Origin of the sequence: Quisquiliibacterium transsilvanicum (genome assembly GCF_014202215.1) — a bacterium.
Taxonomy (GTDB): Bacteria; Pseudomonadota; Gammaproteobacteria; order Burkholderiales; family Burkholderiaceae_E; genus Quisquiliibacterium; species Quisquiliibacterium transsilvanicum.
Genome location: NZ_JACHGB010000005.1, coordinates 498,999 through 547,752, shown reverse-complemented (window position 1 = coordinate 547,752; position 48,754 = coordinate 498,999). Strand labels below are relative to the sequence as shown.

44 protein-coding genes (1 of these 44 running past the window's edge) are annotated in these 48,754 nt (G+C 70.8%); 28 read left to right on the top strand and 16 right to left on the bottom strand.

Features of this window, described 5'->3' with window-relative positions; translation table 11 throughout:
- The first annotated feature begins 146 nt into the window (after nt 1-146).
- The 5 genes from HNQ70_RS14975 to HNQ70_RS14960 all read left to right on the top strand — a co-directional run bounded on the left by HNQ70_RS14975 (nt 147) and on the right by HNQ70_RS14960 (nt 4,196).
- Complete coding sequence (locus HNQ70_RS14975; RefSeq protein WP_183969068.1) at nt 147-920, top strand: ferredoxin--NADP reductase; 774 nt, start codon at nt 147-149, stop codon at nt 918-920.
- 12 nt (nt 921-932) lie between these two features.
- A complete protein-coding gene (locus tag HNQ70_RS20440; RefSeq protein WP_281381664.1) occupies nt 933-1,058 on the top strand; it encodes a hypothetical protein in 126 nt (41 codons plus the stop codon).
- 37 nt (nt 1,059-1,095) lie between these two features.
- Nucleotides 1,096-1,497 (top strand): group III truncated hemoglobin, encoded by a 402-nt coding sequence (locus tag HNQ70_RS14970; RefSeq protein ID WP_183969066.1) that lies wholly within the window; start codon nt 1,096-1,098, stop codon nt 1,495-1,497.
- A 78-nt stretch (nt 1,498-1,575) separates the two neighbouring features.
- The gene (locus HNQ70_RS14965) at nt 1,576-1,953 is read left to right on the top strand and encodes a DUF2946 domain-containing protein (RefSeq protein WP_183969064.1); all 378 of its coding nucleotides are present in this window, start codon (nt 1,576-1,578) and stop codon (nt 1,951-1,953) included.
- Nucleotides 1,954-2,171: 218 nt separating this feature from the next.
- Nucleotides 2,172-4,196 (top strand): TonB-dependent copper receptor, encoded by a 2,025-nt coding sequence (locus HNQ70_RS14960; RefSeq protein WP_183969062.1) that lies wholly within the window; start codon nt 2,172-2,174, stop codon nt 4,194-4,196.
- Between the two features lie 24 nt (nt 4,197-4,220).
- Here HNQ70_RS14960 and HNQ70_RS14955 read toward each other — a convergent pair whose 3' ends face one another.
- A complete protein-coding gene (locus tag HNQ70_RS14955) occupies nt 4,221-4,727 on the bottom strand; it encodes a DUF1993 domain-containing protein (protein WP_183969060.1) in 507 nt (168 codons plus the stop codon).
- A gap of 123 nt (nt 4,728-4,850) precedes the next feature.
- On the opposite strand from HNQ70_RS14955, the gene HNQ70_RS14950 reads away from it, so the two are divergent.
- The 4 genes from HNQ70_RS14950 to HNQ70_RS14935 all read left to right on the top strand — a co-directional run bounded on the left by HNQ70_RS14950 (nt 4,851) and on the right by HNQ70_RS14935 (nt 8,659).
- Nucleotides 4,851-5,960, top strand: a complete 1,110-nt coding sequence (locus HNQ70_RS14950) for an S-(hydroxymethyl)glutathione dehydrogenase/class III alcohol dehydrogenase (RefSeq protein ID WP_183969058.1) — start codon at nt 4,851-4,853, stop codon at nt 5,958-5,960.
- A complete protein-coding gene (gene fghA / locus HNQ70_RS14945; protein ID WP_183969056.1) occupies nt 5,960-6,802 on the top strand; it encodes an S-formylglutathione hydrolase in 843 nt (280 codons plus the stop codon). The genes HNQ70_RS14950 and fghA overlap by 1 nt, the downstream gene beginning before the upstream one ends.
- A 13-nt stretch (nt 6,803-6,815) precedes the next feature.
- Nucleotides 6,816-7,625 carry an enoyl-CoA hydratase gene (locus HNQ70_RS14940; protein ID WP_183969054.1) on the top strand — a complete coding sequence of 270 codons (810 nt, stop codon included), beginning with the start codon at nt 6,816-6,818 and terminating at the stop codon, nt 7,623-7,625.
- A gap of 74 nt (nt 7,626-7,699) precedes the next feature.
- Entirely contained in the window at nt 7,700-8,659 is a 960-nt protein-coding gene (locus HNQ70_RS14935) for an MBL fold metallo-hydrolase (protein ID WP_183969052.1), read from the top strand.
- A 15-nt stretch (nt 8,660-8,674) separates the two neighbouring features.
- On the opposite strand, the gene HNQ70_RS14930 is transcribed toward HNQ70_RS14935, so the two are convergent.
- Complete coding sequence (locus tag HNQ70_RS14930) at nt 8,675-10,693, bottom strand: TRAP transporter permease (protein WP_183969050.1); 2,019 nt, start codon at nt 10,691-10,693, stop codon at nt 8,675-8,677.
- 161 nt (nt 10,694-10,854) lie between these two features.
- Between HNQ70_RS14930 and HNQ70_RS14925 the strand changes: the two genes are divergently transcribed.
- Together HNQ70_RS14925 and HNQ70_RS14920 are read left to right on the top strand one after the other, a co-directional pair.
- Nucleotides 10,855-12,549, top strand: a complete 1,695-nt coding sequence (locus HNQ70_RS14925) for an AMP-binding protein (RefSeq protein ID WP_183969048.1) — start codon at nt 10,855-10,857, stop codon at nt 12,547-12,549.
- An 11-nt stretch (nt 12,550-12,560) separates the two neighbouring features.
- Nucleotides 12,561-13,187, top strand: coding sequence for a histidine phosphatase family protein (locus HNQ70_RS14920; RefSeq protein WP_183969046.1), 627 nt, complete (start codon nt 12,561-12,563; stop codon nt 13,185-13,187).
- Nucleotides 13,188-13,259: 72 nt separating this feature from the next.
- On the opposite strand, the gene HNQ70_RS14915 is transcribed toward HNQ70_RS14920, so the two are convergent.
- The 10 genes from HNQ70_RS14915 to HNQ70_RS14870 all read right to left on the bottom strand — a co-directional run bounded on the left by HNQ70_RS14915 (nt 13,260) and on the right by HNQ70_RS14870 (nt 25,545).
- Nucleotides 13,260-14,414: an acyl-CoA dehydrogenase family protein gene (locus tag HNQ70_RS14915; RefSeq protein ID WP_183969044.1), complete on the bottom strand. Its 1,155-nt coding sequence runs from the start codon at nt 14,412-14,414 to the stop codon at nt 13,260-13,262.
- Between the two features lie 143 nt (nt 14,415-14,557).
- Nucleotides 14,558-15,385 (bottom strand): HpcH/HpaI aldolase/citrate lyase family protein, encoded by an 828-nt coding sequence (locus tag HNQ70_RS14910; RefSeq protein ID WP_183969042.1) that lies wholly within the window; start codon nt 15,383-15,385, stop codon nt 14,558-14,560.
- Between the two features lie 2 nt (nt 15,386-15,387).
- Nucleotides 15,388-16,752: an MmgE/PrpD family protein gene (locus HNQ70_RS14905; protein ID WP_183969040.1), complete on the bottom strand. Its 1,365-nt coding sequence runs from the start codon at nt 16,750-16,752 to the stop codon at nt 15,388-15,390.
- A 16-nt stretch (nt 16,753-16,768) separates the two neighbouring features.
- Nucleotides 16,769-17,929 carry an acyl-CoA dehydrogenase family protein gene (locus HNQ70_RS14900; RefSeq protein ID WP_183969038.1) on the bottom strand — a complete coding sequence of 387 codons (1,161 nt, stop codon included), beginning with the start codon at nt 17,927-17,929 and terminating at the stop codon, nt 16,769-16,771.
- Between the two features lie 92 nt (nt 17,930-18,021).
- Nucleotides 18,022-18,873, bottom strand: a complete 852-nt coding sequence (locus HNQ70_RS14895) for an HTD2 family dehydratase (protein ID WP_183969036.1) — start codon at nt 18,871-18,873, stop codon at nt 18,022-18,024.
- Nucleotides 18,874-18,940: 67 nt separating this feature from the next.
- Nucleotides 18,941-20,119, bottom strand: a complete 1,179-nt coding sequence (locus HNQ70_RS14890; protein ID WP_183969034.1) for a CaiB/BaiF CoA transferase family protein — start codon at nt 20,117-20,119, stop codon at nt 18,941-18,943.
- Nucleotides 20,120-20,197: 78 nt separating this feature from the next.
- Nucleotides 20,198-21,103 carry an SDR family NAD(P)-dependent oxidoreductase gene (locus HNQ70_RS14885; RefSeq protein WP_183969148.1) on the bottom strand — a complete coding sequence of 302 codons (906 nt, stop codon included), beginning with the start codon at nt 21,101-21,103 and terminating at the stop codon, nt 20,198-20,200.
- 215 nt (nt 21,104-21,318) lie between these two features.
- Nucleotides 21,319-22,992 (bottom strand): long-chain fatty acid--CoA ligase, encoded by a 1,674-nt coding sequence (locus HNQ70_RS14880; protein WP_183969032.1) that lies wholly within the window; start codon nt 22,990-22,992, stop codon nt 21,319-21,321.
- Between the two features lie 19 nt (nt 22,993-23,011).
- Nucleotides 23,012-24,196 carry a lipid-transfer protein gene (locus tag HNQ70_RS14875; protein ID WP_183969030.1) on the bottom strand — a complete coding sequence of 395 codons (1,185 nt, stop codon included), beginning with the start codon at nt 24,194-24,196 and terminating at the stop codon, nt 23,012-23,014.
- A gap of 245 nt (nt 24,197-24,441) precedes the next feature.
- Nucleotides 24,442-25,545 (bottom strand): AraC family transcriptional regulator, encoded by a 1,104-nt coding sequence (locus HNQ70_RS14870; protein ID WP_183969028.1) that lies wholly within the window; start codon nt 25,543-25,545, stop codon nt 24,442-24,444.
- A gap of 157 nt (nt 25,546-25,702) precedes the next feature.
- Between HNQ70_RS14870 and HNQ70_RS14865 the strand changes: the two genes are divergently transcribed.
- From HNQ70_RS14865 to HNQ70_RS14850, 4 genes are all read left to right on the top strand, one after another.
- Nucleotides 25,703-27,844: an ATP-dependent helicase gene (locus tag HNQ70_RS14865; protein WP_183969026.1), complete on the top strand. Its 2,142-nt coding sequence runs from the start codon at nt 25,703-25,705 to the stop codon at nt 27,842-27,844.
- Between the two features lie 118 nt (nt 27,845-27,962).
- Nucleotides 27,963-28,838 carry a cytochrome c gene (locus HNQ70_RS14860; protein WP_183969025.1) on the top strand — a complete coding sequence of 292 codons (876 nt, stop codon included), beginning with the start codon at nt 27,963-27,965 and terminating at the stop codon, nt 28,836-28,838.
- A 48-nt stretch (nt 28,839-28,886) separates the two neighbouring features.
- Nucleotides 28,887-29,582: a YecA/YgfB family protein gene (locus HNQ70_RS14855; RefSeq protein ID WP_183969023.1), complete on the top strand. Its 696-nt coding sequence runs from the start codon at nt 28,887-28,889 to the stop codon at nt 29,580-29,582.
- Between the two features lie 32 nt (nt 29,583-29,614).
- Nucleotides 29,615-30,949 (top strand): MFS transporter, encoded by a 1,335-nt coding sequence (locus tag HNQ70_RS14850; RefSeq protein ID WP_183969021.1) that lies wholly within the window; start codon nt 29,615-29,617, stop codon nt 30,947-30,949.
- On the opposite strand, the gene HNQ70_RS14845 is transcribed toward HNQ70_RS14850, so the two are convergent.
- On the bottom strand, nt 30,930-31,718 hold the full coding sequence (locus HNQ70_RS14845; RefSeq protein ID WP_183969019.1) for an SDR family NAD(P)-dependent oxidoreductase: 789 nt from the start codon (nt 31,716-31,718) through the stop codon (nt 30,930-30,932). The two genes, HNQ70_RS14850 and HNQ70_RS14845, sit on opposite strands and share 20 nt — an antisense overlap.
- A gap of 139 nt (nt 31,719-31,857) precedes the next feature.
- Here HNQ70_RS14845 and HNQ70_RS14840 point away from each other — a divergent pair, with 139 nt between their 5' ends.
- Nucleotides 31,858-32,409: a YaeQ family protein gene (locus HNQ70_RS14840; RefSeq protein WP_183969017.1), complete on the top strand. Its 552-nt coding sequence runs from the start codon at nt 31,858-31,860 to the stop codon at nt 32,407-32,409.
- Here HNQ70_RS14840 and HNQ70_RS14835 read toward each other — a convergent pair.
- Nucleotides 32,387-33,157 (bottom strand): DUF169 domain-containing protein, encoded by a 771-nt coding sequence (locus HNQ70_RS14835; RefSeq protein WP_221302819.1) that lies wholly within the window; start codon nt 33,155-33,157, stop codon nt 32,387-32,389. The two genes, HNQ70_RS14840 and HNQ70_RS14835, sit on opposite strands and share 23 nt — an antisense overlap.
- A 133-nt stretch (nt 33,158-33,290) precedes the next feature.
- Between HNQ70_RS14835 and HNQ70_RS14830 the strand changes: the two genes are divergently transcribed.
- The 6 genes from HNQ70_RS14830 (at nt 33,291) to HNQ70_RS14805 (ending at nt 40,214) form a co-directional block, all read left to right on the top strand.
- Nucleotides 33,291-33,797: a MarR family winged helix-turn-helix transcriptional regulator gene (locus HNQ70_RS14830; RefSeq protein WP_183969013.1), complete on the top strand. Its 507-nt coding sequence runs from the start codon at nt 33,291-33,293 to the stop codon at nt 33,795-33,797.
- Between the two features lie 17 nt (nt 33,798-33,814).
- Nucleotides 33,815-35,281, top strand: a complete 1,467-nt coding sequence (locus HNQ70_RS14825; protein WP_183969011.1) for an efflux transporter outer membrane subunit — start codon at nt 33,815-33,817, stop codon at nt 35,279-35,281.
- Nucleotides 35,278-36,498, top strand: coding sequence for an HlyD/EmrA/EmrK family protein (locus HNQ70_RS14820; RefSeq protein WP_183969009.1), 1,221 nt, complete (start codon nt 35,278-35,280; stop codon nt 36,496-36,498). Before HNQ70_RS14825 ends, HNQ70_RS14820 begins: the two co-directional genes overlap by 4 nt.
- Entirely contained in the window at nt 36,495-38,039 is a 1,545-nt protein-coding gene (locus HNQ70_RS14815; protein ID WP_183969007.1) for a DHA2 family efflux MFS transporter permease subunit, read from the top strand. The genes HNQ70_RS14820 and HNQ70_RS14815 overlap by 4 nt, the downstream gene beginning before the upstream one ends.
- Before the next feature lie 97 nt (nt 38,040-38,136).
- Nucleotides 38,137-39,018, top strand: a complete 882-nt coding sequence (locus tag HNQ70_RS14810; RefSeq protein WP_183969005.1) for a MaoC/PaaZ C-terminal domain-containing protein — start codon at nt 38,137-38,139, stop codon at nt 39,016-39,018.
- Between the two features lie 38 nt (nt 39,019-39,056).
- Entirely contained in the window at nt 39,057-40,214 is a 1,158-nt protein-coding gene (locus HNQ70_RS14805; RefSeq protein ID WP_183969003.1) for an acyl-CoA dehydrogenase family protein, read from the top strand.
- Between the two features lie 441 nt (nt 40,215-40,655).
- Here HNQ70_RS14805 and HNQ70_RS14800 read toward each other — a convergent pair whose 3' ends face one another.
- Nucleotides 40,656-41,477 carry a class II aldolase/adducin family protein gene (locus tag HNQ70_RS14800; RefSeq protein WP_183969001.1) on the bottom strand — a complete coding sequence of 274 codons (822 nt, stop codon included), beginning with the start codon at nt 41,475-41,477 and terminating at the stop codon, nt 40,656-40,658.
- A gap of 152 nt (nt 41,478-41,629) precedes the next feature.
- Here HNQ70_RS14800 and HNQ70_RS14795 point away from each other — a divergent pair, with 152 nt between their 5' ends.
- The 4 genes from HNQ70_RS14795 to HNQ70_RS14780 all read left to right on the top strand — a co-directional run bounded on the left by HNQ70_RS14795 (nt 41,630) and on the right by HNQ70_RS14780 (nt 45,960).
- The gene (locus tag HNQ70_RS14795) at nt 41,630-43,426 is read left to right on the top strand and encodes a flavin-containing monooxygenase (RefSeq protein ID WP_183968998.1); all 1,797 of its coding nucleotides are present in this window, start codon (nt 41,630-41,632) and stop codon (nt 43,424-43,426) included.
- A 66-nt stretch (nt 43,427-43,492) separates the two neighbouring features.
- Entirely contained in the window at nt 43,493-44,317 is an 825-nt protein-coding gene (locus HNQ70_RS14790) for an MlaE family ABC transporter permease (protein WP_183968996.1), read from the top strand.
- A 3-nt stretch (nt 44,318-44,320) separates the two neighbouring features.
- Nucleotides 44,321-45,298, top strand: coding sequence for an MlaD family protein (locus HNQ70_RS14785; RefSeq protein ID WP_183968994.1), 978 nt, complete (start codon nt 44,321-44,323; stop codon nt 45,296-45,298).
- The gene (locus tag HNQ70_RS14780; RefSeq protein WP_183968992.1) at nt 45,295-45,960 is read left to right on the top strand and encodes a hypothetical protein; all 666 of its coding nucleotides are present in this window, start codon (nt 45,295-45,297) and stop codon (nt 45,958-45,960) included. Before HNQ70_RS14785 ends, HNQ70_RS14780 begins: the two co-directional genes overlap by 4 nt.
- Nucleotides 45,961-45,981: 21 nt before the next feature.
- Here HNQ70_RS14780 and HNQ70_RS14775 read toward each other — a convergent pair whose 3' ends face one another.
- Nucleotides 45,982-47,049 (bottom strand): AraC family transcriptional regulator, encoded by a 1,068-nt coding sequence (locus HNQ70_RS14775; RefSeq protein ID WP_183968990.1) that lies wholly within the window; start codon nt 47,047-47,049, stop codon nt 45,982-45,984.
- Nucleotides 47,050-47,380: 331 nt separating this feature from the next.
- On the opposite strand from HNQ70_RS14775, the gene HNQ70_RS14770 reads away from it, so the two are divergent.
- Together HNQ70_RS14770 and ilvD are read left to right on the top strand one after the other, a co-directional pair.
- Nucleotides 47,381-48,487, top strand: a complete 1,107-nt coding sequence (locus HNQ70_RS14770; RefSeq protein ID WP_183968988.1) for a TRAP transporter substrate-binding protein — start codon at nt 47,381-47,383, stop codon at nt 48,485-48,487.
- Nucleotides 48,488-48,503: 16 nt separating this feature from the next.
- A protein-coding gene (gene ilvD, locus HNQ70_RS14765) for a dihydroxy-acid dehydratase (RefSeq protein WP_183968986.1) crosses the window boundary here: on the top strand, nt 48,504-48,754 show its 5' portion. 1,600 nt of this gene lie beyond the right edge of the window; only the first 251 of its 1,851 coding nucleotides appear in the window; it begins with the start codon at nt 48,504-48,506; its stop codon lies beyond the right edge, outside the window.

Sequence of the window (48,754 nt, the reverse complement as noted above, 5' to 3'; positions counted from 1 at the left end):
GGGGGGGGGGGGGGGGGCCCCCCCCGCCGCGGGGGGGGGCGCGGGGCGGGCGGGCGTCCCGCCCCCCCCCCCCCCCCCCCCGGGGGGGGGGGGGGGGCCCCCCCCCCCCCCCCCGCCGCCCGCCACCCACCAGCAAGCCCCCCCCGATGAGCGCATTCGCAGAGGAAGAGGTCCTCAGCGTCCACCACTGGACCGACCGCCTCTTCAGCTTCACCACCACCCGGGACCGCTCGCTGCGGTTCAGCAACGGGCACTTCACGATGATCGGGCTGCAGGTCGACGGCAAGCGGATCATGCGCGCCTACAGCATCGTCAGCGCCAACTACGAGGATCACCTCGAGTTCCTGAGCATCAAGGTGCCGGACGGCCCGCTCACCTCGCGGCTGCAGCACATCAAGACGGGCGACAAGATCATCGTCGGCCGCAAGCCGACCGGCACCCTGCTGATCGACTACCTGCTGCCCGGCAAGCGCCTCTACCTGCTGGGCACCGGCACCGGCCTGGCGCCCTTCATGGCGGTGGTGCGCGACCCCGAGACCTACGAGCGCTACGAGAAGGTGATCCTGGTGCACGGCGTGCGCGAGGTCGAGGAGCTCGCCTACCGTCACTACCTCGAAAAGGAGCTGCCGCAGGACGAGCTGCTGGGCGAGATCGTTGCCGGCAAGCTGCTCTACTACCCGACCGTGACGCGCGAGGATTTCGTCCGCCAGGGCCGGATCCCGGACCTGATCCAGTCCGGCAAGCTCGCCGAGGATCTAGGCCTGCCGCCGCTGAACCGGGCCGAGGACCGCGTGATGCTGTGCGGCAGCCCGGCCATGCTCAAGGACCTGAAGGCGCTGCTCGAGATCCGCGGCTTCCAGGAAGGCAGTACCACGCGCCAGGGCGACTTCGTCGTCGAACGCGCCTTCGTCGAGCAGTAGCGCGGCGCCCGGATGACTGCCTTCTGGATCGCCGGGGCCGCGATCAACCTGATCTTCTTCGGCGCGCTGGCCTGGTGGGCGGTGCGCAACTGGCGGCGCGGCACGCGGCCGCCGGACGATCGGCACGATGCGCGTTAACATTCGTTTCTACTGAATCTTCAAGGCTTCGCGCGCGATGCCCACCCCGGACCTCTGCACCGAGGACGAAGTCGTCCGCCTCGTCCATGACTTCTACGCGAAGGTGCGCGCCGATCCCGAGCTCGGGCCGGTCTTCGACGCGCACATCACCGACTGGGACCATCACCTGTCGAAGATGGTCGACTTCTGGTCATCGACGCTGCGCGGCACTGCGCGCTACCGCGGCACGCCGATGCCTGCCCACGTCGCCCTGCCGGGACTGCATCCCGGCCTGTTCCACCGCTGGCTTGCCCTCTTCGACGAAACGGCGCGGGGCATCGGCAGCCAGGCCATGCAGACTCGTGCCTGCGACCTGGCCCGGCGCATCGCCGAGAGCCTCTGGTTCGGCTACCAGGCGCACCGCGACCCCGAGCGGATCGCGCGCTCGCTGACACACTGACCCGGTTTCCTTGACCGAGGTCAGCGACCGGGGCCCGGATCCGTCCGGTCGGGCCGCCGGCCGCGCTAGACTCGGCAAATGCCCTTCGCCCTCCGCCTGCGCACGCGCATCGCCTGGCTCGCCCTCGCGGCGATGCTGATGTCCGCGCTCGCGCCGGGCATCTCCAGCGCGATGGCCCTGGGCACAGCCCCCGAAATCTGGGGCGAGGTCTGCCGCGCCGAGGGCGCTGCGGCGCCGGACACCGCACCGGGCGTGCCCCCCGGACACGACGCCGGCATGGCCGACTGTCCCTTCTGCCTTCCCCAGGCTGGCGCGCCGGCGCTGCCCAGTCCGGAGCGCGTCTTCGCCGCGCCCGCCGACGGCGGCTCCGCTGCGCCACGGCTGTTCCTGCTCGCGCCCACCGCCTCGTGGCAGTGGCTGGCCGCGCAGGCCCGCGCACCGCCCACCCGCGCCTGACCGCCGGGCCTCCCGGCCGCCGCGTCGAATTCCCCTGGCATCGCCCGGGGGACCTGCGGCGCAGCCACGGCCCCGAAGCCCGATCGCCGCGCCCCGCCCGCCGGGCGGCAGGCGCCGGCAACGTATCGACACGACCGCCGCACGACCCGCGCGGGGCCTCGCGCCCTCCGGCGGGCGCATGCCGCGGACCTGGACACGGACAGGACACGGACCACGAAATGAAGACCCGACCCACCCTGCTGGCGGCAGCGATCGCCGCCCTTCCCCTCGCCTCCTTTCCCCTCGCCGCCCTGGCCGCCGACGCCGGACTCGATGAAGTGGTGGTCACCGCGCCGCGCATGAGCGCGCCGCTCACGGTGGTCAACGACCCCAAGGCGCCGCAGCAGCCGGTGCCCGCCAGCGACGGCGCGAGCTTCCTCAAGAACATCCCCGGCTTCACCGTGATCCGCAAGGGCGGCACCGACGGCGACCCGGTGCTGCGGGGCCTCGCCGGCTCCAGGCTGAACGTGCTGGTCGACGGCGCCGAATTCCACGGCGGCTGCGGCATGCGCATGGACCCGCCCACCGCCTACGTGTTCCCCGAGTCCTTCGACCGGGTCACGGTCATCAAGGGCCCCCAGACCGTGCGCTACGGCAACGGAAACCTTGCCGGCGTGGTGCTGTTCGAGCGGCAGGCGCCGCGCTTCGAGACCACCGGCGCCCGCGGGCACGCCAGCCTGATGGCGGGCTCGTGGGGCAGGCTCGACGGAGTGGCCGACGCCAGCTTCGGCAGCCCGCGCTTCTACCTGCGCGGCACCGTCACGCACTCCGAATCGGACAACTACCGCGACGGCGACGGCAGCCTGGTCCACTCGTTCTACGAGCGCCGCAGCCAGAGCATCGCCGGCGGCTGGACCCCGGACGAGAACACCCGCATCGAGCTTTCAGCGGTGCGCAGCGAGGCGCAGGCCGCCTACGCCGACCGGTCGATGGATGGCAGCGTGTTCGACCGCGAAGGCTACGGGCTGAAGCTCGAGAAGCGCGCACTGTCGGCCCTGGTGCGCCGGGTCGGCCTGCAGTACGACCACAACTACATCGACCACGTGATGGACAACTACTCGCTGCGCGCCAAGCCGGCCGCCGCGAACTACTCGTGGAACAACCCGGACCGCAAGACCGACGGGCTGCGAATCGACGGCGATCTCGCGCTCGGCGAGAGCACTACCGTGACGCTGGGCCTCGACCGGCAGGAGAACGTCCACACGGTGCGCCAGTACAACGGGCCGGCGCCGGTGGCGGTCGGCTCGCGCTCCCGCGGGCGCGACTTCGAATCGACCAACACCGGCCTGTTCGCGGAACTCACGCAGGTGCTCGGCCCGGCGAGCCGGCTGGTGGGCGGCCTGCGCCACGACCGCTTCTCGGCGGACCGGCACAACGCCGCCACCGGGATGGCCAATGGCAGCACCGAGGAGCGGCTAAATGGCGGCTTCCTGCGCTACGAGCACGACCTTGCCGACCGCCCGGTGACGGCCTTCGTGGGCCTGGGCCATGCGCGGCGCCCGGTCGACCACTGGGAGGCGACCACCTACAACGGCCTCACCGCGGCCGGGAGCGTCGCGCCGGAGAAGAACACCCAGCTCGACGCAGGACTGCTCTGGAGCGGCAGGGACCTGGCGGGATCGGTGTCGGTGTTCTGGTCGCGCATCGACGACTACCTGCTCACCGAGGTGAACCCGGCGGCGGCGGGATCCTGCGGCTCCAATCCGGCCAAGTGCCGGGTGCACAACGTGGACGCCACCCGTCACGGCCTGGAGGCGGACTTCGCCTGGCGCTTCGCGCCCGCCTGGACGCTGCGCGGCAGCTACGCCCTCGTGCGCGCCGACAACGACACGATGGACGTGCCGCTCGCGCAGACCCCTGCGGACGAGCTGCGCCTGGGGCTCTCGTGGCGGCGTGACGCGCTGGAGATCGGCGGGGTGACCCGCATCGTGGCCGGGCAGGACCGGGTCCACCTGAACCACGGCAGCATCGTCGGCCAGGACCTCGGGCCCACCGGCGGCTTCGCGACCCTCGCGCTCAACGCCAGCTACCGCTTCAACCGCAAGGTGCTGCTCAGCGGGGGCATCGACAACGTGTTCGACCGCGCCTACGCCGAGCACATCAGCCGCGCCGCGGCGGCAGTCGCCGGCTACGACGCGCCGTCGATCCGGGTCAACGAGCCGGGCCGCTTCGTCTGGGCGAAGCTGACCCTGACCCTGGACTGATCGCCGTACCGCGGGCGGGCTTCCTCAGGCGTGGCCGAGGAAGTCCGCCTTGCCGACCTCCAGGCCGTTGTGACGGAGGATGTCGTAGGCGGTGGTGACGTGGAAGAAGAAGTTGGGCAGCGACCAGTGCAGCAGGAAGGCCTGCCCCTTCATCTCCAGCTTGCGCTCGCGCAGCGGGATCGTGATGTCGCGCTGCTCCTGGCCGGCGATCGATTCACGCGGCACCTGCTCGATGAAGGCCAGCGTGCCGGCAATGCGCTGGCGCAGCTCGGCGAGGGTCTGCTCGTTGTCCTCGTACTTCGGGAAGTCGATTCCGGCCAGCCGCGCCGTGCCCGCGCGCGCCGCGTCGCAGGCGATGCGCACCTGCGAAACCAGCGGCAGCATGTCGGGAAACAGCCGGGCCTGCGCCAGCACCTTGCCGTCGATCTTGCGGGCCTCGGCCCAGGCCTCGGCCTTGCCGAGCACCTTGTCGAGCGCGCCGAGCATCTGGGTGTAGACGGGCACGCTGGCGTCGTAGAGGGAAATGGTCATCTGGTGTCTCGCTGGTTCGGTCGGATGCGGCCGCGGCGCTGCCGCTGTCCGGCATCTGGATGAGGGTGTTCACGCCGGGGGTACGCTAACATCGACCGCCACCCCGAACAAAGGACAACGAAGATGGACGTGCGTGCCGCAGTCGCCTATGAAGCAGGCAAGCCCCTGGTGATCGAGACCGTCCAGCTGGAGGGCCCGCGCGCCTTCGAGGTGCTGGTGGAAGTCAGGGCCACCGGGGTCTGCCACACCGACGAGTTCACCCGCTCTGGCGCGGATCCCGAGGGCCTGTTTCCGGCCATCCTGGGCCACGAGGGCGCCGGCGTGGTGGTCGACGTGGGCCCGGGAGTCACCTCGGTGAAGAAGGGCGACCACGTGATCCCGCTCTACACGCCCGAGTGCCGGCAGTGCAAGTCGTGCCTGTCGCGCAAGACCAACCTCTGCACCGCGATCCGCGCCACGCAGGGCCAGGGCGTGATGCCCGACGGCAGCAGCCGCTTCTCGATCGGCGGGCGCAAGATCCATCACTACATGGGCTGCTCCACCTTCGCGAACTACACGGTGCTGCCCGAGATCGCGGTGGCGAAGATCCGCGAGGACGCCCCCTTCGACAAGGTCTGCTACATCGGCTGCGGCGTCACCACCGGCATCGGCGCGGTGATCAACACCGCCAAGGTGGAGGCGGGCGCCAACGTGGTGGTGTTCGGCCTGGGCGGCATCGGGCTGAACGTGGTGCAGGGCGCGCGCATGGTCGGCGCGGACAAGATCATCGGCGTCGACCTGAACCCGGCGCGCGAGCCGCTGGCGCGCCGCTTCGGGATGACGCACTTCGTGAACCCGAAGGAGGTCGGCGGCGACCTGGTGGCGCACCTGGTCGAGCTCACCGGCGGTGGCGCCGACTACAGTTTCGAATGCGTGGGCAACACGCAGCTGATGCGCCAGGCGCTGGAATGCTGCCACCGCGGCTGGGGCATGTCGGTGATCGTGGGCGTGGCCGGCGCCGGCCAGGAGATCTCCACCCGGCCCTTCCAGCTGGTCACCGGCCGAGTCTGGAAAGGCACGGCCTTCGGCGGCGCGCGCGGCCGCACCGACGTGCCGAAGATCGTCGACTGGTACATGGACGGCAAGATCGACATCGACAGCCTGATCACGCACACCATGCCGCTGGACGACATCAACAAGGCCTTCGACCTGATGCACAGCGGCGAGTCGATCCGCAGCGTGGTGACCTTCTGATGCCGGCGGGCGTCCGGGTGCTCTCCGAGCACGCCTGCTTCGGCGGCGTGCAGGGCTTCTACGCGCACGACTCGCAGGACTGCGACGCCGAGATGCGCTTCTCGGTGTTCCGCCCGCCGCAGGCGGCGTCCGGCCGGGTTCCGGTGCTCTGGTACCTCGCGGGGCTCACCTGCACCGAAGAGACCTTCATGATCAAGGCCGGCGCCCAGCGGCTGGCCGCGGAGCTCGGCCTGATGCTGGTCGCGCCCGACACCAGCCCGCGCGTCCGCCTGCCCGGCGACGACGCCGACTGGGACTTCGGCCTGGCCGCGGGCTTCTACGTGGATGCCACGCGCCAGCCCTGGGCCCGGCACTACCGGATGTACAGCTGGGTGACGCGCGAGCTGCCGCAGCTGCTGGCCGAGGCCTTCCCGGCAGGCGACCGGCACGGCATCTTCGGGCACTCGATGGGCGGGCACGGCGCGCTGGTGTGCGCGCTGCGCAATCCGCAGCGCTACCGATCGGTGTCGGCCTTCGCGCCGATCGCCGCGCCCACGCACTGCCCCTGGGGCCGCAAGGCCTTCGCAGGCTACCTCGGCGAGGACCCCGGCGCCTGGGCTTCCTACGACGCAAGCACGCTCGCCGCGCTGCAGCGCTTCCCCTCGCCGATCCTGGTCGACCAGGGAACGGCCGACAAGTTCCTCGTCGAGCAGCTGATGCCGGAGCGCCTCGAGCAGGCCTGCCGCGCATCCGGCACCGAGCTCAGGCTGCGCATGCACGAGGGCTACGACCACAGTTACTGGTTCGTCCAGAGCTTCGTCGAGGACCACCTGCGGCACCACGCCGCGCTGCTGAATTCCTGAGGACGCCTCCTCGATGACCGACACGACGCCACAGGGCATCCGGGTGCGCATCGACGAGCGCGCAGGCGGCGCGCGCATCGCGCACGTCACCATCGACAACGCGCGCCGGCTCAACAGCCTCAACAGCGCGCTGATGACCGAGTTCGTCGGCGCCATCGAGGCGCTGGCGGCCATCGAGGGCCTGCGCGCAGTGGTGCTCACGGGCGCGGGCGACAAGGCCTTCGTCGGCGGCGCGGACATCGGCGAGATGGCGGCGGTGACCGACGGCGACGGCGCGCGCTCCTTCATCACCCGGGTGCACCGCTGCTGCCACGCGCTCAGGGAGCTGCCGGTGCCGGTGATCGCCCGCCTCCAGGGCTTCACGCTGGGCGCCGGGCTCGAGCTGGCCGCCGCCTGCGACCTGCGGGTCGCCGCCGACAGCGCGCAGTTCGGCATGCCGGAGGTCAGGCTGGGCATTCCGTCGGTGGTCGAGGCTGCCCTGCTTCCCGGGCTGGTCGGCTGGGGGCGCGCGCGCGAGATGCTTCTGCTCGGCGAGAACTTCGGCGCGGCGGAGGCGCTGGCCTGGGGGATGGTTGAGCGGGTGGTCCCGGCCGACGCGCTGGACGCCGTCGTCGAGGGCTGGATCGCCAGCCTGCTGCACACCGGCGCCCACGCGGTGCGGCTGCAGAAGCAGCTGATCCGCCGCTGGGAGGACCTGCCGATGCGCGACGCGGTGCGCGCCGGCATCGACGCCTTCGCCGCGGCCTGGGACAGCGACGAGCCCGCACGGATGATGGGCGAATTCCAGGCCGCGAGAAAGGCCCGGCGGGCTGCGCGCGACTGAACCCGATCACTGAACCCGATCACTGAACCCGGCCGCTGCTCGGCGGCGGACCCCGCACCATGGAGATACATCCGATGAGCATCGATCGACGAGGTTTCATGATGGCGGGCGCTGCGCTCGCAGCAGGCGCGGGCCTGGCCGGCTGCGCAACCAGCCCGGCCCCGTCCGCCGCGGCGCGCCGGATCCCGGGCGTGTCCACCTTCCGGCTCGGCAGCTGGAGCGTCACCTCGATCACCGACGGCCACTTCGAGCGGCCGCTGGCCGAGGACTTCGTGCGCAACGCGAAGCTTGCGCAGGTCCAGGCGGCGCTCAGGGAGGCTGGCCTGCCCACCGACCGGATCACCATCCCGCTGAACGTCTTCCTCGTCGACACCGGCCCGCGCAAGGTGCTGATCGACGCCGGCACCGGCAGCTTCGGCGCGCCCACCTCCGGCCGGCTGCTGGCCAACCTGGGCGCCGCGGGAATCGATCCCGTCTCGATCGACACCGTGCTGATCTCGCACTTCCATGGCGATCACATCAACGGGCTGCGCGACCGCGAAGGCCGCGCGGTGTTCCCGAATGCGCGCGTGATGGTGCCGGCGCCCGAGTGGGACTGGTGGATGGACGACCGCAGGATGAACGCGCAGCCGGTCGACCAGCGCGGCGGCTTCATGGCGGCGCGGCGGGTGTTCGGACCGATCGCGTCCACCGTGGAGCGCTTCGAGCCGGGACGCGAACTTCTGCCGGGAATCGTGTCGATGCCCGCCTACGGACACACGGCCGGCCACACGATGTTCATGCTCAATTCGGGTGGCCAGCGGCTGCTCTACTGGGCCGACCTCACCAACATTGCAGCACTGTTCGTGCGCAACCCCGACTGGCAGGTGAGCTTCGACATGGACCCCGAGACCGCGCGCCGCAGCCGCCGCAGGGTCATGGAAATGGCGCTTGCCGAGAACCTGACGGTAGCCGGATTCCACCTGCCGGACGGCGGAATGGGCCGCCTGGCGCGCCAGGGCAGCGGCTACCGCTTCGTGCCGTTGGCGGCCTGACCGCGCCGGTGGACCTCACGCACGCGCCACCCTCAGCCGCAGCGCGGACAGCGCGAGGGTGGGCAGCAGGATCGCCATCGCGAGCGTGCCCAGCTGGACGGCGGAGTAGCCAACGATGGAGCCGCCCGGCGTCGCGAGCACCACGCCGCCGATCATCAGCAGGACGCGCAGCGGCCACTCCAGGCCGCCGGCGCGCCGCAGGTCACCGATGAAGATCTGGTATCCCTGGATGCCGCCGCAGATGAACAAGGTGCCGAGCAGCACCTTGCCGGCCAGGAAGAGCGCCTCGAGCACGCTGCCCTGCAGCACGAAGGCCGGGTTCATCACGAAGAAGAACGGGATGAAATAGATGATCGAGCCGACCCGCATCGATTCCCATCCCGTCTTCATCGCGGGCGCTCCCGCGATGCCCGCGGCGGCGAAGGACGCGATCGCCACCGGCGGGGTGATCGCCGACAGCATGCCCCAATAGAAGATGAACATGTGCACCGCCATCTTGTTCAACCCCGCCTGTTCGAGCGCGGGGCCGACGAGGATCGCCAGGAAGATGTAGCAGGCGGTGGTGGTGAGCCCGAGGCCGAGCACCAGGCTGGTGACCGCGGTCATCGCCAGCAGCAGCAGCGCGTCGCCGTCGGCGATGCGCAGCAGGTCGCCGGCCAGGCTCGACATGACGCCGGTCATCGAGAACGCGCCGATCAGCAGGCCGCAGCCGGCGAGAATTCCCACCAGCTCGACGAAGGTGCGCCCGTTCACCTCCAGGAACTTCACCACGGTGGCGAGCGTCCACTTCTCGCGGTTGAAGAGCTGGTTCAGCACCAGCAGCAGCACCGTGGCGTAGAACGGCGCGTGGCTCTCGCGTTTCATCACCAGCAGCATGTAGACCAGCAGCGCGATCACGAATACGTAGTACCAGCCCTCGCGCAGCGTGGTCGACATCTTGGGCAGCGACTCGCGCGGCAGGCCATGCAGGCCGTGTCGCGCCGCATACGCGTCGACCTGCATGAAGAGGCCCGCGTAATACAGCACCGAAGGCACCACGGCCGCCAGCGCGACCTCCGCGTAGCTGACGCCGAGGAACTCGGCGATGATGAACGCGGTGGCGCCCATCACCGGGGGCGCGAGCACTGCGCCGGTCGACGCGCAGGCCTCGATCGCCGCCGCGTACGAGGCGCGAAAGCCGGTCTTCTTCATCACGGGGATGGTCATCGTGCCCGCGGTCAGCACGTTGGAGACGATGGAGCCCGACATCATCCCGAGCAGCGCGCTGGCGAAAATGCACACCTTGGCGGCGCCGCCGCGCAAGGTACCGCACAGCGCGAACGAGAGGTTGATGAAGAATTTCCCGGCGCCGGTCATCATCAGCGCGGTGCCGAACACCAGGAAGCCGATCACCGTCTCCGCGAAGGCCTGCAGCGGGATCCCGAGCAGGCTCTCCGACGAGAGCACGTGGTAGGCGCTGGCCTGCTCCAGCGTGGCGTCCTGGCCCTTCAGCGGCCCCAGCCACGTCGAGTCCGCGAACACCGGGTACAGCGTGAACGGCAGGATGCACAGCACCAGGCTCCAGCCCCCGGTGCGCCGCAGGCCTTCCATCAGCACCGCCCACGTCAGGTAGCCTGCCCACACCACCGCGGGCGGCGCGCCGGAGTACTCCCAGCCGAGCTCGGCCGCCTGTCGCACGTGGAACATCAGATAGAGCGCGGCGCCCAGCGTCAGCGCGAACAGCAGCGCGTCGTACCAGGGCACCCGGTCGTAGGAAGCCTTCGGACCCGATGGGAACACCAGGAATACAAAGGGCAGCGTGACCAGCAGCAGCGCGTAGTAGTACTCGGTATTCAGCGGCGTGAAGCCGACGAAGAAGCGCAGCGTGAACTGCTGGTTGATGCACAGCAGGATGGTCAGCGCGGCGCTGGCCACCAGCAGCCAGCGCCAGGCACCGTGCAGTACGCGCACGCGCGTGACCTCGGCGTCCTGGGTGGCGGCGAGGTGCGGATCGTCGGCCTGGAAGGCGCCCGGCTGCGTGGCGGGTTGCTGCATCTGCTTCCCCAGGAGTTCGCTCGGCGGCCCGCCGCTGGATTTTCTTGCCGGCCGAGTGTAGCGACCGCCCGGATCCCCCGTCATCCTCGGAAAACCCGAACGCCCGGCTGATAAACTCATTTCCAGACCGGCGGGGCCACGCCGGCATCCTGGAGACATCGATGTCCGAACTGCAACGCTTCCTTGCCGCGCGTGACCACCTGCTGGCCACGCGCACCGACTACGCGGCGGCCGTCGCCGGCTTCGCCTGGCCCCGGCTGGAGAGCTTCAACTGGGCGCTCGACTACTTCGACGCGATCGCCCGCGGCAACGATGCGCCCGCGCTGCACATCGTCGAGGAATCCGGCAGCGAGGCCAGGCTCAGCTACGCCCAGCTCTCGGCGCGCTCCTCGCAGGTGGCGGGCTTCCTGGCCAGGCATGGCGCGCGGCGCGGCGATCGCATCCTGCTGATGCTCGGCAACGAGGTGCCGCTGTGGGAGTCGATGCTGGCGGCGATCAAGCTGGGCGCGGTGCTGATCCCGGCGACCACGCTGCTCTCCGGCGACGACCTTGCCGACCGGCTGCAGCGCGGCAACGTGCGCCACATCATCACCAACGAGGGAGGCGCCAGCCGGGTCGACGAACTGCCGGCCGCGGTGCTGGCGGGAATCAGCCGGATCTTCGTGGGCGACGGAGCGCGCCCGGGCTGGATCGCCTTCGCCGACAGCGCAGTCGAGCCGGCGGGCTTCCGGCCGGAGGGCGCCACGCGGGCCGACGATCCGCTGCTCGAATACTTCACCTCCGGCACCACCGCCCGTCCGAAGCTGGTGCGGCACACCCACCAGAGCTACCCGGTGGGCCACCTGTCGACGATGTACTGGCTGGGCCTGCAGCGCGGCGACGTGCACTGGACGATCAGCTCGCCCGGCTGGGCCAAGCATGCCTGGAGCTGTTTCTTCGCGCCCTTCAATGCCCAGGCCTGCGTCTTCATCTACAACTACTCGCGCTTCAGCGGCCCCGCCATCCTCGAGACCCTCGTGAAGCACGAGGTCAACACGCTGTGCGCGCCGCCCACGGTGTGGCGGATGCTGATCCAGGAGAACCTCGCCGGCTGGCCGGTGAAACTGCGCGAGCTGATCTCGGCGGGCGAGCCGCTGAACCCGGAAGTCATCGAGCAGGTGCGCGTGGCCTGGAACATCACCATCCGCGACGGCTACGGCCAGACCGAAACCACCGCGCAGATCGGCAACCCGCCCGGCGCGCCGGTGAAGTCGGGCTCGATGGGCAGGCCGCTGCCCGGCTACCCGATCGTGCTGCTCGACCCGGACGGCGCGCCGGCCGAAGAGGGCGAAATCTGCATCGATCTGTCGCGGCGGCCGGTGGCGCTGATGACCGCCTATGCGGACGACGACGAGAAGACCGCCGAAGTGATGCGCGACGGCCACTACCACACCGGCGACGTCGGCATGCGTGACGCCGAGGGCTACATCACCTACGTGGGCCGGGCGGACGACGTGTTCAAGGCGTCGGGCTACCGGATCAGTCCCTTCGAGCTGGAGAGCGTGCTGATCGAGCACCCGGCGGTCGCCGAGGCCGCGGTGGTGCCGTCCCCGGACCCGGTGCGCGGCTACGTGCCCAAGGCCTACGTCATCACTGCGCCGGGCCACGCGCCCGGCCCCGAGACCGCGGCCAGCATCTTCCGCTTCCTGCGCGAGCGCGTGTCCGGCTACAAGCTGGTGCGCAGGATCGAGTTCAGCGACCTGCCCAAGACCATCTCGGGCAAGATCCGTCGCGTCGAGCTGCGCCGCCAGGAGACCGACCGGCCGGACCACGGCCCTCGCAACGAGCTCGAGTTCCTCGAGGAACAGTTCCGCTGAGCGGCGCGCCGATGGAAGCCACCGAACTGCTGCTGATCCGGCACGGCCAGACCGACCTGAACCGGGAGCCCCGCTTCCAGGGGCAGATCGATGCGCCGCTCAACGCGCTGGGCGAGCTGCAGGCACGCCGGCTGGCCGAACGGCTGGCCAGCGAGCGCATCGACCGCCTGGTCTGCAGCGACCTCACCCGCGCCCGGCAGACCGCGGCGCCCAGCGCCGCGCGGTTGGGGCTCACCGTCCTGCCATCGGCACCGTTCCGCGAACAGGGCTTCGGGGTCTTCGAAGGGCTTGCCTTCCCGGAGGTGATCGAGCGCTATCCGCAGGACTGGGCCGCCTGGCTGCGCCACCAGGCAGGCTATGCGCCCCCGGGCGGCGAGAGCAACCTGATCTTCCATGCCCGAGTGATCGCGGCGCTGCGCGCGGTGGCGCAGGCGGTGCCCGGCGGCTCCGCCGCGGTGGTGACCCACGGCGGGGTGCTCGACATGGTCTGGCGCACCGCCCGCGGCCTGCCGCTGGACGGCGCGCGCAGTTGCGCCATCCCGAACGCCGGGATCAACCGGATCCAGGTGCTCGACGAACGCATCGAGATCCTCGCCTGGGCGGACGACGCGCACGTCGCCGACCTCACGCTGCCCTGAGGGCCGCCCCGCCCCGGAAGCCTGCGAAGGCCCCGGGTTCCGGCAGGGCGGCGCGCCGGAAGCCGCGGCCGGTCAGGCCGTTGCGGCGCGGATCATGTTGCGGGCGATGATGATCTGCTGGATCTGCGTGGTGCCCTCGTACAGGCGGAACAGCCGCACGTCGCGGTAGTGCCGCTCCATGCCGTACTCCTCCATGTAGCCCGCGCCGCCGAAGATCTGCACGCCGCGGTCGGCCACCCGGCCCACCATCTCGGACGCGTACATCTTCGCGCACGAGGCCTCGGTGCTGATGTTCTCGCCGTTGTCGCGGCGGCGCGCGGCGTCCAGCGTCATGCACTTGGCGGCGTAGAGCTCGGCCTTGCTGTCGGCCAGCATCGCCTGCACCAGCTGGAACTCGGCGATCGGCTGGCCGAACTGGCGGCGCTCGATCGCGTACTTCAGCGTGTCGTCGAGGATGCGCTCGGCCACGCCGACGCAGATCGCGGCGATGTGGATGCGGCCCTTGTCGAGCACCTTCATCGCGGTCTTGAAGCCCTGGCCCTCGCGCCCGCCGATGATGTTCTCAGCCGGCACGCGCGCGTTCTCGAAGATCACGTCGCAGGTGTGCGCGCCCTGCTGGCCCATCTTGCGGTCGGGCTTGCCCAGGCTGACGCCCGGGGTCTTGGCGTCGACGATGAAGGCGCTGACGCCGCCGGCGCCCTTGACCTTGGGATCGGTGCGCGCCATCAGCGTGAAGAAGCTGGCATAGGGCGCATTGGTGATGTAGCGCTTGGTGCCGTTGACCACGTAGTGGTCGCCGTCGCGGATCGCGGTGGTGCGCAGCGACGCCGCGTCGGAGCCGGCCTCGGGCTCGGTCAGGCCGAAGGAGGCGATCGCCTCGCCGGTGGCCAGCTTGGGCAGCCACTGCGCCTTCTGCTCGGGCGTGCCGTCCATCAGGATGCCCTGCGAGCCGATGCCCACGGTGGTGCCGAACAGCGAGCGGAAGGCCGGCGAGGTGTGTCCCATCTCGAACATCACCAGCACCTCCTCCTCCATCGTGAGGCCCAGGCCGCCGTATTCCTCGGGAATCGTCAGGCCGAACAGGCCCAGGTCCTTCATCTCCTGGGCAATCTCATCGGGAATCCTGTCGTTCTCGGCCACGAGGTTCTCGGCCGGGATCAGGCGCTCGCGCACGAAGCGCGACACGCCGTCGAGCAGGGAGGTCATGGTTTCCTGGTCGCGGATCATTTGTTTTTCCTGGGAGGAGAGAAGGGGGAAGAGGGAAGGGTTGGGGGCGGGCGGCGGGTTGGCGGGCGGGTCGGCGGGCGGGTCGGCGGGCGGGGTCGGCGCGCGGCGGGCGGTGCCGGTCCTGCGAACCTGCCCGACCGCGCTCAGGCCACGGCTTCGCCTGCGCCGGCGAGGATCTCGCGGGCCTTGAGCAGCACGGGGCGGTCGATCATCTTGCCGTCCAGCGCGACTGCTGCGCCGCCGGAGGCGGCATCGGCTGCGACCACGCGGCGCGCCCAGCCGACCTGCTCGGCAGTGGGACGCCAGCAGTCGCTCACCACGCCCACCTGCTTCGGGTGGATGCACAGCTTGGCGCCGAAGCCCAGCCGGCGGGCGCGATGGGTCTCCTCGCGCAGCCGCTCGGGGTCGTCGATCGCGGTGCACACGCCGTCGACCGGCGCCAGCAGCCCGGCAACCCGCGACACCAGCACCAGTTGCGAACGGAAGTGCAGCAGCTCCTCGCCCTCGCCGTCGATTCCCATGTCGACCTGGAAGTCGATGGTGCCGAACAGCAGGCGCTGAACGCCCGGCGCCGTGGCCACCGCATGCGCGTTCCAGATTCCGGCGGCGGTCTCGATCAGCGGCAGCACCGGCACGCCGGCGCCGGCGCGCGCGGCCACCGCTGCGATCTGCTCGGGCCGCTCGGCCTTGGGCAGCACCACGCCGGCGACGCCGGGCAGCCCGCAGATCGCGAGGTCGTCCTCGAACCACGGCGTGTCCGATCCGTTGATCCGCACCAGCACCGGACGCTGCGGCGACAGCCAGCCGGCGATCGCGTCGCGCGCGGCCGCCTTGTCGGCCAGCCCCACCGCGTCCTCGAGATCGAGGATGATCGCGTCGGCGCCCGCCTCGAGCGCCTTCGCGAAGCGCTCGGGCCGGCTGCCGGGCGCGAACAGGTAGCTGCGCACGATGCCCATCGTTGGCTGCGCCATGCTCAAACCGCGGCCGGCAGCAGCCGGTCGACGCGCGCCATGTCCGCCAGCGACCAGATCGCCGCGATGGCGCTGCGCATCTCCGCCTCGCTGGCCGCGTTGCCGAACTTCGCCAGCCGCAGCGCCTTGTCCTCGAGCTCCGGACGGCTCAGCGTGTTGCCGGGATCGCCCTTGGGCTCGTCGACGCGCGCCTCGAAGGTCCGCCCGTCGGTGGTGGTGACGCTGACCTTGCCGATCCAGCGCGCCGGGTAGGCGCCGTCGACCTCGGGGTCGAGCACCATCGTCACCTTCTCGCGGAAGGCGGCGATCCGCGGCGAGTTGTAGTGCTCCTCGAACTCGGTGAGGCCGGCGTTGCGGAAGGCCGCGATCAGGCCCAGCACGGTGCCCATCGAGAACTTGCCCTGGTGCACGGTCTGGGGATTGACCACCGGGCCCAGCACGTCGATCGCGCCCTGGTGGACGCGCGCGGTCACCGAGGCGATGTCCTCGGGAGCGAGGCCGCGGTCGGTGACGATCTCGAGCAGCGCGTCGGCCGCCGGATGCGTGTGGCGGCAGGAGGCGTGGAACTTGAACGAGGTCTCGGCCAGCGCCCAGCGGCTGCCCAGCCGGTCGGTGAGCTTCGCGGGGTCGGCGTCGGTCGACATGCCGGCCGCCATCCCCTGCAGACCCTCGAGGATGCGCTGCGCGCCGGTGAAGCCGTCCTGCGCGAGGTAGGCGGCCATCATGCCGTCGGAGGCCGCCTTCGCGGTGTGCAGCTGCTTGGAGTCGGCCGCGTCGCGCAGAAACTCCCACAGGCCGGCGGCCTGAGTGCCCGCCGAGCCGAAGGCGTCGAGCATCTGCTTCGGCGACAGGCCCAGCAGCCGGCCCACTGCGGCGGCTGCCGCAACCGTGCCCACGGTGGCGGTGGTGTGGAAGATCCGATAGTGCGAGCGCCCGAGGAACTCGCCGATGCGGATGCCGACTTCGTAGCCGGCCACCGAGGCGGTCAGCAGGTCGCGGCCCGAGGCGCCGATCGACTGCGCCACTGCGAGCACCGGCGGGAAGATCACGGCGGCGGGGTGGAACACCGAACCGTTGTGCACGTCGTCCTGCTCGGCGAAGTGCGAGGCCGCCGCATTGACCATCGCAGCGAACATCGGCGTGCTGGCGCCGCGCGAGATCAGCACTTCGGAGGGTCCGGCGGCCGGGCCCATGCGCGCGGCGTAGCGCGCGATGGCCTCGACCGGGCGCGCGCCCTTGCCGGCCAGCGCGGAGCCGAACCAGTCGAGGAACAGATCCTCGGCACGGCGCAGCACCGGCTGCGGAATGTCCTCGAAGCGCAGTCCGGCGGCGAAGTCCGCCAGCGCCTTGCTCGGGTGATCGGTCATGCGGGCCTCCTCGGGCTCAGAAGGAACGGGGCAGCCCGAGCACATGCTCGGCGACGTAGGACAGGATCAGGTTCGTGGAGATCGGCGCCACCTGGTAGAGGCGCGTCTCGCGGAACTTGCGCTCGACGTCGTATTCGCAGGCGAAGCCGAAGCCGCCGTGGAACTGCAGGCAGGCGTTGGCCGCCTCCCAGGACGCCTTGGCCGCCAGATACTTGGCCATGTTGGCCTCGGCGCCGCAGGGCTTGTGCGCGTCGAACAGCTCGCAGGCCTTCCAGCGCATCAGGCTGGCCGCCTCGACCTCGATGTGCGCCTCGGCGATCGGGAACTGCACGCCCTGGTTCTGGCCGATCGGCCGGCCGAACACCACCCGCTCGCTGACGTACTTCGAGACGCGATCGATGAACCAGTGGCCGTCGCCGATGCACTCGGCAGCGATCAGCGTGCGCTCGGCGTTCAGGCCGTCGAGGATGTACTTGAAGCCCTGTCCCTCCTGGCCGATGATGTTCTCGGCAGGGATCTCGAGGTTGTCGAAGAACAGCTCGTTGGTCTCGTGGTTGACCATGTTCAGGATCGGCCGCACGGTGAGACCGTGCCCGATCGCCTCGCGAAGGTCGACCAGGAAGATCGACATCCCTTCGGACTTCTTCTTCACCTCCGACAGCGGCGTGGTGCGCGCCAGCAGGATCATGTAGTCCGAGTGCTGGATCCGCGAGATCCACACCTTCTGGCCGTTGATCACGTAGCGGTCGCCCTTGCGCACCGCGGTAGTCTTGATCTTGGTGGTGTCGGTGCCCGTGGTGGGCTCGGTCACGCCCATCGACTGCAGGCGCAGTTCGCCGGCGGCGATCTTGGGCAGGAACTCCTCCTTCTGCGCCTTCGAGCCGTGGCGCAGCAGCGTGCCCATGTTGTACATCTGGCCGTGGCAGGCGCCGGAGTTGCCGCCCGCGCGGTTGATTTCCTCCATGATCACCGAGGCTTCGGTCAGGCCGAGGCCCGAACCGCCGTATTCCTGCGGGATCAGCGCGGCCATCCAGCCGGCCTTGGTCAGCGCATCGACGAAGTCGGCCGGGTAGGCGCGCTGCTCGTCGACCTTGCGGAAGTATTCGTCCGGAAACTGGGCGCAGAGGGCGCGCACTGCGTCGCGGATTTCCTGGTAGGCGTCGGTCTGTCGTTGCACGTTCGGGGTTCCTGGAGACGTTGAAGGATGTCGGTTGGGTCGCGGCCCCGCGCGCGCCCTTGCCGGCGCGCAGCGGGCCGCGGGGAAAGGCGTCAGCCCAGCGTCGCGCTGGCGTCCATGCAGAGCGCGCCGTCGGGGCCGGCGGCCCAGAGCTTCACCGTGCCGTCGGCCTGCGGCCGGCCGCAGACGCGGAAGGGCGCGGTGTCGAACAGCGGCTTCATCGCGCGAAAGCGGTAGCCGGTGATCCGCGCGCCCGGCTGCTCGCGGCGCACCAGATCGAGCAGCAGCGTGGCGATCAGCGGGCCGTGCACCACCAGGCCGGGGTAGCCTTCCTCGCCCATCGCGTAGGGACGGTCGTAGTGGATGCGGTGGCCGTTGAAGGTCAGCGCGGAATAGCGGAACAGCAGCAGCGGATCGGGGCGGATCTCGCGGGTCCAGGCGCCATCCGTCGGGGCCGGCGTGGGCGCGGGGGGCGGATCCGCCGGGTTGGGCGCATCGCGGTAGACGATGTCCTGCTCCTCGACCATCGCCAGGCCGTCCGCGCCGCTGCTCTCGTGGACCACCTTGACGAACACCAGCGTGCCGCTGCGCCCGCTCTTGGGGGTGACCTCGGTGATCCGCGACACCCGGGTCACCTGCTCGCCCACGCGCAGCGGGCGGTGCCAGGTGAGCCTGCTGCCGGCGAACATGCGCCTCGGCAGGGGCACCGGCGGCATGAACCCGCCGCGCGCAGGATGCCCGTCGGGACCGGCCTCGGAGTGCCGGTACATCGGCAGGAAGTACAGCCAGTGCCACAGCCCCGGCAGCGGATCGCCGTCCAGCGGCGGCGGATCCTCGCGGTCGAGCGTGTTGGACATCGCGGCCACCGGCACCGGGGTGATCGTGTCGATGCGGGTCTCGCTGCGGCCGATCCAGTCGCGCAGCCTCTCGAGTTCAGCGGTCATTCTCCCCCCTGTCGTTGGCGGATCCGGTGTGCGGATGCGGTTGGCGGATGCGGTTTGCTCGGCCCGGTCAGACGACCTGGGCGGCACGCAGCGCCGCAATCCGCGGGGCGTCGAAGCCCAGCTCGGCCAGGATGCCGTCGGTGTGTTCGCCCAGCGCCGGGATCGGGTCCATCCGCGGCTCGAACGCGCTGTTCGAAGCCGGCGGCAGCAGCGAGGCCACCGGCCCCACCGGCGAGGCCACTTCGCGCCAGCGCCCGCGCGCCTGCAGCTGCGGATGCTGCCACAGGTCGGCAGGGGTGTTGACCCGGGCGGTCGCCAGGTTCGCGCGGTCGAGCCTGGCTTCGAGCTCGTCGGCGGTCAGGTCGCGGAAGACCTCGCCGATCAGCGCTTCGAGCGCAGCGCGGTTCTCGGTGCGCAGCGTGTTCGACGCGAAGCGCGGATCCTTCTCCAGCGCGGCATTGCCGATGACCTCGCGGCAGAAGGTGGCCCACTCGCGCTCGTTCTGCAGGCCCATCATCACGGTGCGACCGTCGCCCACCGGGAAGGGGCCGTAGGGAACGACGCTGGGATGGAAGGCGCCGGTGCGCGGCGCCGGCGGCTGGCCGCCGTAGGTGTAGTACATCGGGTTGCCCATCCACTCGGCGAGCGTCTCGAACATCGCCACGTCGATGTGCGAACCCTTGCCGGTGCGCTCGCGCAGCAGCAGCGCGGCCAGCACGCTGGAGTACGCGTACATGCCCGCCGAGGTGTCCGCCGCCGAGAAGCCCGCGCGCGCCATCGAATCGGGCGTGCCGGTGACCGCCAGCAGTCCGGCCTCGGCCTGCACCATCAGGTCGTAGGCCTTCTTGTCGCGGTAGGGACCGTCCGCGCCATAGCCGGAGACGTCGCAGACGACGATCCGCGGGTGCTTCGGGCTCAGCGCCTCGTAGGACAGCCCGAGCCGCGCGGCCGCGCCGGGCGCGAGGTTCTGCACGATGACGTCGGCGCGCTCGATGAGGCCGTCGAGGATCGGCCGGGCGTCCGGGTGCTTGATGTCGAGCGTCAGGCTCTCCTTCGAGCGGTTCGCCCAGGCAAAGTAGGACGACAGCCCGTTGACGCGCTGGTCGTAGCCGCGCGCGAAGTCGCCGGCGCCCGGGCGCTCGATCTTGATGACGCGCGCGCCGAGGTCCGCCAGGTGCCGCGTGCACACCGGCGCCGCCACCGCGTGTTCGAACGCGAGGACCGTGATTCCGTCGAGAGGACGCATGCTCATTGCCTAGTGAATGGGACAGGGGAGCCGGCCGCGGGCGGCGGTGCGCGCCGCGGCCGGCCGGCCATCGTCAGGTCAGATGGGGTCCCAGGTGAACACGTCGCCCGAGCGCTCGAGCGCGAAGAACGAGCTCTTGAGCGCCGGCATCGCGTGCTCGGCGACAGTCTCGGGGGTCCAGCCTTCGGAGCGGTGCACCGAACGCACCGGACGCGGCTGGCTGATCAGGAAGATCTCGTTGTTGCGCACCGCAAAGATCTGGCCGTTCACTTCCTTGGCCGCATCGCTGCCAAGGTAGACCGCGATCGGAGCGATCTTGGCCGGCGTCATCTGCTTGATGCGCTCGACGCGGGCCTTCTCCTCGTCGGTCTCGGTCGGGATCGAACCGATCATCCGGCTCCAGGCGAAGGGCGCGATGCAGTTCGAGCGGACGTTGAAGCGCAGCATGTCCAGCGCGATCGACTTCGACAGCGCGGCGATGCCCAGCTTGGCGGCCGAGTAGTTGGCCTGGCCGAAGTTGCCGATCAGGCCCGACGTCGAGGTCATGTGCACGAACGCCCCGGAGCCCTGCTCCTTGAAGTGGTTGGCGGCCGCGCGGCTCACGTAGTAGGCGCCGTACAGGTGCACCTTGATGACCGCGTCCCACTCGGGCTCGCTCATCTTGTGGAAGAAGCGGTCGCGCAGGATACCGGCGTTGTTCACGACGACGTCGATGCGGCCGAAGGTGTCGACCGCGGTCTCGACGATGCGCTGCGCCGCGGCGGGCTCGGAGACGCTGTCAGTGTTGGCGACGGCCTTGCCGCCGGCGGCCTTGATCTCGTCGACCACGCGCTGCGCGGGGCCGGCGTCGTTGCCTTCGCCGCTGACCGAGGCGCCGATGTCGTTGACCACCACCTGCGCGCCATGCTTCGCCATCATCAGCGCGATGTCGCGGCCGATTCCGCCACCCGCGCCCGTCACCACGACGACCTTGCCTTCGACCATTCCGCTCATGTTCATTCCTCTGGTTGTTCCGTGTTCTGACCCCCTGGGACCATCCCCCGGGGCCGCTTGCCATCTCCGTGCAGGCCCGATCGCGCCCGCTCCGATCGCCCTCGTCGGGGACTGCCCATCGTCCGCACTGCCGGACGAGGCCGGCGTGCGGATGATACGGGCGATCCCTCCGGGACGCCTGCCGGCGCGGTCCGACCGCGCACCGTTCAGGACTCCTTGCCGGCCGCCTCCCGCTCCTGGAGCTCGCGCCAGCTGACCTTGCCCGTCGCCGATTTCGGCAGGGCGTCGATGAACTCGACGATGCGCGGCACCTTGTAGGCGGACATCATCGTTCGGCACCATGTTTCGATCGCCTCGGCGGTCAGCGTGCCCCGTGCAGGCGGCTTCGGCACCACGAAGGCCTTCACCGTCTCGCCGCGGCGCGCATCGCGCACGCCGATCACGCAGACCTCATGGATGTCCGGGTGCCCGTACATCAGGTTCTCCACCTCCGCGGGCCACACCTTGTAGCCGGAGGCGTTGATCATGCGCTTGAGCCGGTCGCGCATGAAGAAATAGCCGTCCTCGTCGAGGCAGGCGAGGTCGCCGGTGCGCAGGAAGCGCTTGCCGTCGCGTTCGATGAAGGCCTGCTCGTTGGCCTGCGGGTTGTTCCAGTAGCCGAGCATGACCTGCGGCGCGCTGGTGATCAGCTCGCCGGTCTCGCCCTGCGGCAGCTCCTCCAGCGTTTCCGGATCGACGATGCGCGAGTCGACCTCGAAGGTGGGCATGCCCAGGCACTGCCGTTTGGGCCGGTGCGGCGGGTTGCCGTGCAGGAAGGACGCGGTCTCGGTCATTCCGTAGCCTTCGAGGTAGGCGAGTCCGAAGCGATCGTGCAGCATCGTCGCCACCGACTCCGGCATCGCCGCACCGCCGCCGGTCAGCACCGCCAGGCTGGACAGGTCGCGCGATCCGATGTCCGGCTGAGCGAAGAAGTCGACCAGCATCGCCGGCGGCGCGGTCCAGACGCTGACCCCATAGCGCTCGATCAGCGTCGCGGCGGCGGCCGGGTCCCAGCGCGGCAGCATCGCCACGGTGCCGCCGAGGCAGATCGGCAGATTCATGCCGTTCTGCATGCCCAGCAGGTGGAACATCGGCGCCACGCCGAGCGCGACCGACTCCGAGCTGAGGCCGCGCCAGAAGGCCGAGCCCACCAGCGAACAGGTCATCGTGTAGTGGGTGTGGATGCAGCCCTTCGGATGGCCGGTGGTGCCCGAGGTGTAGGGCAGCACGCACAGATCGTCCGGGCCGGCGAGATGCGGCGCCGGCGCCAGGCCCGCGCCGAGCGCGTCCGCCCAGGCGGTGACCGCGGGGTGTTCGACCGGCGCGCTGCGCGCCGAGACCCAGTTGGGCACCTGCATGTCGGTGGGCGCCTCGAGGGCATCCGCGTACTCGAGCACCACCGCGTGGCGCAGGCGGCCCTCGTCGACGGCGGCCCGGGCGCTCGCGAAGAGGTCGCGCGCCACCACGCCAACGCTGGCGCCGCTGTCGGCCAGGTAGTAGTCGAACTCGCCGGCGGTGCTCATCGCATTGACCGGCACCACGGCGGCGTCGGCACGCAGGATCGCGTAGTAGGCGACGATGTACTGCGGGCAGTTCTGGCTGAACAGCGCCACCCGGTCGCCGCGGCGCACGCCGCAGCGCTGCTGCAGGAAGGCCGCCAGGCGGTCGACGCGCTCGCGCAGCTGCGCGTAGCGGATCACCGTGTCGTAGAAGACGATCGCCGCCTTGTCCGGATAGCGGGTGGCCGCCACCTCCAGGTTGTACCAGAGGCTGGTGCGCGGGAAGTGCAGGGTACGGGGCAGGCCCCTGGGCCAGAAACGTTCGTGTGCGGTCCGGTTCATCGCTTGCGTGCCCTTGCGGTCAGGCGGCCTGGTAGAGGGTGACGACGCAGGCGCCGCCGAGCCCGAGGTTGTGCTGCAGCGCCAGCCGCGCGCCTTCCACCTGGCGCTGCTCCGCCTGGCCGCGCAGCTGCCAGGTCAGCTCGGCGCACTGCGCCAGGCCGGTGGCGCCCAGCGGATGCCCCTTGGAGAGCAGCCCGCCGGAGGGATTGGTGACGATCCGGCCGCCGTAGGTGTTGTCGCCGTCCAGGATGAAGCGCTCGGCGGTGCCCTCCGGCGTGAGGCCGAGCGCCTCGTAGCTGATCAGCTCGTTGGCGGTGAAGCAGTCGTGGAGCTCGACCACGTCGAGATCCTCCGGTCCGATGCCCGCCTCCTCGTAGACCCTGGCCGCGGCCTCGCGCGCCATCCCGTAGCCGACCAGTCTGCGCAGGTCGCCGGAGTCGAAGCTGGCGGCGGTGTCGGTGGTCATCGCCTGCGCAGCGATCGTCACCCGCTGGTCGAGCCCGTGGCGCCGGGCGAAGTCCGCCGAGCAGAGCACTGCCGCCGCCGCGCCGCAGGTCGGCGGGCAGCACTGCAGGCGGGTCAGCGGGAAGAACACCGTCGGGGAGGCCATCACCTCGTCCAGGGTGACGGTCTTGCGGAGCAGCGCCATCGGGTTGCGGGCGGCGTGCTGGCGGGCCTTCACCGAGATGCGCGCGAAGGTATCGGGGCGGATGCCGTGCTCGCGCAGGTAGTCGCGCGCGGCGCCGCCGAAGAGCTGTGCGGCGAGGGGCGCGGCCGGGTCCAGCCCCTGGTGGGCGTTCATCGCATCGACGAAACGCGCCAGCGGCGCCGGGCGGTCCTCGCAGGCGCCCTTCAGCGCGCCCGGGACCATCTGCTCGAAGCCCAGCGCCAGCGCGCATTCGACCGCACCGGAGGCGACCGCCTGCCGGGCGAGGAACAGCGCGGTCGAACCGGTGGCGCAGTTGTTGTTCACGTTGACGACCGGAATGCCTGTCATGCCCACTTCGTACAGCGCTGCCTGCCCGCAGGTGGAGTCGCCGTAGACGTAACCGGCGTACGCCTGGGCGACCAGGCCGTAGCCGATGCCGGCGTCGGCGAGCGCGGCGCGCGCGGCCATGGCGCCCATGGCCGGATAGGGCCCGCTCGCCCCCGGCTTCGTGAACGGGATCATTCCCACGCCCACCACGTGCACCTTGCGTGTCATCGCCTGTCGCTCCTGCGGTGTCCGGCAGCCGGCGCCGCGCGCACGGTCCGCTGGGCGCGTCCGGCAGCGTCCGACGGGTTCCGGAAGCGCCTCGGAGTGTGCGCCGTCCGGCGGCGGCAAAGAATGACCGGGACTGCCAAAAGCAGTGACGCAAAGTATCAGGCTCACCACGGGCGTCACCCGCGAGCGCCGCCCTTTCGCACCGCCCGCGCGACGGCCGACGCGAGCGCTCCGCTGACGGCGGCTCAGTCCGGCGGCCGGCCGGGACCGGGCACGTCGACCAGGCGGGCGACCCGGTATTCGCCGGGCGCCGCCCCCGTCCAGCGCTTGAACGCGCGATGGAAGGCGCTGGGTTCGGAGAAGCCGAGCAGCCCGGCGACGTCGACCAGAGTCAGGTCGGGACGCGCCAGGTACTCGATCGCCGCGTCGCGGCGCAGGTCGTCCTTGAGGGCCTGGAAGCCCTGCCCCTCGTCCCGGAGACGCCTGCGCAGGGTCTGCGGAGTCATCGCCAGCGCGCGCCCGACCTCCTCGAGCGAGGGCATTTCCGCGTCGAGGCGCCGGCGCAGCAGCCGGCGGATCCGCTCGGTGACGCTGGCGCCGTCCCGGTAGCGGACGACCAGGGTTGCGGGCGCCTGGCGCAGGAACTCGCCCAGGCTCTGGCGGCTCTGGACCACCGGCAGCTCCAGCCAGCGCGCGTCGAAAGCGAGCGCATGGGCCGCCTGCCCGTAGCGGATCGGCGCCTGGAACAGCCGGTAGGCGTCCGAGCCTTCGTCCGCCGAACTCTCGCGGTAGTCGACCCGCAGCAGCGGGATGCGCCGCGCGACCAGCCAGCAGGCCAGGCCCAGCCCCATGAACAGGAAGACCCGCTGCGCGTAGCCCAGGCAGGGGTCCGTGCCGACGCCAGTTTCGCGCAGGCGGATCGTCGCGACGCCGCCGGACACCGCCAACCGGGCCGAGAAGTCGTCGATCAGCAGGTTCCAGAAGCGCAGCCCGTCGGCCAGCGCCTCGCCCAGCGTTGCGCAATTCACCAGGTGACGGCAGCCGAGCGCGAAGGCCCCCAGCGGCACCGGGCGGGCGCACAGCCCCCACAGTTCGTCGCGGGTGACGCGGCGCAGGGTGCGCATCAGCGCCGCGTACTGCATCTGCGAGATTCGCGACAAGGGCGAGCCCAGCAAGGCGGGCGGGATCCCCGAACGCCGCAGGATGGCGCCGACGTCGCGCCCCTGGCGGCGCACGCCCAGGAGGATCTGCTCCACCTGGTAGATGGCCACGGTCGGGCGCGCGACCGCGGCAGCGCCGGCGGCCCCGGCTGGGCGCTTCGCAGGCGCGTATGGGCCGCTGGTGTTCATCGCGAGATTCTAGGAGCCCGCCGCAGGCGCGGCCAGCGCGGCGCGGCGATGGCAGGCCGCATGCGAGGGACCGACCGGCTACTGGCTGCGGTCAGGCGGGGCGCCGGACTCATCCTGATGGTGGATATGCATACAGCAGCTGGGCTAGACTCGCGCCATGCCCACCGCCACCCTCCCGGATCTCCAGGAAGCGGCAGCGACGGCGGCCGCGGGCCCCGGAGCCACGCCCGCGCCGGTCGCGCCCGCCCCGCCCGACGCACTGAATCCCGAGCAGCGCGCCGCCGCCAGCCACGGCGCCCGCGACGCGCAGGGACGGTTCAGCGCCGGGCCGCTGCTGGTGATCGCGGGGGCGGGCACCGGCAAGACCGCCACGCTGGCCCACCGGGTCGCCCACCTGGTCCTGGAAGGCGTCGATCCGGAGCGCATCCTGCTGCTGACCTTCAGCCGGCGCGCCGCCCAGGAGATGGTGCGCCGCGCCGAAAGCATCGTCGGCGCACAGCTTGCCGCCCAGGGCCGGCGCGGCACTCCAAGGCTCCCCTGGGCCGGCACCTTCCACGCGATCGGCGCGCGACTGCTGCGCCAGCACGCAGCGCAGGTCGGACTCGACCCCGGCTTCGGCATCCTCGACCGCGGCGACGCCGCCGACCTCATCGACCTGCTGCGCCATGAGCTCGATCTCTCCTCCCGCCCCCAGCGCTTTCCGCGCAAGGACACCTGCCTGGCGATCTACTCGCACCGGGTGAACACCGGCTGGCCGCTGGAGCGGGTGCTCGAGAAGACCTTCCCGTGGTGCGCGCAGTGGGCGGACGAACTCAAGGGGCTGTTCCGCGCCTACGTCGAGCGCAAGCAGGCCAACGGCGTGCTCGACTACGACGATCTGCTGCTGTGGTGGCATGCCGCGGTCGCCGACCCCGCCCTGGCCGCCGAGATCGGCGCGCGCTTCGATCACGTGCTGGTCGACGAGTACCAGGACACCAACGCGCTGCAGTCCGAAATCCTGCTGGCGCTCAAGCCCGCGGGCGACGGCCTCACCGTGGTCGGCGACGACGCGCAGTCCATTTACGCCTTCCGCGCGGCGGACATCGGCAACATCCTGGGCTTCCCGGAGCGCTTCGACCCGCCCGCGCGCCGGATCACGCTGGAGCTGAACTACCGGTCGGTGCAGCCGGTGCTCGACGCCGCCAACACGCTGCTGGCCGGCGCTCCCAGGCAGTACCCGAAAACCCTGCGCGCGGCCCGCGGCGCCGGCGCGAAGCCGCGCCTGGTGTCGGTGCTGGACGAACGCTCGCAGGCCGATCACGTCGCCGGCGAGGTGCTGCGCCTGCGCGAAACCGGCGTGGCGCTGCGGCGTCAGGCGGTGCTGTTCCGCAGCAGCCATCACAGCGACCTGCTCGAGCTCGAGCTCACCCGGCGCAACATCCCCTACGTCAAGCATGGCGGCCTGCGCTTCCTTGAAGCGGCCCATGTGAAGGATCTGCTTGCGCTGCTGCGCTGGGCCGACAACCCGCGCAACGGCATTGCAGCCTTCCGCGCGCTGCAGTTGATGAGCGGCTTCGGCCCCGCCAACGCCCGCCGCGGCATCGACTGCGTCGCCGCCGCAGGCAACCAGCTCGCGGCGCTGCGGGGCTTCGCCGCGCCGTCCGCCGCCGGGGATTCCTGGCCTGCCTTCGTGGACCTGATGGTGCGGCTCGCCGACCCTGCCACGCCCTGGCCCGGCCAGGTGGACGCGGCGCGGCGCTGGTACCAGCCGGTGCTCGAGCGCCGCCACGACGACGCAGCGGTCCGCGCCGCGGACCTCGACATGATCGCCGCCGTCGCGCCGCAGTTCGGCAGCCGCGAGCGCTTCCTCACCGAGCTCACCCTCGATCCGCCGCAGGCTTCGGGCGACCTCGCCGGCACGCCGCTGCTCGACGAGGACTACCTGGTCCTGTCGACGGTGCACTCCGCCAAGGGCCAGGAGTGGGATGCGGTCTACCTGCTCAACGTGGCCGACGGCAACTTCCCGAACGAGTACTCCACCGGCGACGCGGATGCCATCGAAGAGGAACGGCGGCTGCTCTACGTGGCGCTGACCCGCGCCCGCGACACCCTGCAGCTGATCGAGCCGCAGCGCTACTACGTGACCGGCCAGGCGCGCTTCGGCGACGGCTACGTGCACGGCGCGCGCAGCCGCTTCCTCGATGCCGCGATGCTCGCGCAATTTGAACGCGCCGGTCCGCCGGCGACCCCGGGCGTGCCCGCCGCGACCGCCGGCCGCGCCCGGGTGGACGTCGCCTCGAAGCTGCGCGGCATGTGGTGAGCGGCGTGGGCGCCGCCGGCGCCATGCCCCGGCGCCCGGCAGCGCGCGCACCCGTTGCCTGCCGGCCCGCCAAGGCTTACGCTTTCGCCTTCTCTGGGCGGCAAGGTGGAGGCGCGCCATGGGAAAACTGCTCAGGATCGCGGCCGGCCTGTTCGGCGTGCTTGCAGTCGCGGCGCTCGCCGCCTTCCTCTGGGCGCACTGGCGGACCGGCGAGGCGCTCGCCAGACGCTACCCGAAGCCGCAGCTGCAGCTCGCCGATGCGGTCGCCAACGCGCCGCCGGAGCTCGGCCGGCGCATCGTTCTCGTGCGCAACGGCTGCACCGACTGCCATGGCGCCGACCTCTCGGGCGCAGTGATCGTCGAGAACGCCTTCATCGGCTCCGTGCGCGCCCCGAACATCACTCCCGCCGCGCTGCGCGACTGGACCGACGACGACATCGCGGCGGCGATCCGGAACGGAATCGGCCGCGACGGCCGGCCGCTGGCGATCATGCCGTCCCACGAGTACCACAACCTCGGCCGGCAGGACCTCGCCGCGGCGGTCGCCTACCTGCGCAGCGTGCCGCCGGTCGAGCGGGCCAGCGCGCCGCTGGTGCTCGGCCCCGGAGCGAAGCTGCTCTACGCATCCGGACGCCTGCCGCTCTTCGCAGCCGAGCGGATCGATCACTCGGCGACGTTCGCCGACAAACCGGCGGAGGGGCGCAGCGTCGAGTTCGGCCGCTACCTGGCCGCGGGCGCCTGCTCCGGCTGCCACGGCAGCGAGTTCCGCGGCGGGCCGATCCCCGGCGCGCCTCCCGACTGGGCGCCAGCCTCGTCGCTGCGCCTGGGCGCGGACGCGCGCTGGACCGAGCAGGCCTTCGTCTCGACGATGCGCACCGGCCGGTCGGCGATCGACGGCCACGCGCTGCGCACGCCGATGCCGGTGGCCGCGCTGGGCAGGTTGAACGAGGTGGAAATCTCCGCCCTGTGGCTCTACTTCGCCACGCTGCGCTGAACGGCGGCGCGGTCGCGCCGGCGGCCAGCCTGGCTGTAGGATAGCGGCATGAACACGACCAATTCCCCCCGGCTCCTCACGGACACCGAACTCGCCCGTCTCGACGCCCTGCTCGAGTCGATCAGCCCAGAAGAATCGATGACGCTGGAGGAGCTTGACGGCTTCTACGCGGCGCTCGCCTGCTGCACCGAGCAGGTTCCCATGGACGAATACCTGCCGCTGGTGATCGGCCTCGAGGATGGCGCGAGCGTCCCTGAGTCCGCCGAGATCGACGAGCTGCGCAAGCTGCTCGATATCCACTGGCTGGCCGTCGTCGGGCAGCTCTACGAGGCTGAGGGCTTCGCCCCGGTGCTCAGCTACGACGAGCAGGGAACGGCGCAGGGCAATGCCTGGGCGATCGGCTTCCTGCGCGGGATGGCGATCCGTCCCGACGCCTGGGCGGCGCTGGACGACGACGAGGACGCAGTCGACATCCTCGAGCCGATGATGCGCCTGGCCGAGGAGATCGAGCCGGGCGACGACGAGCCCGGCGAGGCGATTCCCGAGGCAGAGCGTGCCGCCGTCATCGAGGCGATGTTCGACAGCGTGATGGACATCCACCAGTTCTTCCGCGTGCAGCGCGAGCGCAACCTGGCGCCGAGCACCCAGCGCCGCCCCGGCGGCAAGGTGGGCCGCAACGATCCCTGCCCCTGCGGCAGCGGCAAGAAGTACAAGCTCTGCTGCGGGGCCGGCCAGCCCGCCTGACGACGCCGACACCGACGCCCTGATCACCCGAGATGAGCCGCTCCGACGGCCAGGGCGTCGACTCCCACTACGCCGTGTTCCGGCTGCTGGTGTCGCTGCTGCTGTCGACGATCGGCGGCGTCGGCATGTACTCGGTGGTGGTGGTACTGCCGGCCGTTCAGGTCGAATTCGGCATCGGCCGCTCCGATGCCTCGCTCCCCTTCACCGCGACGATGATCGGCTTCGGCCTGGGCGGCCTGCTGATGGGCTGGCTGTCGGACCGTTTCGGCATCATGGTGCCGGTGATGCTGGGCGGGCTGAGCATCGGCGCGGGCTTCACGCTGGCCGGCCAGGCCGGCGGCCTGTGGAGCTTCGTCCTGGCCCAGGGCCTGATCGGCCTGCTGGGCAGCTCCGCCACCTTCTCGCCGCTGATGGCCGACACCTCGCTGTGGTTCGAGCGGCGGCGCGGCATCGCCGTGGCCGTCTGCGCCAGCGGCAACTACCTGGCCGGCACCGTCTGGCCGCCGATCGTCCAGCACCTGGTCGACACGATCGGCTGGCGCACGGCCTACGCCGGCATCGGCCTGTTCTGCGTCGCGACGATCCTGCCGCTGGCGCTGCTGCTGCGCCGGCGTCCGCCGCAGGTCTCGACGCAGACGGCCGCCGCGCTGGCTGCGGCGGCGCGGGCGGAGCCAGCCATCCCGGCTGCGCCAGGCGCCGCGGCCGCGGTTGCGGCCGCCACGCCCGCGGCTGCCCCGGCGCCCCGGCCCGGCCTCGCGCCGGCGCTGCCCCGCGGCATCGCGCCAGGCACCCTGCAGACGCTGCTGATCGTCGCGGGCGTCGCCTGCTGCGTGGCGATGTCGATGCCCCAGGTGCACATCGTCGCGCTGTGCGGCGACCTCGGCTACGGGCCGGCGCGCGGCGCGGAAATGCTCTCGCTGATGCTGGGGCTCGGCATCGTGAGCCGGCTCGCCTCGGGCTTCATCTGCGACCGCATCGGCGGCCTGCGCACCCTGCTGCTCGGCTCGGTGCTGCAGGGGATCGCGCTGCTGATGTATCTGCCCTCGAACTCGCTGATGTCGCTCTACCTGGTCTCGGCGCTGTTCGGCCTGTTCCAGGGCGGCATCGTGCCGTCCTACGCGATCGTGGTCCGGGAGAACTTCCCGCCGGCCCAGGCAGGAACCCGGATCAGCCTGGTCATCACCGCCACCCTGTTCGGGATGGCGATCGGCGGCTGGCTCTCGGGCAGGATCCACGACCTGACCGGCTCCTACCAGGCGGCCTTCGTCAACGGCATCGCCTGGAACGCGCTCAACATCGCGATCGTGCTCTTCCTGCTGCACCGCAGCCGCAGTGCAGGCCTGCGGCCTATTTCCGCCGCCGCTTGAACGGATGCGTGCTCGACAGGCCGCCGTCCACGGCGATCGCCTGTCCGTTGACGTAGGAAGCCTCATCGCTGGCCAGGAACAGCGCCGCCGCGGCGATCTCTTCCGGCAGCCCGTAGCGCTCCATGGGGTTGAGCTGGCCGATCCGGTCCTCGGTGCCGCGGGCGCGCGCCATGTCGAAGACCGGACGGGTCATGCCGGTCTCGATCAGCCCGGGACAGATGGCATTGATGCGCACGCCGGTGCCGGCCAACGAGTTGGCCGCGGTCTGCACCAGGCTGATCACGCCGGCCTTGCTGGCGCTGTAGGGCGTGCCGCCCGCATTGGCCCGCAAGCCGGCGGCCGAGGCGGTGCAGACAATGGCGCCGCGGCCCTGCGCGATCATCGGCGGCGCCGCGTGCCTGACCGCCAGGAAGGGGCCGATCAGGTTGACGCGCAGCACCTCCTGCCAGAGCTCGACCGACTGCTCGAAGAGGGAGACGTCGCCGCCGCTGATCCCCGCGTTCGCGAACAGCACGTCGATTCCGCCGAACGCGTCCATGGCGCGCGCCACGTAGGCCTGGACGTCACTCTCGAGCCCAGCGTCGGCCGCCATCGCGATGGCGCTGCCTCCGGCGGCAGCGATCTGCGCCACCGTCTCCTCGACGGACTCCCGGCTGCGGTCCACCGCGAGCACCGATGCGCCCTCGCGCGCGAACAGCGCGGCGCTGGCGCGGCCGATGCCGCTGCCCGCCCCCGTGACGATCGCCCGCCTGCCTTCCAGTCTGCCCATTCCCGAATCCTCCAGGGCCTGTCGCCCATGCGGCCGCCGGCCCATCCCGGCGGGTCCCCCTGGAGTCTACAATCCGCGGCTCCCCTGCCACCCGGGCCGTCCGCCGCTGCGACCGCGCCCCCTCCGGACCCCTCTCCCCATGGCCATTCGCTCCACGGTCTACAAGGCCGAACTCCAGGTCGCCGACATGGACCGCGGCCATTACTCGACCCACGCACTGATCCTTGCCCGCCACCCCTCGGAGACCGAGGAGCGGCTGATGGTGCGGCTGCTGGCCTTCGCGCTGAACGCCGAGGAAGGGCTGGCCTTCGGCCGGGGCCTGTCGACCGACGATGAACCGGACCTGTGGGTGCGCGACCTGACCGGCGTCATCCGCCTGTGGATCGAGGTGGGCCTGCCCGACGAGAAATGGATCCGCAAGGCCTGCGGACGCGCCGAGCGCGTGCTGGTGGTCGCCTACGGCGGCAGCAAGGCCGACATCTGGTGGGGCCAGAACGCTGGCGCGCTGGGCCGGCAGCACAACCTGGCGGTGTTGCGCATCGACGCCGAGGCCGGCGCCGAGCTCGCCGGCCTGGCGGAGCGTTCGATGCAGCTGAGCTGCAACATCCAGGACGGCGAGGTATGGATCGGGTCGGGCGAGCGCGGGGTGTCCTGCTCGCCTGCCTGGCTCAAGGCCCCTTCGCGTAGCTGACCGCCATTCCCGCGCGCACGTCCTGCTGGATGCCGTACTGCGGGAAGGGATAGCGGAAGCCGTTCTTCGCCAGCGCGTGCATGCCCTCGATCGCGCGGACCAGCTGCTCCGGGGGCAGCGCCATCAGCATCTCGTCGTCGAGCACGCCGCCGTAGCGGCGCTCGGCGAAGCAGGGAATCGACAGGCTCGGCTCGCGCCGCGACAGCGCGCGTCCCCAGGAGTCGGCGCAGGAGGACTCGCCGACGACGCTCCAGTCGAAGCGTTTGTAACCAGCCCACTGCAGCCCGTTGATGAAGTACATCATCGCGCCGGGCGTGGCGTAGAACAGCGCCACGTCGGGCGGATCGAGCCGGCCCGAGGCGAGCGGCGCCACCGCCAGCGCGCGGTAGCGGCCCGCGGGCACCACCTGCATCGCGGCCTGGTGCGCGCTCGCGTCCTCGACGGTCGCGTACCAGACCCCGGTCATCGCCTTGCCGGAGCGCCATTCGGCATCCTGAGGCCCCAGGCCCACCACTGCGCGGCACTGGGCGCCCACCAGGTCGTCGCCGGTGATCCCCACGGTCCATCCCAGCCGCGCCGCCTGCGCGACGATCTGGTCGGTGGTGTGGACCGACTGGGGCCGGCGGATCTTCGGGATCGCCTCCATCTCCTCGACGGTATCGAAGAGCTTCATCCCGAACGGGATGGCGCGCAGCTTCAGCAGCCGCTCGAGTTCGGCCGCCAGCGCAGCCAGATCCTTGGCATTCATGGACACGGGGTCTCCTCCGGGCGCGTGGCGCGCCTCTTCGTTCATCGACAAAACGGACTCTATCAGCGCGGCCGCCATTGACCGCCCGATGGCCGCATCCTACTTTGTTGAGCTTGCAATGAATGCCTGGGCAATGAACCGCTCCCCGACTCCCGCCGCACCAGCGCCGGTCTTCTACACCGCGCAGACCTACCGCGTCGGCGACACCATCGGAGCGCTGATCCGGCAGCTGCGCCTGTCGATGACCCGCTGCATCGACGCCGAGATGGCCCGGCACGGCCTGACCGACGCCCAGTGGGGCCCGCTCTTCCTGATTTCGGTCGGCCGCGCCCGCACCGCGGCGGCGCTCGCCCAGGAGATGGAGGTCGGCCCCGGCGCCATGACGCGCACCCTCGACCGCCTCGAGCGCAAGGGCCTGCTGCTGCGCCACCGCTCTGAGGAGGATCGCCGGCTGGTCCTGCTGGAGCTGACCGCCGAGGGCGAGCGCGCTGCGGCGCGGGTTCCCGCAGTGCTGTCGGCGGTCTACAACGCCCATCTGGACGGCTTCAGCGAGGACGAGTTCTCGGCGCTGAAGTCGATGCTCGCGCGGATGGTCGACAACGGCGGGCGGCTGCACGCGCCCCGCAACCACCCGGGCTGATGCAGGCGAGGCAGACGATGGAGCAGATCACCCCGCACCGCCCGCTGTCCGCGCGCAGGCCGCTCGCGGCCCTGCTGGCCGCCTGCGCCTGCCTGCTGGCGGGCGCCTGCGCCGACCTCTCGGGGATTTCGCCCAAGGCCCGCCAGGCGCAGCCGGCCGCCGTCGGCCTGGCAACCGCTCCTGCCGCCTTCGACTGGCCCGATGCGCAATGGTGGCGGCCGTATGGCGACGACCGCCTGGCGGCGCTGGTCGAGCGCGCGCTGGCCGGCAACCCGTCGCTGATGGCGACCGAGTCGCGCCTGGCGCGCGCGCGCAGCCTGGTCGACCTCGCCGAGTCCGAGAGCGGCCCCGGCGTGGGCGGACGCGTCGACGTCACCCGGCAGCGCTTCACCGAGACCGGGATGATCCCGCCGGCGCTGGCCGGACGCACCCGCACCACCTACGCGGCCACGCTGGTGCTCGGCTGGGAACTGGATTTCTTCGGCCGACACCGCGCCGCGCTGCAGGCGGCGCTGGGCACGGTCCAGGCCGCCGAAGCCGAGCTGCAGGCCGCGCGCGTCCTGCTCGCCAGCCGGGTCGTGGCCGGCTGGATCGAACTCGCGCGCCTGCTGGAGCAGCGGCGCCTGGCGCGCGAAACCCGGGCGCAGGACGAGCGGATGGTCGAGCTGGTGCGCCAGCGCACCGTGGCCGGCCTGGACAGCCGGGTCGAGCTGCGCCGCGCGGAGGGCGAACTGCCGCGCACCCGCGCAGGGATCGAGGCGCTCGACGGCGAGATCGCGCTGGTGCGCCACGCGCTGGCCGTGCTGAGCGCACAGCCGCCGCAGGCGCTGGCCGCGCTGGAGGCGTCGCTGCCGCCCGCGCCGCGCGCCGCACTGCCGGCGGAAGTTCCTGCCGACCTGCTCGGCCGGCGGGCCGACGTCGCCGCGGCCCGCTGGCGCATCGAGGCCGCGCTCGGCGCGCGCGACGAGACCCGCGCACGCTTCTACCCGAACGTGAACCTCGCCGGCTTCCTCGGCCTGTCCACGCTCAACCTCACGCAATGGCTGGACGCCGGCAGCCGCACCTGGGGGGTCGGGCCGGCAGTGCGCCTGCCGCTGTTCGACACCGGCGCGCTGCGCGCCGAGCTGCGCGACCGGACCGCCGGGCTCGACGAGGCGGTACACGCCTACAACGGCGCGATCGCCGACGCGGCGCGCGAGGTGGCCGACCGGCTGGCGTCGCTGCACGCGCTCGCCCGGCGCGAGCGCGAGCAGCGGCTTGCGCTCGAGGCCGCCGACGACGCCCAGGAGCTCGCGGTGCAGCGCTACCGGGCCGGCCTGGGCACCTACCTGGAGGTGATCTCGGCGCAGGCGGCGGTGACCGCCGAACGCAGGCTCGCCGCCGACCTCGATGCGCGCGCCGCCGAACTCCACGCCGGCCTCGCCCACGCGCTGGGCGGCGGCTACCTCGCCCCAGACGCCAGAAACGACGGATCTCCCCGATGAACGCCGACACTCCCCAGGCGGAGCACCTCCGCAGAAATTCGTCCAGGCGCCGCAAGGGCATGCTGATGCTGGCGGCAGTGGTGATCCTGGGCGCGATCGCCTACGCCGCCTGGTGGTGGATCGTCGGCAGCCGCTACATGAGCACCGACAACGCCTACGTGCAGGGCAACGTTGTGCAGGTGACGCCGCAGTCGGCCGGCTCGGTGATTGCCATCCATGCCGACGAGACCGAGATGGTCCAGGCCGGGCAGCCGCTGGTGAGCTTCGACGACGCCGATGCGCGCGTCGCGCTGGCCCGGGCCGAGGCGCAGCTGGCGCAGACCGTGCGGGAGATCCGCGGGACCTACGCCAACAATGCCACCCTCAGGGCCGGCATTGCGGTGCGCGAGGCCGAACTGAAGCGGGTCCGCACCGACCTGGCAAGGGCGGAAGGCGATCTCGCGCGGCGCGCCGGCCTGGTCGCCAGCGGTGCGGTGCGCGGCGAAGAGGTGCAGCACATCCGCGACGCGATCGCCACCGCCCGCGCCGCGGTAACGGCCGCCGAGGCCGGCGTGCTGGCCGCCCGCGAGCAGCTTGCCGCCAACCTGGTGATGACCGAATCGACGACGGTCGAGGAGCATCCCAGCGTCCGGCACGCCGCGGCCCAGGTCCGCGAAGCCTGGCTGGCGCTGGCCCGCACCACCGTGGCCTCGCCGGTGACCGGCCACGTGGCGCGGCGCACCGTGCAGATCGGCCAGCGCATCCAGGCGGGCGCCCCGATGCTGTCGGTGGTGGCGCTCGACCGGGTCTGGGTGGACGCGAACTTCAAGGAGCCGCAACTGCGCGACATCCGGATCGGCCAGCCGGTGACCCTGACCGCCGACGTCTACGGCAGCAAGATCGTCTACGAGGGGCGCGTGCACGGCCTGGCCGCCGGCACCGGCGCGACCTTCGCGCTGCTGCCCGCGCAGAACGCCACCGGGAACTGGATCAAGGTGGTGCAGCGGGTGCCGGTGCGCATCGCGCTCGATCCCAAGCAGCTCGGCGAGCATCCGCTGCGGATGGGGCTGTCGATGCACGCGAAGGTCGACATCGGCGACCGCAGCGGGACCGCGCTCGCCGCCGCGCCGCGCAGCGAGCCGCTGGCTTCCACGCCCGTGTTCGACGACGCCGCCAAGGGCGCGGACGAGCGCATCGCACGGATCGTCGCCGAGAACCTGGGCCGCGCGCCGCGATGACCGCAGCCGCGGCGCCGGCGCCGAGCGCGCCGCTCAAGGGCTTCGAGCTCGCGCTCGGCACCTTCGCGCTGTCGCTCGCGACCTTCCTGAACGTCCTCACCAGCTCGATCGCCAACGTCTCGCTGCCGGCCATCGCGGGCGACCTGGGCGCCACGCCGTCGCAGGGCACCTGGGTGATCACCAGCTTCGGCATGGCCACCGCGATCTCCATGCCGCTGACCGGCTGGCTGGTGCAGCGCTTCGGGCAGGTGCGGCTGTTCACCGCCAGCGTGACACTGTTCGTCCTTGGCTCCTGGCTGTGCGGGCTGGCCCCCAACCTCGAGTCGCTGATCGCCTTTCGCATCCTGCAGGGCGCGGTGGCGGGCCCGCTGATCCCGGTCTCGCAGACTCTGCTGCTGGCCAGCTACCCGCCAGCGCAGGCCGGCATCGCGCTGGCGCTCTGGTCGATGACCACGCTGGTCGCGCCGATCGTCGGCCCCCTGCTGGGCGGCTGGATCACCGACAACATGTCCTGGTCGTGGATCTTCTATATCAACGTGCCGATCGGCGTGCTCACGCTGATGCTGATGCTGCCGATCTACCGCAGCCGCGAGACCGCCATCCGCAAGCTGCCGGTCGACGTGGTCGGAATGACGCTGCTGGTGATCTGGGTGGGCTCGCTGCAGATGATGCTCGACCTGGGCAAGGAGCAGGACTGGTTCTCGTCGACCACCGTCGTCGTGCTCGCCATCGTCTGCGTGATCACCCTTGCGGCCTTCCTGATCTGGGAGCTCACCGACGCGCACCCGGTCGTCGACCTCACGCTGCTGCTGCGCCGGAACTTCTGGACCAGCACCCTGGCCCTGGCGCTGACCTACGGCATCTTCTTCGGCAACGCCGTGATGATGCCGCTCTGGCTGCAGCAGCAGATGGGCTACACCGCCACCATGGCCGGCGCGGTGATGGCTCCGGTCGGCGTGTTCGCGATCTTCCTGATGCCGCTGGTGGGCCGCAGCCTGCAGCGCATCGACCCGCGCCTGATCGCGACCGCGTCGCTGCTGGTGTTCGCGATCGCCTTCGGCATGCGTTCGATGTTCAGCATGCAGGCAGACCTGGCGACGCTGATGCTGCCCTCGCTGATCCAGGGCATCGCGGTGGCGATGTTCTTCGTGCCGCTCACCTCGATCGGACTGGCGGGCCTCTCCGCCGACCGCCTGCCCGCAGCCTCGGGGCTCAGCAACTTCATGCGCACCTGCGCGGGCGCCTTCGGCACCTCACTGACCACCACGCTCTGGTCCGACCGCACCGCCATGCACCACGAGCAGCTGGTGGAGTCGCTCGCCCCCGGGGCTGCGCCCACCGACCAGGCGCTTGCCACCCTGGGCGCTGCAGGCTTCGACCAGACGCAGTCGCTCGCGACGATCAGCCGGATGGTCGACCAGCAGGGCTTCACGATCTCGATGGTCGAGATCAACTTCGCGTCTGCCGCGGTCTTCCTGGTGCTGATCGGCCTGATCTGGGTCGCGCGTCCGCCGCGCCCGGGGGCGAGCGCGGGCCGCTGATCCGGTCCGCGGTATGCGCGTCGCTGCGCGCGTGCCGGTTTGGCGAACCGCACGAGGCGCGGTATGTTTCCGGCCACCGAATCCAGGATCAGACCCGATGGCAATCGATTACGCGCGCCTGCGCAACTGGCCGCTCGCAGACGTCGAGCATACCTACGACTGGAAGGCCTCCGCGCTCTACGCGCTGGGCGTCGGCTACGGCCACGACCCGATGGACGAGCGGCAGCTGCGCTTCGTCTACGAGGAGGACATGGTCGCCGCGCCCACCATGCCGGTGGTCCTCGCGACCCACGGTTTCTGGGTCAAGGAGCAGAACACCGGCGTCGACTGGGTGAAGGTGCTGCATGGCGAGCAGAGCCTCACCATCCACCGCCCGATCCCGGCCGCCGCGACCGTCATCGGCAGCACGCGCGTCAAGGGCATCGTCGACAAGGGGCGCGACAAGGGCGCCATCCTCGTCCAGGAACGCATGCTGCACGACAAGGCGACCGGCGAGCTGCTCGCCACCCTCGAGCAGCTGAGCTTCTGCCGCGGCGACGGCGGCTTCTCGGAGCAGCCCGGCAACGGCCCGCGCGGCGGCGACCCCGCCCCCACGCCCAAGCCCGCGACCCCGGACAGCCCGCCCGATCTCGCCTGCGACCTGCCGACCCTGCCGCAGGCCGCGCTGATCTACCGGCTGTGTGCCGACCAGAACCCGCTGCACGCCGACCCGAAGGTCGCCCGGGCGGCCGGCTTCCCCCGGCCCATCCTGCACGGCCTGGCCAGCTTCGGCGTGGCCGGTCACGCCATCATCAAGACCTGCTGCGACTACGACCCCGCCCGCCTGAAGTCGATCGGCCTGCGCTTTTCGGGCCCGGTGTTCCCGGGCGAGACGCTGCGCACCGAGATGTGGCGGCAGGGCAATCGCATCCAGTTCCGCGCGCGCTCGGTCGAGCGCGATGTGGTCGTCCTGTCCCACGGCGTGGCCGAGATCGCCTGAGCCCGGCCCCGAACCGCCCCCCCGAACGGAGAAAATCCATGTCCCGCAAGCAACCGCAGCACCTGGCCCGCAAGCTCTTCGACTCGGACCACGAGCTCTTCCGCGACAACGTGCGCCGCTTCTTCGAAACAGAAGTGATGCCGCACCACGAACGCTGGGAAGAGCAGGGCTACGTCGATCGCGACTGCTGGAAGAAGGCCGGCGACGCCGGCCTGCTGTGCGTCACGATGCCCGAGCAGTACGGCGGCGCGGGCGTCGACCGCCTCTACAGCACGATCCTCATCGAGGAGGCCGCGCGCCTGGGCGCCTCGGGCCCCGGCTTCTCGCTGCACTCCGACATCGTCAGCAACTACCTGGTGAACTTCGGCTCCGAGGAGATCAAGCAGGCCTACCTGCCGGCGATGGCCCGCGGCGAGAAGATCGGCGCGATCGCGATGACCGAGCCTGGCGCCGGCTCCGACCTGCAGTCGATCCGCACCACCGCAAAGCGCGACGGCGACGAGTGGGTGATCAACGGTTCCAAGACCTACATCACCAACGGCTACAACGCCGACGTGGTGGTGGTGGTGGCCAAGAGCAACCCGGAGCTCGGCGCCAAGGGCACCAGCCTGTTCATCGTCGAGGAAGGGATGCCCGGCTTCAGCAAGGGCAAGCGCCTGAAGAAGCTTGGCCTGAAGGCGCAGGACACCTCGGAGCTGTTCTTCGACAACGTGCGGGTGCCCGCCAGCCGCATGCTGGGCCGCGAGGGCGAGGGCTTCATCTACCTGATGCAGGAGCTGCCCTGGGAGCGCCTGATGATCGCGATCCGGGCGGTGGCCAACGCCGAGGCGGCGGTGGGCTGGACCAACGACTACGTCCACGAGCGCAAGGCCTTCGGCAAGACGGTGTTCGACTTCCAGAGCGTGCGCTTCAAGCTCGCCGAGCTGAAGACCGAGGTGCAGGTGGGCCGCGTGTTCGTGGACCGCTGCATCGAGTCGGTGCTGAAGAAGGAGCTCGACACCGCCACCGCGTCGATGGCCAAGCTCTGGTGCACCGAGATGCAGGGCCGCGTGCTCGACGAGTGCGTGCAGCTGCACGGCGGCAGCGGCTTCATGCTGGAGTATCCGATCACCCGTGCCTACGCGGATGCGCGGGTGCAGCGGATCTTCGGGGGCACCAGCGAGATCATGAAGGAAGTGATCAGCCGGACGCTCTGACCGGCGTTCGGTTCGGCTGAGGGACGGCCTGCTGCGTGCGGGCCGTTCTCGTTTTGTGCCGTGCGGGCGATCGGTTGTCCGGCGCCTCTGCGCGGGCGCGGGGAGACCGGCCCTCCGGGCTGGCGGCGCTGCGCGCCGCCACCTGCGGTGCTCGCCCGCATGGCCTGCGGCAGAACTCGCTGCGCTCGCTTCGCGAGCTACGCTCGGACATGCTGCCGCAAGTCAGTGGAACGAGGCGCGCTTCGCGCGCGGCCATGCGGGCTGCGCTCCTCGGCGGTCTCCGAGCGCCCGCGCAGAGGCGCCGGACAATCGATCGCACGTACTTGACGGTGCGCCGGGCCATCACGCAGGAGCACCGTCATCCGGGCGGCCTGCCGGCCGATCCCGCGATCCGCCGGACGTCGGACGTCGGACGTCGGACGCCGGCGGAGTCGGCGCGGCTCAGTCCAGGAAGTCCGGCTGCTCCTTGAGGATGCGCGCGTAGAGCGGCTGGAACTGGAACCAGCCGGCGGTCGGCGTGCCGACCAGGCTGGCGGCCTGCTCGGCGGACTCCTTGCGGATCAGCTTCGGGCCGGCGCCGGTGCGCGCGGCGGCGGCCTCGGCGTGCAGCTGCACCTGGCAGGAACGCTCCATCGTGATGTACCACCACGCGGCTTCGTCGACGGTGCGACCGACGGTGAGCAGGCCGTGGTTCTGAAGGATGACCGCCTTCCTGCCGCCCAGCGACTTCGCGATCCGTGCGCCTTCGTCGAGTTCGACCACCACCCCGCCGAAGTCGTCGTAGACGGCGTGATCGTTGTAGAAGGCACAGACATCCTGGGTGATCGGGTCGAGCGGGCGGCCCAGCGTCGACCACGCGCGGCCCCAGGTCGAATGGGTGTGCGCGGCCGCGACCACCTCCGGCCTTGCGCTGTGCACGTTCGAGTGGATGGCGAACGCGGCACGATTCACCGGGTAATTCCCTTCGACGACCTCGCCTTCGTCATTCACGCGGATCAGGTTCGAGACCCGGATCTGGCTGAAGTGCACGGCGAAAGGGTTGACCCAGAAGGTGTCGGTGAACTCGGGATCGCGCGCGGTCACGTGGCCCGCGACCCCTTCGTCGAAGCCCATCTTCGAGAACAGCCGGAAGGTCGCGGCCAGCCGCTGCTTGCGGTGCAGGCGCTCTTCCTCGACGGTGGCGAACACCGGCGGCTGCATGGGGAGGTTCGGGTGCTCGGCCTGCCGGGATGCAGCCAGGGCGGTGCGTTCGGGTGCGTTCATCGGATTGTTCCTGTTTCCTCCAGTGGACCGGGCAGCATACGGCCGCGCCCGGGGGCGCGGCAAGCAAGGTGGAACGCCGGCTCCGACGCGCGCCGGCGCGATTGCTATGCTCAGCGGCAAGCCGACCCGACGGCATCCCAGAGGACAGGAAGATGAACACATCGACACCGACCGCAACCGCGCAGGAATGGCTGGGCCGCTTCGATGCGGCACTGTCGGGCAGCGACCCGGCCGCCGCCGCCGCGCTGTTCGGCGCCGAGAGCTACTGGCGCGATCTCGTCTCCTTCACCTGGAACATCCGGACCATGGAAGGCCGCGACAGCATCGCCGCGATGCTCGCCGGCACGCTGGCCGCCACCCGGCCTTCCTCGTGGCGGCTTGACGGCGAAGCCACCCGGGCCGGCGAGGTCACCGAGGCCTGGCTGGTCTTCGAGACCGCGCTCGGCCGGGGCCGCGGCCACGTCCGTCTGAAGGACGGCCGCTGCTGGACGCTGACGACGATGCTGGCCGAACTGAAGGGCTTCGAGGAGAGGCGCGGCGAGAAGCGCCCCAGGGGCGTGGAGCACGGCGTCCGCCGCAACCGGAGAAGCTGGCTCGAGGAACGCGCCGCCGAGCAGGCGGAGCTCGGCCATGTCCGCCAGCCCTACTGCCTGGTGGTGGGCGGCGGCCAGGGCGGCATCGCGCTGGCAGCGCGCCTGAAGCAGCTCGAGGTGCCGGCGCTGGTCATCGACAGCCACCCGCGCGCGGGCGACGCATGGCGCGCCCGATACAGGTCGCTGTGCCTGCACGACCCGGTCTGGTACGACCACCTGCCGTACCTGCCCTTCCCCGACAATTGGCCGGTGTTCACGCCCAAGGACAAGATGGGCGACTGGCTGGAGGCCTACACGAAGCTGATGGAGCTGAACTACTGGAGTTCCACCGAGTGCCGCAGCGCGCGCTGGGATGAGGCGGCGCAGGAGTGGTCGGTCGCCGTGGACCGGGCCGGCGAGACCGTCGTGCTGCGCCCGAAGCAGCTGATCCTGGCCACCGGCATGTCGGGCATGCCCGAGGTTCCGAAGTTCCCTGGCGCCGAGCGCTTCCTCGGCGAGCAGGTGCACTCCAGCGAGTATCGAAGCGGCGAGGCCTATCGGGGCCGGCACTGCGTCGTGGTGGGCTCGAACAACTCTGCGCACGACATCTGCGCGGACCTGTGGGAGCACGAAGCGAAGGTGACGATGCTCCAGCGCTCCAGCACCCTGGTCGTGCGCTCCGAGACCCTGATGGACGCGGGCTGGGGCAGGCTTTTCTCCGAGGACGCGCTGCGCCGCGGCATCACCACCGAGCGCGCCGACATGACGCTCGCCACGATGCCGTTTCGCGTGATGACCGAGGCGCAGAAGCCGGTGTACGCGGAAATCGCCCGCAAGGACGCAGGGTTCTACGAGCGTCTGCGCCAGGCCGGCTTCATGCTCGACTTCGGCGAGGACGGTTCTGGGCTCTCGCTCAAGTACATGCGGCGCGGCTCGGGCTACTACATCGACGTCGGCGCCTCGGAGCTGGTGGCCGACGGCAGCATCGCGCTGCGCAGCGGCGTCAACGTGACGGAACTTCGCGCCCGCTCCGTGGTGCTCGACGACGGCAGCGAGCTGCCTGCCGACCTGATCGTCTACGCGACCGGCTACGGATCGATGAACGGCTGGGCCGCGAAGATCATTTCGCAGGAGGTCGCCGACCGGGTCGGCAAGTGCTGGGGACTCGGCTCCGGCACCGCGAAGGACCCCGGGCCGTGGGAAGGCGAACTGCGCAACATGTGGAAGCCGACCCACCAGCCGGGGCTCTGGTTCCACGGCGGCAACCTGCAGCAGTCTCGCTTCTACTCGCTGCTGCTCGCGCTGCAGCTGAAGGCCAGGATGGAAGGCCTCGAGACGCCGGTGTGGGGCATGGGACCGGTGCACCACACCAGCTGAGACGCAGGGCGGGGGCAGGGAACGTCCCCCGACGGCAGCCGCCTCGGCCCGCGCTATCATCGGCCGATGGCATCGCCTCAGACAACTCCGGCCCCGGCGGAGCCCCCGCCGCCTGCGCCCTGGCAACCGGAGGCTTCGGTACGCGAACGCGCCGAAGCCTGGTGGCAGGCGCTGCGCTTCGCCGCGCTGACGCTGGCCACGGCGCTGTCGCCGGACGCCTACGACCGCGAGATGCGCCGCGCCACGGCGCGGCAGGTCGTGCTGTCGGCCTGGCCGGCCCTGCCTGGCTTCCTCGCGGCCTGCGCGGTGCTCAGCCTCGTGCTGGTGCGCATCGTGGTGGACACCGCCCAGTCCTATGGCCTTTCGCAGTACGCGCTGGAGCTCGCGGTGCGCGTGCTGGTGATCGAGGTGATCCCTCTGCTGGCGGCGCTGTCGGTGGCACTGCGCTCCGGTGCGGCGATGAGCACGCACGTGGCGCTCAAGCATGTGCGCGGCGATTTCGAGGCGATGCGCGCCCGCGGCCAGGACCCGGTCCGGCATGCCTTCGCGCCACGCGCCTTCGGCAGCGTGGTGGCCGTGATGCTGCTGGCCTGGCTCAGCAGCGCCATCGCGATGCTGATCGCCTACCTGGTGATGTACGGCCTCTCGCCCTGGGCGCTCGACCCCTACCTGCGGATCATCGGCCAGGTGTTCGCGCCAGTGGTCGTCACGGGCCTTGCGCTCAAGACGCTGTTCTTCGGCCTGGCGGTCGCCGCGATCCCGGTCAGCGCGGCGCTGTCGATCCCGCGCAACCTGCGCCTGGTGCCTGCCGCGATACGCGACGGCATGGCGCGGCTGGGCGTGGCGCTGGTGGCGATCGAGGTCGGTTCGCTCGCCGTGATGTACGCCTGAAGCATGGACGAACAGCGGCCCGACACCGCCACCGACCGGCGCATCCGGTTCCGGGCCACGCTGCTGCTGGCGCTCACGCTCGCGCTGGCCGCCGGGTTCACCGGCTTCGTCCTCTATTCGCGCGGAACCTTCGAGAGCACGCAGACGCTGGTGCTGATGGCCAGCGATTCCGAGGGCGTCAGCGTGGGCGCTGACCTCAGCTTCTCGGGCTTCCCCGTCGGCAGGGTCCGGCGCATCGAGCTGGCGCAGACCGGGCAGGCGCGCATCGAGATCGACGTGCCACGCAGCGACGCGCGCTGGCTGCGCGCCGGCAGCGTGTTCACGCTCGAGCGCGGCCTGGTCGGCGGCGCCCGCCTGCGCGCCTTCACGGGCAACCTGGACGACGCGCCTCTTCCCGACGGGGCCGTCCGTCCGGTGCTGCGCGGCGACACCACGGACGAGCTGCCTGGGCTGATCGCGAACCTGAACAAGGTGCTGGAGAACGTCGAACGCATGACCTCGGAGGCGTCCGCGCTGAACGCCGGGCTGGCCCGGCTGAGCGAGCTGGCCGAGCGGGCCGGCGGGCAGCACGGCGTGCTGACGGTTCTGCTGGGCAGCGAGGACGAGGCGCGCAAGGTGCTCCAGTCGATCGAGCGCACCAACAGGCTGCTCGCTTCGATGGACGCCGTGGCGACGCGCCTGGATGGCATCGCGCGCAAGGCGGATGCGAGCCTCTTCGGCAGCGCGGGCCTGGTCGGCGAGGCCCGCGCCGCGGCCAGCCAGCTAAACGCGCTGCTGGCCGACGCGCGCCGCACGCTCGAGAAGGCCGACGCCACCCTGGCCGATGCGCAGGGAATCGCCGCGAACACCCGGGCGGCCACCGAAGACCTGGCCGGACTGCGCGCGCAGGTGCAGGAGAGCCTGCGCAAGGCCAGCGCGCTGATCGACGAGGTCGACCGGAAGTGGCCCTTCCGCCGGGACACCGAGCTGCGCCTGCCATGACGCGCCGCACACGCTCGCTGCTCGCGCCGGCCCTGGCGGCCGCCGTCCTGCTGCTGTCGGCCTGCGCAGGCAAGCCCGCGCCGGACTGGGCCTCGAGCGCGCACGCCGCGCTGGAGCGCTACCAGGCTGCGTGGCTGCGCGGCGACGAGCGCGCGGCGCAGGCGGACTTCGGCCTCGCCAGGAGCGAGCTCGCACGCACCGGGCGCCCCGACCTGGTCGCCCATGCCGAACTGGTGCGTTGCGCGATGCGCGTCGCCTCGCTGGAGTTCGACGACTGCCCAGGCCTCCTCGCCCTGGCCGGGGACGCGGGTGCGGCACACCGAGCCTACGCGGACTACCTCGCCGGACGTCCCGCCGCCGCCGGACTGCTGCCGGAACAGCATCGCGCCATCGCCGCCGCCGAAGACCCCGCGGGCGCGCTGGCCGCGATCGAGAACCCCGCCTCGCGCCTGGTGGCCGCGGGCGTGCTGCTGCGAACCGCGCGCATCCGCCCGGAGCACATCGGCATCGCCGTGGAGACCGCATCCGCCCAGGGCTGGCGGCGCCCGCTTCTGGCATGGCTCGGAGTGCAGGAACGACGGGTGCTGGCGGCCGGGGACGCACAGGCAGCGGCGGGGATCAGGCGGCGGATGGAGCTGGTGACCGAGGGCAAGGTGCCGTGACCTGGCAGCCTGTCTGCAGCATCAGCCGCTTTCGGCAAGCTCGGAACGTCCGCTGCTTGTGACCCGCCCGCGGGCGCGATAGTCACTGGGCAGACGCCCGGTCCACTTCCGGAACGCCTGCCGGAAGCTTGCAACATCGGAGAATCCGAGCGACTCGGCGATTTCGGCCGTCTTCATCCGGGTGGTGCGCAGGTAGCGGATTGCCAGGTCCTTCCGCACGGACGCCAGGATGCTGGCGTAGGCGGTGCCTTCGGCCTGCAGCTTGCGCCGCAGGGTCCGTGAGGTCATGTGCAGGCGCGCCGAGATCTCCTCGATCCCTGGGAAGCGTCCAGGTTCCTCGACCAGCATCCTCGCGACGACACCCGCCGTCCCTGTCTCGGCTTGCACGCCCGCGAGCATTCGCTCGCAGGCCTCGCGCACCAGGACCGAGGTCAGTGAATTTGCATACGGCTGCGGCCGATCGAGCCAGCGCGCATCCCAGACAAGGGCGTTCTCCCCGCACTCGAACTCGATCGGCGCTTCTAGAAGTCCCTCGCGCTCGCCAGTGTCGGTCGATTCCGGATAGCAGACGCGAATCGCGTCCACCGCGAAGCCTTCGCCGTTCTGGTCCTGGAGCAGCGTGACTCCGATCCCCAGCTGGAAGTCGAGCACGAAGCGGAACAGGTCATCTTCGAGATCGAGCGAGTCGAAGTACTCGAGCACGCAGCGCCCATCCTCCTCGCGGAAGTCCACTCCGATGATCGGCGTGCTAAGTGCCCGGTAGCGGCTGACGCACTCCAGCGCCACGCGCTGCGTCTCGCTGCAGATCAGCGCAAAGCCGAAGAAGCCCAGGTGGGTGGCGTGGACCCTTCGGCCAGCGCGGATCGCGAAGACCGGGTCCGAGGTGAGGCTCATCGCGTTGCGGCAGACCGTGAGCAGCTGGCGCGCCGACATGCGGGCCGCGGGGTTGGTGAGGTCGCATTCGCGCAAGCCACTGCCCTCCAGGGCGCGCCCTGCGTCGACGCTTTCCTTGGCGAGCGCTTCGACCAGCACCAGCGCCTTGTGCATCGGATGGATCACTTCATCCAGTCTTGCTCCCGAGGTTCGCATGACGTTTTCTCCTTGCAGTGCACAACAACCGTGGACGACGCGGTGCCCACCATGCAATTCCCGACCCCGTAACAAGTCCCGATCAACCCGGTCATGCCCCTCAATACTAGACACCAAAGGTCAGCATGGCTCTGGACGCCACCCCTGCTTCGAAACGGATTTCCGCCGCGGCTGCCGCAATGCGCCGCAGATCCGGAACTCACGTCATCGGCCGGCCGTGTCCGGATATCCCTCCAAGTCGTCCGCGAAAGCCCTTTCCTGCCCTCTCCATGGCTACCCACAATCCTCGAGGGGTCGTCCGTCACGACACATCGAGAACCGGAGGAGCAACATGGATCGTCGCAATTTCGTCAGGAACCTCGCCGTGGGCGGGGCCGCCACCGCTGCAACGACTGCCGCCAGCGCACAGTCGGACAATCTCCCAACGATCAAATGGCGGGTCCAGAATTCCTACCCGAAGAGCCTCGGCGAGATCTACCAGCTCCAGCAGGACGTGATGGATTCGATCGGCCAGATGACCGCCGGCAAGTTCACCTGCCAGTTCTTCCAGGCCAATGAAATCGTTCCGGTGCCGGCGATGGTCAACGCGGTGGGCAACGGCACGATCGAGGCTGCCTACTCCGCGTCGCTGTTCTACATCGGCATCAACAAGGCCTTCGCGTTCGGCACCGGCGTGCCCTTCGGCATGAACGCCCGCCTGCAGTACGCCTGGCTGCGTTTCGGCGGCGGCTCGGAGCTGCTCGACAAGGAACTCTACAGCCAGTACGGCGTGATGCACATCCCGTCGAGCAGTACCGGAGCCCAGATGGGCGGCTGGTTCCGCAAGGAGATCAAGGGCCTGAAGGACCTCGAGGGCCTGAAGATGCGGGTCGCCGGCCTGGGCGGAGAGATCCTGTCGGCAATGGGGGTGATTCCGCAGATGATCCCGCCAAGCGACATCTACACCTCGCTGGAGAAAGGCACGATCGACGCCGCCGAATACGCGATTCCGGTCGGCGACGAAAAGACCAATCTGCAGCGTGTCACCAAGTACTACTACACGCAGGGCTTCTGGGACTACACGAACCAGTTGTGCTTCTTCGTCAACCGAGATCACTGGAAGAAGCTCCCGGAGGGCTATCGCAAGGCCTTCCTGGCCGCTGCGGGGGCCTACAACGCCGACGGCCTGGCCTATGCCGACGCCTTCAACATGCCCGCGCTGCAGCGCATCATCGCTTCCGGAATCCAGGTCAAGGCGATGCCGCAGGACATCATCGCGCGGGGCTACGAAGTGGCGATGGACTTCTACGCCGCTGAATCGGCGCGCAACCCGATCTTCAAGAAGATCCACGACCACTACATGAAGTTCCGGGACGACGCCTACCGCTGGTACAGCCTGAACGAGACGCCCCTGGACGTGTTCGTCGGCAACGCCGTCGCGCGCAGCCGCAAGCGCTGAACGAGCGGAAGCCACGATGCCGACCTATCGATCCAGCCGGGTCACCCAGGGCTCCGCGGCCATGGGGGCCCGGGCGCTCTGGCGCGCAACCGGAATGCGGGACGACGACTTCGACAAGCCCATCGTGGCGGTCGTCAACTCGTTCACCCAGTTCGTGCCCGGCCACGTCCACCTGAAGGACATGGGGCAACTGGTGGCGCGCGAGATCGAGGCGGCCGGCGGCGTGGCCAAGGAGTTCAACACCATCGCGGTCGACGACGGCATCGC

Coding starts and splice junctions, on each gene's coding strand:
- HNQ70_RS14975 (WP_183969068.1), top strand. CDS start 147: ATGAGCGCATTCGCAGAGGAAGAGGTCCTCAGCGTCCACCACTGGACC.
- HNQ70_RS20440 (WP_281381664.1), top strand. CDS start 933: ATGACTGCCTTCTGGATCGCCGGGGCCGCGATCAACCTGATCTTCTTC.
- HNQ70_RS14970 (WP_183969066.1), top strand. CDS start 1,096: ATGCCCACCCCGGACCTCTGCACCGAGGACGAAGTCGTCCGCCTCGTC.
- HNQ70_RS14965 (WP_183969064.1), top strand. CDS start 1,576: ATGCCCTTCGCCCTCCGCCTGCGCACGCGCATCGCCTGGCTCGCCCTC.
- HNQ70_RS14960 (WP_183969062.1), top strand. CDS start 2,172: ATGAAGACCCGACCCACCCTGCTGGCGGCAGCGATCGCCGCCCTTCCC.
- HNQ70_RS14955 (WP_183969060.1), bottom strand. CDS start 4,727: ATGACCATTTCCCTCTACGACGCCAGCGTGCCCGTCTACACCCAGATG.
- HNQ70_RS14950 (WP_183969058.1), top strand. CDS start 4,851: ATGGACGTGCGTGCCGCAGTCGCCTATGAAGCAGGCAAGCCCCTGGTG.
- fghA (WP_183969056.1), top strand. CDS start 5,960: ATGCCGGCGGGCGTCCGGGTGCTCTCCGAGCACGCCTGCTTCGGCGGC.
- HNQ70_RS14940 (WP_183969054.1), top strand. CDS start 6,816: ATGACCGACACGACGCCACAGGGCATCCGGGTGCGCATCGACGAGCGC.
- HNQ70_RS14935 (WP_183969052.1), top strand. CDS start 7,700: ATGAGCATCGATCGACGAGGTTTCATGATGGCGGGCGCTGCGCTCGCA.
- HNQ70_RS14930 (WP_183969050.1), bottom strand. CDS start 10,693: ATGCAGCAACCCGCCACGCAGCCGGGCGCCTTCCAGGCCGACGATCCG.
- HNQ70_RS14925 (WP_183969048.1), top strand. CDS start 10,855: ATGTCCGAACTGCAACGCTTCCTTGCCGCGCGTGACCACCTGCTGGCC.
- HNQ70_RS14920 (WP_183969046.1), top strand. CDS start 12,561: ATGGAAGCCACCGAACTGCTGCTGATCCGGCACGGCCAGACCGACCTG.
- HNQ70_RS14915 (WP_183969044.1), bottom strand. CDS start 14,414: ATGATCCGCGACCAGGAAACCATGACCTCCCTGCTCGACGGCGTGTCG.
- HNQ70_RS14910 (WP_183969042.1), bottom strand. CDS start 15,385: ATGGCGCAGCCAACGATGGGCATCGTGCGCAGCTACCTGTTCGCGCCC.
- HNQ70_RS14905 (WP_183969040.1), bottom strand. CDS start 16,752: ATGACCGATCACCCGAGCAAGGCGCTGGCGGACTTCGCCGCCGGACTG.
- HNQ70_RS14895 (WP_183969036.1), bottom strand. CDS start 18,873: ATGACCGCTGAACTCGAGAGGCTGCGCGACTGGATCGGCCGCAGCGAG.
- HNQ70_RS14890 (WP_183969034.1), bottom strand. CDS start 20,119: ATGCGTCCTCTCGACGGAATCACGGTCCTCGCGTTCGAACACGCGGTG.
- HNQ70_RS14885 (WP_183969148.1), bottom strand. CDS start 21,103: ATGGTCGAAGGCAAGGTCGTCGTGGTGACGGGCGCGGGTGGCGGAATC.
- HNQ70_RS14880 (WP_183969032.1), bottom strand. CDS start 22,992: ATGAACCGGACCGCACACGAACGTTTCTGGCCCAGGGGCCTGCCCCGT.
- HNQ70_RS14875 (WP_183969030.1), bottom strand. CDS start 24,196: ATGACACGCAAGGTGCACGTGGTGGGCGTGGGAATGATCCCGTTCACG.
- HNQ70_RS14870 (WP_183969028.1), bottom strand. CDS start 25,545: ATGAACACCAGCGGCCCATACGCGCCTGCGAAGCGCCCAGCCGGGGCC.
- HNQ70_RS14865 (WP_183969026.1), top strand. CDS start 25,703: ATGCCCACCGCCACCCTCCCGGATCTCCAGGAAGCGGCAGCGACGGCG.
- HNQ70_RS14860 (WP_183969025.1), top strand. CDS start 27,963: ATGGGAAAACTGCTCAGGATCGCGGCCGGCCTGTTCGGCGTGCTTGCA.
- HNQ70_RS14855 (WP_183969023.1), top strand. CDS start 28,887: ATGAACACGACCAATTCCCCCCGGCTCCTCACGGACACCGAACTCGCC.
- HNQ70_RS14850 (WP_183969021.1), top strand. CDS start 29,615: ATGAGCCGCTCCGACGGCCAGGGCGTCGACTCCCACTACGCCGTGTTC.
- HNQ70_RS14845 (WP_183969019.1), bottom strand. CDS start 31,718: ATGGGCAGACTGGAAGGCAGGCGGGCGATCGTCACGGGGGCGGGCAGC.
- HNQ70_RS14840 (WP_183969017.1), top strand. CDS start 31,858: ATGGCCATTCGCTCCACGGTCTACAAGGCCGAACTCCAGGTCGCCGAC.
- HNQ70_RS14835 (WP_221302819.1), bottom strand. CDS start 33,157: ATGAATGCCAAGGATCTGGCTGCGCTGGCGGCCGAACTCGAGCGGCTG.
- HNQ70_RS14830 (WP_183969013.1), top strand. CDS start 33,291: ATGAACCGCTCCCCGACTCCCGCCGCACCAGCGCCGGTCTTCTACACC.
- HNQ70_RS14825 (WP_183969011.1), top strand. CDS start 33,815: ATGGAGCAGATCACCCCGCACCGCCCGCTGTCCGCGCGCAGGCCGCTC.
- HNQ70_RS14820 (WP_183969009.1), top strand. CDS start 35,278: ATGAACGCCGACACTCCCCAGGCGGAGCACCTCCGCAGAAATTCGTCC.
- HNQ70_RS14815 (WP_183969007.1), top strand. CDS start 36,495: ATGACCGCAGCCGCGGCGCCGGCGCCGAGCGCGCCGCTCAAGGGCTTC.
- HNQ70_RS14810 (WP_183969005.1), top strand. CDS start 38,137: ATGGCAATCGATTACGCGCGCCTGCGCAACTGGCCGCTCGCAGACGTC.
- HNQ70_RS14805 (WP_183969003.1), top strand. CDS start 39,057: ATGTCCCGCAAGCAACCGCAGCACCTGGCCCGCAAGCTCTTCGACTCG.
- HNQ70_RS14800 (WP_183969001.1), bottom strand. CDS start 41,477: ATGAACGCACCCGAACGCACCGCCCTGGCTGCATCCCGGCAGGCCGAG.
- HNQ70_RS14795 (WP_183968998.1), top strand. CDS start 41,630: ATGAACACATCGACACCGACCGCAACCGCGCAGGAATGGCTGGGCCGC.
- HNQ70_RS14790 (WP_183968996.1), top strand. CDS start 43,493: ATGGCATCGCCTCAGACAACTCCGGCCCCGGCGGAGCCCCCGCCGCCT.
- HNQ70_RS14785 (WP_183968994.1), top strand. CDS start 44,321: ATGGACGAACAGCGGCCCGACACCGCCACCGACCGGCGCATCCGGTTC.
- HNQ70_RS14780 (WP_183968992.1), top strand. CDS start 45,295: ATGACGCGCCGCACACGCTCGCTGCTCGCGCCGGCCCTGGCGGCCGCC.
- HNQ70_RS14775 (WP_183968990.1), bottom strand. CDS start 47,049: ATGCGAACCTCGGGAGCAAGACTGGATGAAGTGATCCATCCGATGCAC.
- HNQ70_RS14770 (WP_183968988.1), top strand. CDS start 47,381: ATGGATCGTCGCAATTTCGTCAGGAACCTCGCCGTGGGCGGGGCCGCC.